General features: G+C 65.8%; 50 protein-coding genes (2 of these 50 only partly in view). 18 read left to right on the top strand and 32 right to left on the bottom strand.

Annotated features, from left to right (window positions below; all coding sequences use genetic code 11):
* From ACQR07_RS04575 to ACQR07_RS04600, 6 genes are all read right to left on the bottom strand, one after another.
* Window positions 1-72: the 5' end (the start) of a hypothetical protein gene (locus tag ACQR07_RS04575; RefSeq protein WP_434901161.1), read on the bottom strand. The gene continues 171 nt to the left of window position 1, outside the view; only the first 72 of its 243 coding nucleotides appear in the window; it begins with the start codon at window positions 70-72; its stop codon lies off the left edge, out of view.
* Between the two features lie 183 nt (window positions 73-255).
* The gene (locus ACQR07_RS04580) at window positions 256-516 is read right to left on the bottom strand and encodes a hypothetical protein (RefSeq protein WP_434901162.1); all 261 of its coding nucleotides are present in this window, start codon (window positions 514-516) and stop codon (window positions 256-258) included.
* Between the two features lie 140 nt (window positions 517-656).
* Entirely contained in the window at window positions 657-1448 is a 792-nt protein-coding gene (locus ACQR07_RS04585; protein ID WP_434901163.1) for a 2-keto-4-pentenoate hydratase, read from the bottom strand.
* Between the two features lie 314 nt (window positions 1449-1762).
* Entirely contained in the window at window positions 1763-3874 is a 2112-nt protein-coding gene (locus tag ACQR07_RS04590; protein WP_434901164.1) for a sensor histidine kinase, read from the bottom strand.
* 171 nt (window positions 3875-4045) lie between these two features.
* The gene (dksA, locus tag ACQR07_RS04595) at window positions 4046-4411 is read right to left on the bottom strand and encodes an RNA polymerase-binding protein DksA (RefSeq protein ID WP_172114412.1); all 366 of its coding nucleotides are present in this window, start codon (window positions 4409-4411) and stop codon (window positions 4046-4048) included.
* A 227-nt stretch (window positions 4412-4638) separates the two neighbouring features.
* Complete coding sequence (locus ACQR07_RS04600; protein ID WP_434901165.1) at window positions 4639-5250, bottom strand: NAD(P)-dependent oxidoreductase; 612 nt, start codon at window positions 5248-5250, stop codon at window positions 4639-4641.
* Between the two features lie 145 nt (window positions 5251-5395).
* Here ACQR07_RS04600 and ACQR07_RS04605 point away from each other — a divergent pair, with 145 nt between their 5' ends.
* Window positions 5396-5770 (top strand): winged helix-turn-helix transcriptional regulator, encoded by a 375-nt coding sequence (locus tag ACQR07_RS04605; RefSeq protein WP_434901166.1) that lies wholly within the window; start codon window positions 5396-5398, stop codon window positions 5768-5770.
* 8 nt (window positions 5771-5778) lie between these two features.
* Here the strand turns inward: ACQR07_RS04605 and ACQR07_RS04610 are convergent, their stop codons facing one another.
* Window positions 5779-6192 (bottom strand): flagellar assembly protein FliX, encoded by a 414-nt coding sequence (locus tag ACQR07_RS04610; RefSeq protein ID WP_434901167.1) that lies wholly within the window; start codon window positions 6190-6192, stop codon window positions 5779-5781.
* 270 nt (window positions 6193-6462) lie between these two features.
* Between ACQR07_RS04610 and ACQR07_RS04615 the strand changes: the two genes are divergently transcribed.
* The 4 genes from ACQR07_RS04615 (at window position 6463) to ACQR07_RS04630 (ending at window position 9132) form a co-directional block, all read left to right on the top strand.
* Window positions 6463-7587 carry a flagellar basal body P-ring protein FlgI gene (locus ACQR07_RS04615; RefSeq protein WP_434901168.1) on the top strand — a complete coding sequence of 375 codons (1125 nt, stop codon included), beginning with the start codon at window positions 6463-6465 and terminating at the stop codon, window positions 7585-7587.
* The gene (flgJ, locus tag ACQR07_RS04620) at window positions 7587-7973 is read left to right on the top strand and encodes a flagellar assembly peptidoglycan hydrolase FlgJ (RefSeq protein WP_434901169.1); all 387 of its coding nucleotides are present in this window, start codon (window positions 7587-7589) and stop codon (window positions 7971-7973) included. The genes ACQR07_RS04615 and flgJ overlap by 1 nt, the downstream gene beginning before the upstream one ends.
* A gap of 70 nt (window positions 7974-8043) precedes the next feature.
* Window positions 8044-8529 carry a hypothetical protein gene (locus ACQR07_RS04625; RefSeq protein WP_434865017.1) on the top strand — a complete coding sequence of 162 codons (486 nt, stop codon included), beginning with the start codon at window positions 8044-8046 and terminating at the stop codon, window positions 8527-8529.
* Window positions 8530-8745: 216 nt separating this feature from the next.
* Complete coding sequence (locus ACQR07_RS04630) at window positions 8746-9132, top strand: hypothetical protein (protein WP_434901170.1); 387 nt, start codon at window positions 8746-8748, stop codon at window positions 9130-9132.
* A gap of 216 nt (window positions 9133-9348) precedes the next feature.
* Here ACQR07_RS04630 and flaF read toward each other — a convergent pair whose 3' ends face one another.
* The 3 genes from flaF to ACQR07_RS04645 all read right to left on the bottom strand — a co-directional run bounded on the left by flaF (window position 9349) and on the right by ACQR07_RS04645 (window position 13425).
* Window positions 9349-9714: a flagellar biosynthesis regulator FlaF gene (gene flaF, locus ACQR07_RS04635; protein WP_434901171.1), complete on the bottom strand. Its 366-nt coding sequence runs from the start codon at window positions 9712-9714 to the stop codon at window positions 9349-9351.
* A gap of 362 nt (window positions 9715-10076) precedes the next feature.
* Complete coding sequence (locus ACQR07_RS04640) at window positions 10077-11648, bottom strand: flagellin (RefSeq protein WP_434865020.1); 1572 nt, start codon at window positions 11646-11648, stop codon at window positions 10077-10079.
* 229 nt (window positions 11649-11877) lie between these two features.
* A complete protein-coding gene (locus tag ACQR07_RS04645; protein ID WP_434901172.1) occupies window positions 11878-13425 on the bottom strand; it encodes a flagellin in 1548 nt (515 codons plus the stop codon).
* Between the two features lie 383 nt (window positions 13426-13808).
* On the opposite strand from ACQR07_RS04645, the gene flbT reads away from it, so the two are divergent.
* The gene (gene flbT, locus ACQR07_RS04650) at window positions 13809-14234 is read left to right on the top strand and encodes a flagellar biosynthesis repressor FlbT (RefSeq protein ID WP_434901173.1); all 426 of its coding nucleotides are present in this window, start codon (window positions 13809-13811) and stop codon (window positions 14232-14234) included.
* A 137-nt stretch (window positions 14235-14371) separates the two neighbouring features.
* Here flbT and ACQR07_RS04655 read toward each other — a convergent pair whose 3' ends face one another.
* From ACQR07_RS04655 to ACQR07_RS04700, 10 genes are all read right to left on the bottom strand, one after another.
* Entirely contained in the window at window positions 14372-15922 is a 1551-nt protein-coding gene (locus tag ACQR07_RS04655) for a flagellin (RefSeq protein ID WP_434901174.1), read from the bottom strand.
* A 338-nt stretch (window positions 15923-16260) separates the two neighbouring features.
* Window positions 16261-17769 (bottom strand): pyridoxal phosphate-dependent decarboxylase family protein, encoded by a 1509-nt coding sequence (locus ACQR07_RS04660; protein WP_434901175.1) that lies wholly within the window; start codon window positions 17767-17769, stop codon window positions 16261-16263.
* Complete coding sequence (locus tag ACQR07_RS04665; protein ID WP_434901746.1) at window positions 17766-18956, bottom strand: ATP-grasp domain-containing protein; 1191 nt, start codon at window positions 18954-18956, stop codon at window positions 17766-17768. Before ACQR07_RS04665 ends, ACQR07_RS04660 begins: the two co-directional genes overlap by 4 nt.
* A 52-nt stretch (window positions 18957-19008) precedes the next feature.
* Window positions 19009-20631, bottom strand: coding sequence for a hypothetical protein (locus tag ACQR07_RS04670; protein WP_434901176.1), 1623 nt, complete (start codon window positions 20629-20631; stop codon window positions 19009-19011).
* Between the two features lie 10 nt (window positions 20632-20641).
* Window positions 20642-21448, bottom strand: coding sequence for a hypothetical protein (locus tag ACQR07_RS04675; RefSeq protein ID WP_434901177.1), 807 nt, complete (start codon window positions 21446-21448; stop codon window positions 20642-20644).
* A 92-nt stretch (window positions 21449-21540) separates the two neighbouring features.
* A complete protein-coding gene (locus ACQR07_RS04680; RefSeq protein ID WP_434901178.1) occupies window positions 21541-23412 on the bottom strand; it encodes a flagellar protein in 1872 nt (623 codons plus the stop codon).
* A 12-nt stretch (window positions 23413-23424) separates the two neighbouring features.
* Window positions 23425-25290: a flagellar hook-associated protein FlgK gene (flgK, locus tag ACQR07_RS04685; RefSeq protein WP_434901179.1), complete on the bottom strand. Its 1866-nt coding sequence runs from the start codon at window positions 25288-25290 to the stop codon at window positions 23425-23427.
* A 43-nt stretch (window positions 25291-25333) separates the two neighbouring features.
* Complete coding sequence (locus tag ACQR07_RS04690) at window positions 25334-27136, bottom strand: flagellar hook-basal body complex protein (RefSeq protein WP_434901180.1); 1803 nt, start codon at window positions 27134-27136, stop codon at window positions 25334-25336.
* A 303-nt stretch (window positions 27137-27439) separates the two neighbouring features.
* On the bottom strand, window positions 27440-27943 hold the full coding sequence (gene msrB / locus ACQR07_RS04695; RefSeq protein ID WP_434901181.1) for a peptide-methionine (R)-S-oxide reductase MsrB: 504 nt from the start codon (window positions 27941-27943) through the stop codon (window positions 27440-27442).
* 95 nt (window positions 27944-28038) lie between these two features.
* Complete coding sequence (locus tag ACQR07_RS04700) at window positions 28039-29475, bottom strand: NAD(P)/FAD-dependent oxidoreductase (RefSeq protein ID WP_434901182.1); 1437 nt, start codon at window positions 29473-29475, stop codon at window positions 28039-28041.
* A gap of 105 nt (window positions 29476-29580) precedes the next feature.
* On the opposite strand from ACQR07_RS04700, the gene ACQR07_RS04705 reads away from it, so the two are divergent.
* The 4 genes from ACQR07_RS04705 to ACQR07_RS04720 all read left to right on the top strand — a co-directional run bounded on the left by ACQR07_RS04705 (window position 29581) and on the right by ACQR07_RS04720 (window position 32836).
* The gene (locus tag ACQR07_RS04705; RefSeq protein WP_434901183.1) at window positions 29581-30123 is read left to right on the top strand and encodes a SixA phosphatase family protein; all 543 of its coding nucleotides are present in this window, start codon (window positions 29581-29583) and stop codon (window positions 30121-30123) included.
* A gap of 53 nt (window positions 30124-30176) precedes the next feature.
* Complete coding sequence (locus tag ACQR07_RS04710; protein WP_434865033.1) at window positions 30177-30602, top strand: universal stress protein; 426 nt, start codon at window positions 30177-30179, stop codon at window positions 30600-30602.
* A 129-nt stretch (window positions 30603-30731) separates the two neighbouring features.
* Window positions 30732-31379: a hypothetical protein gene (locus ACQR07_RS04715; RefSeq protein ID WP_434901184.1), complete on the top strand. Its 648-nt coding sequence runs from the start codon at window positions 30732-30734 to the stop codon at window positions 31377-31379.
* Window positions 31380-31459: 80 nt separating this feature from the next.
* Entirely contained in the window at window positions 31460-32836 is a 1377-nt protein-coding gene (locus ACQR07_RS04720) for a hypothetical protein (RefSeq protein ID WP_434901185.1), read from the top strand.
* Window positions 32837-33274: 438 nt separating this feature from the next.
* Here ACQR07_RS04720 and ACQR07_RS04725 read toward each other — a convergent pair whose 3' ends face one another.
* The 3 genes from ACQR07_RS04725 to ACQR07_RS04735 all read right to left on the bottom strand — a co-directional run bounded on the left by ACQR07_RS04725 (window position 33275) and on the right by ACQR07_RS04735 (window position 35126).
* Window positions 33275-33817 (bottom strand): hypothetical protein, encoded by a 543-nt coding sequence (locus ACQR07_RS04725; protein WP_434901186.1) that lies wholly within the window; start codon window positions 33815-33817, stop codon window positions 33275-33277.
* A 76-nt stretch (window positions 33818-33893) separates the two neighbouring features.
* Complete coding sequence (locus tag ACQR07_RS04730) at window positions 33894-34481, bottom strand: YdcF family protein (RefSeq protein ID WP_434901187.1); 588 nt, start codon at window positions 34479-34481, stop codon at window positions 33894-33896.
* An 87-nt stretch (window positions 34482-34568) separates the two neighbouring features.
* The gene (locus ACQR07_RS04735) at window positions 34569-35126 is read right to left on the bottom strand and encodes a hypothetical protein (RefSeq protein ID WP_434901188.1); all 558 of its coding nucleotides are present in this window, start codon (window positions 35124-35126) and stop codon (window positions 34569-34571) included.
* A gap of 81 nt (window positions 35127-35207) precedes the next feature.
* Here ACQR07_RS04735 and ACQR07_RS04740 point away from each other — a divergent pair, with 81 nt between their 5' ends.
* Window positions 35208-35651 (top strand): hypothetical protein, encoded by a 444-nt coding sequence (locus tag ACQR07_RS04740; protein WP_434901189.1) that lies wholly within the window; start codon window positions 35208-35210, stop codon window positions 35649-35651.
* Window positions 35652-35849: 198 nt separating this feature from the next.
* Here the strand turns inward: ACQR07_RS04740 and ACQR07_RS04745 are convergent, their stop codons facing one another.
* The gene (locus ACQR07_RS04745; protein ID WP_434865037.1) at window positions 35850-36356 is read right to left on the bottom strand and encodes a ferritin-like domain-containing protein; all 507 of its coding nucleotides are present in this window, start codon (window positions 36354-36356) and stop codon (window positions 35850-35852) included.
* A gap of 373 nt (window positions 36357-36729) precedes the next feature.
* Here ACQR07_RS04745 and ACQR07_RS04750 point away from each other — a divergent pair, with 373 nt between their 5' ends.
* The gene (locus ACQR07_RS04750) at window positions 36730-37821 is read left to right on the top strand and encodes a lysylphosphatidylglycerol synthase transmembrane domain-containing protein (protein WP_434901190.1); all 1092 of its coding nucleotides are present in this window, start codon (window positions 36730-36732) and stop codon (window positions 37819-37821) included.
* Between the two features lie 93 nt (window positions 37822-37914).
* On the top strand, window positions 37915-39858 hold the full coding sequence (locus ACQR07_RS04755) for a hypothetical protein (protein ID WP_434901191.1): 1944 nt from the start codon (window positions 37915-37917) through the stop codon (window positions 39856-39858).
* A gap of 766 nt (window positions 39859-40624) precedes the next feature.
* Here the strand turns inward: ACQR07_RS04755 and ACQR07_RS04760 are convergent.
* Together ACQR07_RS04760 and ACQR07_RS04765 are read right to left on the bottom strand one after the other, a co-directional pair.
* The gene (locus ACQR07_RS04760; RefSeq protein ID WP_434901747.1) at window positions 40625-41248 is read right to left on the bottom strand and encodes a DUF2147 domain-containing protein; all 624 of its coding nucleotides are present in this window, start codon (window positions 41246-41248) and stop codon (window positions 40625-40627) included.
* 171 nt (window positions 41249-41419) lie between these two features.
* Window positions 41420-42448, bottom strand: a complete 1029-nt coding sequence (locus tag ACQR07_RS04765; RefSeq protein ID WP_434901192.1) for an NAD(P)/FAD-dependent oxidoreductase — start codon at window positions 42446-42448, stop codon at window positions 41420-41422.
* Between the two features lie 168 nt (window positions 42449-42616).
* Here ACQR07_RS04765 and ACQR07_RS04770 point away from each other — a divergent pair, with 168 nt between their 5' ends.
* Entirely contained in the window at window positions 42617-43084 is a 468-nt protein-coding gene (locus tag ACQR07_RS04770) for an acyl-CoA thioesterase (RefSeq protein ID WP_434901193.1), read from the top strand.
* 53 nt (window positions 43085-43137) lie between these two features.
* On the opposite strand, the gene ACQR07_RS04775 is transcribed toward ACQR07_RS04770, so the two are convergent.
* Together ACQR07_RS04775 and ACQR07_RS04780 are read right to left on the bottom strand one after the other, a co-directional pair.
* A complete protein-coding gene (locus ACQR07_RS04775) occupies window positions 43138-43458 on the bottom strand; it encodes a 2Fe-2S iron-sulfur cluster-binding protein (RefSeq protein WP_434901194.1) in 321 nt (106 codons plus the stop codon).
* Between the two features lie 86 nt (window positions 43459-43544).
* Entirely contained in the window at window positions 43545-43919 is a 375-nt protein-coding gene (locus tag ACQR07_RS04780) for an Hpt domain-containing protein (RefSeq protein WP_434901195.1), read from the bottom strand.
* Between the two features lie 384 nt (window positions 43920-44303).
* Between ACQR07_RS04780 and ACQR07_RS04785 the strand changes: the two genes are divergently transcribed.
* Window positions 44304-49922, top strand: coding sequence for a methyl-accepting chemotaxis protein (locus tag ACQR07_RS04785; protein ID WP_434901196.1), 5619 nt, complete (start codon window positions 44304-44306; stop codon window positions 49920-49922).
* Window positions 49923-50242: 320 nt separating this feature from the next.
* Here ACQR07_RS04785 and ACQR07_RS04790 read toward each other — a convergent pair whose 3' ends face one another.
* The 3 genes from ACQR07_RS04790 to ACQR07_RS04800 all read right to left on the bottom strand — a co-directional run bounded on the left by ACQR07_RS04790 (window position 50243) and on the right by ACQR07_RS04800 (window position 53188).
* Entirely contained in the window at window positions 50243-51127 is an 885-nt protein-coding gene (locus ACQR07_RS04790; protein ID WP_434865045.1) for an MlaD family protein, read from the bottom strand.
* A gap of 155 nt (window positions 51128-51282) precedes the next feature.
* A complete protein-coding gene (locus tag ACQR07_RS04795) occupies window positions 51283-52053 on the bottom strand; it encodes an ABC transporter ATP-binding protein (RefSeq protein WP_434901197.1) in 771 nt (256 codons plus the stop codon).
* A gap of 1 nt (window position 52054) precedes the next feature.
* Window positions 52055-53188, bottom strand: a complete 1134-nt coding sequence (locus ACQR07_RS04800; protein ID WP_434865140.1) for an MlaE family lipid ABC transporter permease subunit — start codon at window positions 53186-53188, stop codon at window positions 52055-52057.
* Window positions 53189-53343: 155 nt separating this feature from the next.
* Here ACQR07_RS04800 and dgcA point away from each other — a divergent pair, with 155 nt between their 5' ends.
* Window positions 53344-54339, top strand: coding sequence for an N-acetyl-D-Glu racemase DgcA (gene dgcA, locus ACQR07_RS04805; RefSeq protein ID WP_434901198.1), 996 nt, complete (start codon window positions 53344-53346; stop codon window positions 54337-54339).
* Here dgcA and ACQR07_RS04810 read toward each other — a convergent pair.
* A complete protein-coding gene (locus tag ACQR07_RS04810) occupies window positions 54309-55508 on the bottom strand; it encodes an MFS transporter (RefSeq protein ID WP_434901199.1) in 1200 nt (399 codons plus the stop codon). The genes dgcA and ACQR07_RS04810 overlap by 31 nt on opposite strands.
* A 75-nt stretch (window positions 55509-55583) precedes the next feature.
* Here ACQR07_RS04810 and ACQR07_RS04815 point away from each other — a divergent pair, with 75 nt between their 5' ends.
* Both ACQR07_RS04815 and ACQR07_RS04820 read left to right on the top strand, forming a co-directional pair.
* Window positions 55584-57092, top strand: a complete 1509-nt coding sequence (locus tag ACQR07_RS04815) for a hypothetical protein (protein ID WP_434901200.1) — start codon at window positions 55584-55586, stop codon at window positions 57090-57092.
* 137 nt (window positions 57093-57229) lie between these two features.
* On the top strand, window positions 57230-57468 hold the start of the coding sequence (locus ACQR07_RS04820) for a caspase family protein (protein WP_434901201.1). It continues 1441 nt past the right edge of the window; the window shows 239 of its 1680 coding nt (coding positions 1-239); the start codon lies at window positions 57230-57232; its stop codon lies off the right edge, out of view.

Raw genomic sequence — 57468 nt, forward strand, 5'->3', positions numbered from 1 at the left:
GATGCGGCTGACATCCACAATGAAGGACTTGCTCTGCCCCAAGGCGATCGCGCGCTTCTCGTCGACCAGCAAATGCAGGCGAGGCCGGCGTGTCCCTTCATGAGCGGTTCGCGTACTCGTGTAGGCCACGATCGCAGAGGCTCTGTCGCCAGACCTGCCCACGCCCAACACCAATACGATATGGGCGAACGGTCCAGGTCCTCGAATCTCTCTGAACGGGAAATTGCAGCGGACGTAGTCACCGGGCCGCATGGCTCAGGAGAACAGCATTCCCAACGCCTCTCGGCGGGCTTCATAGGCCTCGTCGCTCTCCCCCTCTTCCCGCTCCAACACAAAGGCTGTGGCCGACCCGACCGCATCGTAGGCGAGAATGGTCCGGCCGCGAGCATCGAGCTCCATCTCGCGCATGAGGACGCGCATGATATAGTCTTCTATCGAGAGCCCCTCCCGCTCCGCGCGTTCCGCCGCAGCGATGATCACGGACTTCTCAAGGCTGATGATTTCGGTGTCGCTCAACGGCGTCTCCTAACTTCAGGCAAGCCTATGCACGGGTGGCACTCAGGCTGCTCTCCGCCAGAGGGCTTCAACCTGGCCTGAAAAGCCCCACGGATGATTAAATCAGACTAGCATAACGTTCTTGTTTTGTCTTCGCGCAATCACACGAACACCGCCTCGACCACGCCCAGCCCGTCCAGCTCCATCCGCACCCGGTCGCCGGCCGCGAGCCATACCGTCTTGACCAGGCTGCCGGTCAGCACCAGCTGCCCGGCCTCGAGCCCGTCGCCGCGCGCGGCGAGATGGTTGGCCAGCCAGGCAAGCGCATGGAGGGGATGGCCCAGCACGTCGGCGCCCGTGCCCTGCCCGGCCAAGGCGCCGTTCACGAGAGCACGGCCCTGCACGGCTGCGAGATCCCCGGCACGATCGCGCGGGACGGCGGGCCCGAGCACGCATCCTGCAGCGAAGAAATCATCGGCCACCAGGGTCGGGGCGCCCATGGTCTCCCATTTCACATAGCGGTCGTCGACGATCTCGATCGCGGCGTGGCAATCGCCGATCGCGTCGCCGACATGCGCGATCGTGAACGGCGCATCCAGCGGCAGCAGGTCCTTCGCGAGCCGCACCGCGATCTCGCATTCGACGCCGACCCTGACGTAATCGGCCGCGCGCAGTGTGACGCCAGAGGCGTGCACGCCGCCCGCGAACACACCACCCGCGCAAGGATGCGGAATGCCAATGTAGTCCTGCATCACCTTGCTGGTGCAGCCGATCTTGTAGCCGGCGAAATCGCCGGCGTGCTCGGCGAGCAGCCAGTGAACCTCATGCTGGATCTCATAGCCTGCCGCTTCATCCTTCGGCTGAAGGTGAGCCGGCAGCGCCGAAAGCGGAGTCCGCTCGCGGCGGGCGCCCACGATCAATTGCGCGGCGGCAAGAACCTCGTCTGCTCCCATGATCGTTCAACTCCCGCTGTCAGCCGCCCCAAGCGGCCTCTCAGATGTTATGGTGAACAGCCTGTTATCAAACGGTTTTCGTGGCTGGCCTCATCCCCTCTCGCGGCCACTTCGCGCCGCATGCGAAGCGCCGGCGCTGTTCAGATGGCGCTTCAGCCACGTCGCGGCGACCCCCGCCGAGCTTCAACAGGCTCTCCGCCGACACCCGCGATGATCTCACCATTCGCTCACGGATTCCAGCCGCGCAGGCCCCGCGCATGGAGGCGGCGCTTCGGTCGAGGATGGCAATCGGCTGTCTTGGAAATCCTTGGGGATCAATTCGCCTCGCTGAGGACTCCCGCAGCGGCTTCCTGGCGCGTTTCCAGCCAGGGCAGCTCGAAGGAGCAGGTCAACCCGCTGTCGTCGAACGTGCGTTGCAGATGCCGGACGGTGCGCGTCAGCAGCCGGCTGCCGAAACCGACCACCGGCGGCTCCCGCGCCGGCGGCCCGCCGCGCTCCTCCCAGCGGACGTGCAGGACGTCGGCGCCAAGCGACCAGCTGACCTCGATATGACCGCTCGGCGTGGTCAGCGCACCGTATTTGCTGGCGTTGCAGGCCATCTCGTGGATGACCAGCGCCAGCTGGGTCGTCATCTCCACCGGCACCAGAATGGCCGGGCCGCTGAGGGCGAGTTGATCCGGCGCGCTGGCAAACGGCGCCACCTGGCTGGTGACGAGCGCGGCCAGATCGGCGCCCTGCCAGTCGCTTTCGGCGAGGCTGGTGTGGACCGTGGCGAGCGCATGCAGCCGCGAGGTGAAGTCGCGAACCTTGGCATCGTGGCGGGGCAGCAGCTGGTGCGCCAGCGATTGCACCACGGCCAGGCTGTTCTTGACGCGGTGGGCCAGTTCGTGAACCAGCAGCTCACGCTTGCGGTCGGCCTCCTTTGCCGCGGTGACATCGATATTGACCCCGATCATCTGCAGATCGCTGCCGTCCTCTCCGCGCAACATCCGCGCACGCGCCTCGATCCAGCGGACCGAGCCGTCCGGCAGCGGCACCCGCCATTCGGAATCGAGCTCGCCGGTAATCAAGGCCTGCTTGTTGTCGTGGTCGGCATGCGCCTGGTCCTCGGGATGCACGAGCGCCAGCCAGTCGTCGTAGGTACCGGGGAACGTCCCGGGCTTGAGCCCATAGAGCTCCTCGATCTCGTCCGACCATTGGCTGGTGCCAGACTTCGAGTCCCAGATGAAAGTGCCGAGCCGGCCGTATTTGGCGGCAAGCTTGAGCTGCTCGGCAGTGCGCGAGGCATCGTCGCGCGCCTTGGCGAGCAGTCGAAAGTTGTCCTGGACGATGCGCGCGCTCTCGGCCTGAGCCTTTTCCGCCGCGGCCAGACGTGCGTTGAGCGCCCGCACCTCCGGAGGATCCGACGGCCCTGCCTCTCCCGGGATCGAGCTCTTCACTGCGATGCTGCCGAGCGGCCGCGCGATGCTGGTCCCGATCATCGCGGCGAGCAGCAGCGCCAGCGCGCAGATCGTGGTCGCCGCGATGGTCGCGGTCTTGACGGTCGAGGAGATCGCTTGCGCAAACGCCCCCTGCTTGATGCCGACGCCGACCGTCCAGTCGCTGAGTTGCGGATGCGCGTTGGCGTTGATGACGCGGTCGCCCTCGACCGAGGGAAACTCGGAGATCCCCGGCGTCTTGGCGTGGGCGCGCCAGCCGGCCGATGCAGGCTGGCCAGTCGTTGTCGCGTTCTTCGGAATGCGTGAGATGTAGCGGCCCTGTCCGTCCATGATGCCGACCAGCCAGTCGGCCGGGAGCTGCTGCTGCGCCAGCAGCCGCGTGTAGTTGGCGGCCGGCATGGCGATCGACAGGCAGCGGAACGGCTTGCCATCCTTGAAGACGGGAACGTCGACGGTGGCAACCCATTCGCCAGAATTGGGACCCATGAAAACGTCCGAGATCGACGGCCGCCCGGTCAGGAACGCACGCTCGGCCGAGCGCCGGCCCTCCGGCGTGCGCTCGCCGAGCGGCTTGCCCGGCGTGCCCATGGTGTTCAGCACCAGCCGGCCGTCAGCGTCGGACACGACAATCCAGGCGTCGCCGCTGACCAGCCCGACGCGGCGCGCCTCCGCCTCGAACTCGGTCATGTCAGCCGCGCCAAGTTCGGGGGACTTCCCCAGCACCTCGGCGAGAGCGATGTAGCGACGCAGTTCGGCATCGACGGCGCCGGAGATGGTCTGGGCTGCATAGGACAGACCGCGGCGGATGGAACCGTCGGCGGATTGCGCCATCGAGGCGATGACATAGGCGATCAGGCCGACGCAGGGCAGGAACAGGATGCCCGCCAGCAGCACGAGACGTCCCTTGATGCTCAGAACACCATAAGAGCGCTGCAAGGTCGCGAGCGCGCTTTCCAGCACGCCAGTCGATGTCTCCGGATTCCGCATGATCCCCCGCGGCTGTTCCGAGATGGAACTGCCACCAATTCGGCGATCGCGGAAAAGTTCCTCGCGTCCGCGAGAAACCGCGGATCGTGCGACATCAGATCGGCGCGCAAAAATCCTGCGGCCGCACCCGGCAGGCGGCCGCGATCAAGGCTCCCGGTTCACCCCCGCGACTTATTCGTCGCGATAGACTTTTTCGCGCTTCTCGTGGCGTTCCTGCGCCTCCACCGACAGTGTTGCGATCGGACGGGCTTCGAGCCGCTTCAGCGAAATCGGCTCGCCGGTCTCCTCGCAATAACCGTAGGTGTTGTCCTCGATACGCTGGAGCGCCGCGTCGATCTTGGAGATCAGCTTGCGCTGGCGGTCGCGGGCGCGAAGCTCGATCGCCCGGTCGGTTTCCGACGACGCCCGATCGGCGAGGTCGGGATGGTTCACGTTCTCCTCCTGCAGAGCCTGCAGGGTGAGCTTCGATTCGCGCAGGATCTCCTCCTTCCATGCCAGCAGCTTGGCGCGAAAGTACTCGCGCTGGCGTTCGTTCATGAAAGGCTCTTTTTCGGAAGGTTTGTAGTTCTTCAACTTTTCCAAGGTCAGCCCATCTGTACGTGCTGGCGCCGGTTTCGGCACCGGCGGACGGAATACGCCCGTTCGCGGCCGCGTTATATAGCGGCCTCATGTGACAGACAATATTTCCATCGGCACCGGCGCCCCGCCGTTTTGGCCGTTACACAGGCAAATTTGGCCGCTGCACCGGGGCACCCTTGGCTGCCTCAATAGCCGACGGTGAAACGGGCCCGCCGGTGCGCCGGACGCTCGATTTCGTCGGCCATCGCAACCGCGAAGTCCTCGAACGAGATGAAGCTCTTGCCCTCGGCGTCGACCAGCAATTGGTCGGTTCCGAGCCGGAACTTGCCCGTCCGGGCGCCGAAATCGATCATCGCGGAGGGCGACAGGAAGGTCCAGTCGAGCTCCTTCTCCTGGCGCAGCCGGTCGAGGAACGCCCCGCCCTTCTCCGCTTCGGCCTTGTACATGGCCGGAAAGTTCGGCGTCGTCACCAGCCGCACGCCCGGCGCGACCTCCAGCGAGCCGGCGCCGCCGACCACAAGGTAACGCGATACGCCGGAATCCTTGGCAGCCCCGATCAGGGTCTCGGCATCGCTGGCCAGGAAGTGGATCGAGCTGATCGCGACGTCGTGCCCGGCCCACAGCTTGGCCAGCGCAGCGCGGTCGTTGGCATCGCCCTGCACCGCGGTGACATTGGCGTGGGCTGCGATCTTCTCCGGGTTCCGGGCGATGCCGGTGACCTGATGGCCACGATTGGCGAGTTCGGCGGTAATGCGGGACCCGGCACGGCCGGAGGCCCCGGCGACGGCGATCTTCATGCTGCAACTCCTTGTTGGCGATCGTTCGGTCGGAACAGGAGGGGCTGGACGAGAACCCTCGGTATCCGATAGTGACTAGATAGCTGAGCGAATGCTGGTGTTAAGAGAGCACTTTAAGATCACCAGGTCACGCCGGAGTAACCGAATGCGAGCCGCCAACGTCTATTCGGCCGACTGCCCGACCCGTCAGATCCTCGACCGCATCGGTGACAAATGGGCCGTGCTGATCCTGATCCTGCTGCGCAACGAACCGTTGCGGTTCAATCAGTTGCGGCGGACGATCGAAGGCATTTCGCAGAAGATGCTGTCGCAGGTGTTGAAGAGCCTGGAGCGCGACGGGCTGGTGCGGCGGCGCGCGATCGCCACCGTGCCGGTGACGGTCGAATATTCGATCACGCCGCTCGGGCTGACGCTCGCCGCCGCGCTCGACCCGTTGCGCGACTGGGCGGAGCAGCATCTCAAGGACGTCACCGCCGCGCAGCGGCGCTACGATGCGCAGACGTCGGCGAAGGCGGCCTGAGCCGGCCGTCAGGTCTGCCCAGACTTGGCGAGCTCGACCTCAACGCGGAGCTCGATCTCCGACAGGATCGCGTCCAGCCGCGGGTCGCCGGAGGTCTGCTTGAGATCGGCTGCGGCATCGCGCAGCCGCAGCGCCATGGTCGTATCGAGCTTGCCCGCGAGCAGCGACAGCTTGAGATCGTCGAGCACGTCGAGCGCGCGCTTGCCGCGCTGGACCGAACGCTTGCGGCGTTCGGCCGGCTCCTCCTCGATGCCCTGCAGCGCCAGCAGCGCGTCGATGTTGGCGGTCTGCTTCGGCGCCAAGGTCGCGCGCGTCTCCTGCGCGGAGTCGGCATCAGGCAGCTTGAAGCCGCTCGACGAGGTTTTCCGCGGGGAGCTCGTGGACGTGGTCAGCGTCGTGCCGTTCGGTCCGTAGATGCGCATCGATGGCTCCCGCAAGCTTTGCGTGTCGGCGCAGAGATTGGCCGCGTCGTGGTTAACGGTGCGTAAACGGCCCGGCAAAATCTGCCGGGGCGGCAGCTTCGTTCCTCCGGAGGATCCCCGGACCGCGACAAAGCCCACGATCGAATTCACACTCTTTCAATGAGTTAGTCAGGAGCATCGCCCTGGCACGGCCCTCGCATAGATGATGCCGATCATGCGGTCATGGGAGTGGCCAACTGATCACTTGGAAGAGTTCGAGGGGAGCATAGGATGCGACGCGTCCGACTTACGCGCCTGTTTCAGGCCGCTTGCGCCGCCATGCTGGCGCTGGCCTCTACCGTCATGTCCGCGCATGCGACGTCGCGGATCAAGGATCTCGCCAATATCGAAGGCGTGCGCCAGAACCAGCTTATCGGCTACGGCCTCGTGGTCGGCCTCAACGGCACCGGCGATACGCTCAACAACATCCCGTTCACCAAGCAGTCGCTGCAGGCGATGCTCGAGCGCATGGGCGTCAACATCCGCGGCGCCACCATCCGCACCGGCAACGTCGCCGCCGTCATGGTCACCGGCAATCTGCCGCCGTTCGCGACGCAGGGCACGCGCATGGACGTGACGGTGTCGGCGCTCGGCGACGCCAAGAACCTGCAGGGCGGCACCCTGCTCGTCACCCCCCTGCTCGGCGCCGACGGCAACGTCTATGCGGTCGCGCAGGGCTCGCTCGCGATCTCCGGCTTCCAGGCTGAGGGCGAGGCCGCCAAGATCGTGCGCGGCGTGCCGACCGTCGGCCGCATCGCCAACGGCGCCATCATCGAGCGCGAGATCGAGTTCGCGCTGAACCGGCTCCCGAACGTGCGGCTGGCGCTGCGCAACGCCGACTTCACCACCGCCAAGCGCATCGCTGCTGCGGTTAACGATTTCCTCGGGGTCAAGACCGCCGAGCCGATCGATCCGTCGACGGTGCAGCTCAGCATTCCCGCGGAGTTCAAGGGCAACGTCGTCGCCTTCATGACCGAGATCGAGCAGCTGCAGGTCGATCCGGATCTCGCCGCCAAGATCGTGATCGACGAGCGCTCCGGCATCATTGTGATGGGCCGCGACGTCCGCGTCGCCACCGTTGCGGTGGCTCAGGGCAACCTCACCGTCACGATCTCCGAGAGCCCGCAGGTGAGCCAGCCCAACCCGCTGTCGCGCGGCCGCACCGTGGTCACGCCGCGCACCAGCGTCGGGGTCCAGGAGGACGGCAAGAAGTTCGCGGTCGTCAAGGACGGCGTCTCGCTGCAGCAATTGGTCGATGGCCTCAACGGCCTCGGCATCGGACCGCGCGACCTGATCAGCATCCTGCAGGCGATCAAGGCCGCCGGCGCGATCGAAGCCGACATCGAGGTGATGTGATGGCGACCTCCTTCGTCGACTCCTATGCCGGCCGCATGCCGCTCAGCATGCCCCACGCGGCGGCGACCACAACGCCCCGCACCGACTTCGATCTCGCAGAAGCCCTCACCAAGGTCTCTCCAAAGGCCCAGGCCAAAGCCAAGGCGACTGCAACCGATTTCGAGGCGATGTTTCTCAATTCCATGTTCTCGCAGATGACGAGCGGCGTGAAGGGCGACGGCCCGTTCGGCAACACCCCGGGCACCGGTGTCTGGCGCTCGATGCTGACCGAGGAATATTCGAAGAACTTCGCCAAGGCCGGCGGCGTCGGCATTGCCAACGACGTCTATCGCACGCTGATCCTGCAGCAGGCCAAGAGCAGCACGACCACCGACGTCAAGGCGTAATCGTTTGCGTGACAAGCGCGTGGCCTCGTGACGGCTCACGCCCAAGGAAGTCAGTCAAGGGAGTTATGAAATGACCGCACAGGGCCAGGCGAAGAAAACCACCTACACCGCCGCGGCAAGCGCGGCCGAGGCGCGCGCACTCGCCGACGAGATGGTCGGCGTCATGAGCGAGCTGATCACTGTCATCGAGCAGGAAACCGAGCTGGTCCGCGCCGGCAAGCTCAGCGAGGGCATGGCATTCGGACCGAAGAAGACCGAACTCTCACGTCACTATGTCTCCACCGTGGGCCGCCTGAAGGCCAGCCAGCCGTTCATGAAGCAAGCGACGCCCGAGCTTCTGGCGACGCTGCATCGCCACCACGATACGTTTCGCGCCATGCTGCAGGTGAACCTGACCGTGCTGGCGACGGCTCACGCCATCTCGGAGAAGGTCGTGCGCGGGGTCAACGCGGAGATCCAACGCCGCAACGTCCCCAATACCTACACCGCCGGTGGTCGCCGCGCGGCCCCCGGGCCACGCCATCTGACGCCGCTGGCGGTCAGCCGGACGCTCTGAGCCGCCCGCACGTCGACATCTTCCCCGACCGTCGGGAGCCGCGCCACCGTGAAGGTCGCGCGGCTCTCGTCGTTCAATGCTCGGATAAGATTAAACTCTCCGCGGCACACGCAACGCAGCGTTCATCCTATTTCCTAACATAACGTTGATTGGTCATCGGCATAGTTGCAAGCGGGATGGGTTGGGAATTGACTCGATGGCCATGAGGAGGCTGCCATGAGTTCCGACTTCAGCGTTAGACCGGTGGGTGCGCCAGCGCCTGCCCCGATCATCCAGCCGTCGAACCAGGCGGTGGTGAACGCTGTTCCGACGGATCTTCCTCCCAGTCAGAGCGTGACTGCGGCGGACTCCGGCACACCTGTGCGCAACGACGTGCAGGCCAATGTCGCAAGCGAGCTGTCCGTCTCGCGGCAGGCCTATTACGACCGTGCTGCGGCTGCGCTGGTGTTCCAGGTCGTCAACCGCAAGACCGACCAGGTCGTGAACCAGTTTCCCGACGAGGCCGTGCTGCGCCGCCGCGCCTACTTCAACACGCTCGACCTGCAGAAGGCTCTGCATCAGGAGGAAGCACCGCGGGTGGCCCCGACGGACCGCATTGCCTGAGCGGCCGCGAGCGCTGATCGATCATGGCACGCCGCCCTCACGGGCGGCGTCGTCGTTTCAACGCAGCGCAGGGCGCGCCGTATCAATTGCTCTGGGGGCGTAGGCGCTCTCGATATCGATCGGCCGCAGGGCCTAGCCTGTCATCACGTTCTTGGTCCGGGCGTGACACATGCCCGGCACGTCGGCCATGGCGACTGCCCGCTCAGGCTCGATCGATCAGCTGCGTCCGGACAGGCCTGCGGCGATATGGCAGTTGATGTCGATCAGCGACTTCAGCTTGGCCGGGTTTGGATCCATCTGCATCTCGATGGTCTGCTTCATCACGAACACGCCGATGTTGGCGATGTTCTGACGAATCTCGAGCGAGTTCGGATTGTCGTTCATCTCCATGGCGCTCATGAAAATCGTCCAGAGACGACGATTGAAGAGCAGTGCCTTGTACATGTTGCGATCAGGACCGTTCCAATTGGCTTGAACGTCCTGCAGCTGCCGCGCCGCCTTCAACAATGCCTGAGCTTCGATCTCCCGTGGTGATGCCGTCGTCTGCGACGTGCGTGCATAGGCTTGAGCGGCGTATGACATCAATTACTCCGGACTGACGCTGGGACACGACCAAACTGCTTGGGTTTTGTACGTTGTGCTGCTTTAAAATATGGTTAGCAGCTGTTAGCGGATTTCATGTCGTGGCGTTGCTGGACACCGCGAAATCCCCGTGTCTGCTGCACCTCTTAATTTGATGCGAACGCAGCGATTCAAATTGTCGGAAAGAAAACGCCGCGCGGTCTCTCCGTAAAACACCGAGGTCGCCATTCACCCGCTCACGCAACCGTCGCGCCGGAAGCGCGCGTCGTCCACGCGGTCCGCGCGCAACGAACGAGAGCTGCTGACAAACAAAAAGCGGCGGGCAAGGCCCGCCGCTTCGATGATGTAAGGATGGATCGCGTTCAGCGCAGCAGCTGCAGCACGCTCGCCTGCGACTGGTTGGCGAGCGCCAGCGCCGACACCGCGATCGACTGGCGGGTCGACAGCGCCTGGCTGTTGGCCGCCTCCTCGTTGGTGTCCGCGAGCGTCAGGTTCGACGATCCGGTCTGCAGCACGTTGATCAGGTTCTTGTTGAAGTCCTGACGGATCTGCACGATCGAGAGGTTCGAACCCAGCGACGAAGCCTCGGAGCGGATCGAGGTCGACGCGCTGTTCAGCGTCGTCAGAACCCTGTTCGCCGAATTGCTGTCGAGGAAGTCGGTTCCGACCACCAGGGATGACAGGCCGAGACCGGTGCTGTTGAAGGTCACGCCCGTGATGTTCAGGGTGGACCGGCCGGTCTCGTTGAAGGTCAGCTTCAGCGTGTCGCCGTTCAGCAGGTTGATGCCGTTGAACGAGGCGTCCTGCGCGGTGGTATCGATCTGCGCGAGCACGTTGTTGTACTGCGCGATCAGGCCGGCGCGGGTCGTCTGTGAGTTGGTGTCGGCCACCGGCGTGGACGCCGTCACGCCGTTGAAGGCCTGGCTGGCCGCGGTGGAAGAGCCGGCCACCGCGCCGATCGTCGACGACGCTGCTTCGTTAGTGGTGAGGATCGTAAGCTGACCGTTGGTGCTCAGGCTGGCCTGCAGATTGTTCGCGGCGAGCGCGGTATTGAGCTGCGCCAATGTCGATATCTGCGATGCGCCTGTTCCGAACGTTATGTTCGTCGCCACGCCGCCTCCTGTCGAGGCGATGGTCAATGTCTCTCCAGATAGAGCTGGAGGATTGCGTGTTGTCGTGCCGGGCGACAATCCGAGCTTGGCCAAGGCGGTGCCCGATATTGTAAGATCCTGTGCCGTGCCTGTCGCAAGAGATATCTGGCCGCCGGTCACCGATGACGGCGTCGCGGTCGCGCCGGTCACCGAATCGATCGCGGCAAGAAGGTTGCTGACGGTGTCGCCGACGCCGATATTGGTGCCCGCCGAGACGGAGCCGGCCACGAAGGTGAACACCACACCGTTGACCACGAGCGTGTCACCGGTCGTGACGCTGCTGGCCAGATCGTTCGAGGTCGAGGTCGCCGTGCCCGACAGCCTGGTGGAGCCGGTGATCGCGACGGCCGAGCTGAGATTGTCGTTGTTGGTGACGCTGCCGACCACGAACTTGTTCGACGAACTGCCGAGCAGATTGTTCGCCGTGGCGCCGGAAATGACCGCCGAGGTGATGCTCGACTTGGTGGTATATCCCGTGGGTGCCTGAAGGACCTGGCTGGCGATCGACTTTGCGCTGTCGACCAGCTTCTGGAGCGAGGTCAGACCGGTATTTGCCGCCTGCAGAACCTGGACGCCGTTGCCGATGCTGTCGAGCAGGTTCGCGATGTCGCTCGCCCGGTTGTTGAGCGATTGCGCGGTGAAGAATTCGGTTGGGTTATCGAGCGCCGTGTTGACCTTGTTGCCGGTGGCCAGGTTGTTTTGAGTCGTGGCCAGCAGCGATGCGGTATTTTGCAACGCCAGCAGGTTTTGGCGAACCGAAGCCGAAAGAACGATACCGGACATGTTTGTGAAACCTTCCTAGTTATTCACCAGGAGGTTCTAGTCCACGCTGTTTTAAAACATGGTTAATGGCGCTTTAAATTTCTTGCTTAACGCCGGGTTACTGCCCGCATCCTCCATCGTCCGCGCGATCGAAACCAGTATTGATACGGACCGTCGCGCCGAACCAGGCGCAAAAAAAGCGGCGGGGTCTCCCCCGCCGCCTTCGATGTCGAATGGATTGTGCAGTGGATCAGCGCAGCAGCTGCAGCACGCTCGCCTGCGACTGGTTGGCCAGCGACAGCGCTGACACCGCGATCGACTGGCGGGTCGACAGCGCCTGGCTGTTGGCCGCTTCCTCGTTGGTGTCGGCCAGCGTCAGGTTCGACGAGCCGGTCTGCAGCACGTTGATCAGGTTCTTGTTGAAGTCCTGACGGATCTGCACCACCGACAGGTTCGAACCGAGCGTCGAGGCTTCCGACCGCAACGTGGAGCTAGCGCTGTTCAGCACGGTGATCACCTTGTTCGCCGAGTTGTTGTCGAGGAAGTCAGTGCCCGAGGTCAGCGTCGACAGACCCAGGCCACTGGTGTTGAAGGTCACGCCGGTGATCGACAGCGACGACTTGCCGGTCTCGTTGAAGGTCAGCTTCAGCGTGTCGCCGTTCAGCAGGTTGACGCCGTTGAACGAGGCATCCGACGCGGTCGTGTTGATCTGCGCCAGCACGTTGTTGTACTGCGAGACCAGGTTCGCCCGCTGCGTCTGCGCCGTCGCGTCGGTGATCGGAGCCGCCGCCGTCAGACCGTTGAAGGACTGGCTGGACGCCGCCGCCGTACCACCGATCGCGCCGATCGTGGCCGACGCCGCGTCGTTGGTGGTGGTGAGCGTGATCTTGCCGGTGGTGTCGATCGAGGCCTGCAGGTTGTTGGCTGCGAGCGTCGTGTTGAGGTCGGTCAGCGACTTCACCTGCCCTGTCCCCAGACCGAAGGTGATACTCGTGGCCGTGCCACCTCCTGTGGCTGCGACCGTGAGTGTCTGTCCCGACAAGCCGTCGCCGACCTGACTCAGTCCGAGCTTGGCCAAGGTGCCGGAGCTGCCCGAGAGCGTCAATCCTGCCGCCGGAGGCGTCAAGGTGATCTGGCCGCTGCTGAGGGTGGCGGTCACGCCGGCCTGCGTCTGGATCGCCGACAGCAGGTTCGACACGCTGTCACCGATGCCGATGCTGGTGCCGGTCGAGGACGTGCCGGTGATGAAGGTGAAGGTGGTGCCGTTGACGACCAGCGTTTCACCGGAGGTGATGGCGGAGGCGAGGTCGTTCGAGGCGGTACCTGCCGTGCCCGACAGCTTGGTCGAGCCGGTGATCGCCGACGCAGCCGAGGTGTTGTCGTTCTGCACGGCCGTACCAGTCACCGCCGTCGAGCTGGAGCCCAACAGGTCGCTCGCGGTCGCGCCGGTCAGAGCCGCCGACGTCACGTTCGACTTGGTGGAGTAACCGACCGAGCTCTGCAGCACCTGGTTGGCGATCGACTTGGCGCTGTCGACGAGCTTCTGCAGCGAGGTGATGCCGGTGTTGGCAGCCTGCAGCACCTGCACGCCGTTGCCGATACCGTCGAGCAGATTGGAGATGTCGGATGCGCGGTTGTCGAGACCCTGGGCGGTGAAGAAGTTGGTCGGGTTGTCGAGCGCCGAGTTGACCTTCTTGCCCGTGGAGAGATTGTTCTGGGTGGTGGCGAGCAGCTGAGCCGTCGACTGCAGCGAAAGCAGATTCTGACGCACCGACGCCGAGAGAACAATGCCTGACATTTTCATACCCTTCTGGTGTGACTCAAACAGACCGACCCTTCAGGATCGGCTGTGCCCGCATCGACTTCGCAACCGGGCGACGTGCGTTAAGGTAAATGGGAGTGGCTAACAAACGGTGAAGCGGCGCGCGGCGGGGCCGGTTTGCACCGGCTGCGACGCCCCTGATACCTGCGGCGCCGCTCGGCCATCACGTTGAAAACACCTGACATTTACCAAGCTCGCCGGTCGTTTACCGAGCGTTAACCATGTTCGGAAAGGATCGCTGCGCGCCGACCGATCGAGCGCGCAGACTGTCCGCTGCGATTTTGACTGGCCCCACAGCGGTGACCGGCCTCGCCGGAGCAGCTTCAGCGCCGCGCCGATCGCCGCAACGGAGGACGAGAATGGCCCTGAAAGTCGAACTGAAGCCGCATGAGCGCATCATCATCGGCTCGTGCGTGATCACCAACACCGACCAGCGGGCGCGGCTGCTGATCGACGGCGAAAACATTCCGATCCTGCGCGAAAAGGACATTCTCACGCCGGAGACTGCCGACACGCCGGCCAAGCTCGTCTATCTCGCCGTCCAGCTGATGTACATCTCGCCGGGCGCGGACACCAACCACGGCACCTATTTCAACCTGCTGCGCGACATCATCACGACGGTGCCGAGCGCCTGGCCGATCATCGAGGCGATCAATGGCCACATCCTCAATGGCGATCTGTATCAGGCGCTGAAGGAAGCCAAGAAGCTCGTCGCTTACGAGAAGCAGCTGATCGAGCAGGCCGAGGCCGAACAGCAGGCCAAGCCGGTCAGCTCCGCCGCCTGAGCCGCGCTCCTCGATCAAACATCCAACGCCCGGCCCGCCACAGGCGGCGCCGGGCTTCTCGTTGTCGCGCCCGGCCAAATGCAAAAGCGGCGGGGTTTCCCACGCCGCCTTCGTTGTCGAATTGATCGTGCCGTGGATCAGCGCAAGAGCTGCAGCACGCTTGCCTGCGACTGGTTGGCCAGCGACAGCGCTGATACCGCGATCGACTGGCGGGTCGACAGCGCCTGGCTGTTGGCCGCTTCCTCGTTGGTGTCGGCCAGCGTCAGGTTCGACGAACCGGTCTGCAGCACGTTGATCAGGTTCTTGTTGAAGTCCTGACGGATCTGCACCACCGACAGGTTCGAACCGAGCGTCGAGGCTTCCGACCGCAACGTGGAGCTAGCGCTGTTCAGCACGCCGATCACCTTGTTCGCCGAGTTGTTGTCGAGGAAGTCGGTGCCCGAGGTCAGGGTCGACAGACCCAGGCCGCCGGTGTTGAAGGTGACGCCGGTGATCGACAGCGTCGACTTGCCGTTCTCGTTGAACGTCAGCTTCAGCGTATCGCCGTTCAGCAGGTTGACGCCGTTGAACGAGGCATCCGCCGCCGTGAGGTTGATCTGCGTCAGCACGTTGTTGTACTGCGAGACCAGGTTCGCGCGCTGCGTCTGCGCGGTCGAGTCAGCCACCGGAGCCCCTGCCGTCAGGCCGTTGAAGGACTGGCTGGATGCCGCCGCCGTACCACCGATCGCGCCGATCGTGGCAGACGCCGCGTCGTTGGTGGTGGTGAGCGTGATCTTGCCGGTGGACGAATCGATCGAGGCCTGCAGGTTGTTGGCTGCGAGCTTCGTGTTGAGGTCGGTCAGCGACTTCACCTGCCCTGTCCCCAGACCGAAGGTGATACTCGTGGCCGTGCCACCTCCTGTGGCACCGACCGTGAGTGTCTGTCCCGACAAGCCGTCGCCGACCGCACTCAGTCCGAGCTTGGCCAAGGTGCCGGAGCTGCCCGAGAGCGTCAATCCTGCCGCCGGAGGCGTCAAGGTGATCTGGCCGCTGCTGAGGGTCGCGGTCACGCCGGCCTGGGTCTGGATCGCCGACAACAGGTTCGACACGGTGTCACCGATGCCGATGCTGGTGCCGGTCGAGGACGTGCCGGTGATGAAGGTGAAGGTGGTGCCGTTGACGACCAGCGTTTCACCCGACGTGATGCCGCTGGCGAGGTTGTTCGACGAGGTTGCCGCCGTACCCGACAGCTTGGTCGAGCCGGTGATATTGCCCGCGCCGGAGGACGCGTCGTTCTGCACGGCTGTGCCGGTCACCGCCGTCGAGCTGGAAGCCAGCAGGTCGGAGGCGCTCGCGCCGCTCAGCGCAGCCGACGTCACGTTCGACTTGGTGGAATAGCCGACCGCGCTCTGCAGCACCTGGTTGACGATCGACTTGGCGCTGTCGACGAGCTTCTGCAGCGAAGTGATGCCGGTGTTGGCGGACTGCAGGACCTGCACGCCGTTGCCGATGCCATCGAGCAGATTGGAGATGTCGGATGCGCGGTTGTCGAGACCCTGGGCGGTGAAGAAGTTGGTCGGATTGTCGAGCGCCGAGTTGACCTTCTTGCCGGTCGAGAGGTTGTTCTGGGTGGTGGCGAGAAGCTGCGCCGTCGACTGCAACGACAGCAGATTCTGGCGCACCGACGCCGAGAGAACAATGCCTGACATTTTCATACCTTTCTGGTGTGAAACAAACACCCCGATCCCTTCGAGATCGGGCGTCGCCAAGTCCGGATTTTCCGGCTTGGGTGACGGGCGTCACGGTGAACAAGAGTGGCTAACAAACGCTGAAATGGTTGTGGCACTCTCCGGCTTCAATCGCTCGGACAGAGGCTTAGAGCAGTCGGGGATCGTCGTGGAGGCCCGAAGGCCGCGTTGAAAACGCTCAGGGATTTACCAAACGCCCGCCGCCTTCATTGCCTGTAAACCACCTTTGAAAAGGCTTCGAACGGCCGTCACCGCGCGCAGTCCGCGCACGGCTTCATGCCGAAAAACGGCCGTCGGCTTCAGGGGGCGATCGACGGCGAGGACATCTCCATCAATGGCGTGTCGCCGCCTGTGCGCTGCCGTCCGAAGCTCAGGACGGCGGCGACCAGACGCGCGAGATCGACCTGCTGAGTGCGATGGTTGACGATGGCGGCGCGGATCGCGAGCCGTCCGTCCAACATCGTCGTCGACGGCGCGGCGATGCCCGACTCGTGGATGTCGGCGACGATCTCGGCGTTGACGGCATCGGCGTCATCACCGCGGTAACGGAAGCAGACGATGTTGAGGTTGACCGGCGCGAGCAGCTCGAGCTCGGGCTCGGCCAGCACGCGCGCTTCGAGATCGCGCGCCAGCTCGCAGCTCTTCGCCATCATGGCGCCCAGCGCATCGCCGCCGAACGTCCGCAGCGTGAACCAGGTCTTCAGCGCACGGAAGCCGCGCGACAGATCCGGTCCGAGATCGCAGGGCCATTCGGAGCCCGCGGCTAGGCCGCGCGTCTCGCGGCGCAGATAGGCGGCGGGCGACGCAAAGGCCTCGCGATGCTGTTCGCCATCACGCACCAGCAGAAAGCCGGCGTCGTAGGGCACCTGCCCCCATTTGTGGAAATCGAGCGCGATCGAATTGGCCCGTTCGATCCCGGCGAGCTTCGGCGCCAACTCGGGCGAGAGCATCGCCAGCGCGCCGAAGGCGCCGTCGACGTGAAACCACAATCCTTCGCAGCGGCAGAGCTCAGCCACCGCTGTGAGATCGTCGATCGCGCCGATGTCGACCGTGCCGGCCGAGGCGACGACGAGAAAGGGATGCAGGCCCGCAGCGCGGTCCCGAGCGATCGCGCCGCGCAATGCGGCGACGTCGATCCGGTGCGCGGCATCGATCCCGATGCATTCGAGCGCGTTGCTGCCGAGGCCGGCAATGTCCATCGCCTTGGCGATGCAGCCATGCGCGGCCTTCGACGTGTAGGCCCGCAGCCGCTGCCCGGCCTCGCCGAGGCCTTCGCTGCGCACGCGCGCGCCGAGCGCTGCGCGCCTTGCAACGAGAACGGCCAGCAGATTGGCCATCGAGGTTCCGGTGACGAACAGGCCGCTGGCGCCCTGCGGGAAGCCGAACAGCTGCCGCGTCCAGTCCACCACCTGGCGCTCGATCTCGATCGGCGCATGATCGCGGCCGCCGAGATTGGCGTTTAGTCCCGCTGCCAGCATCTCGGCCAGCATGCCGACCACCGTGCCGCCGCCATGCACCCAGCCCATGAAGCCGGGATGGACGTTGCCGGTGGCATGCGGAACGACGAGCTCGTTGAAATCGGCATAGACGGCGGCCAGATCGGTCGGCGCGCGCGGCAGCTCGCTGCGAAAGCGTCGCCGCGTCTCGGGCGACATCGGTTGCCAGACCGGACGATCGCGGATGCCGGCGACGTAGTCGATCATGTCGTCGAGCATGCGATGACCCTGCGCACGCACCTCGTCCCAGTGCTGCGGGTCGAGCGTCCCGGCCGGCCGCACGGAATGATCGGTGGGCGCGGTGGCGCTCACGCCGCCTGCTCCGTCGCCGTAGCGGCGCGCCTGGTGATCATGCTCGCGAAGGCTGTGAAGATCTTCTGCATCTGCGGCGGCTTGTAGGGGAAGACGTCCGGCGGATCCATGTTGTGCACGACCGCCGTGTTGTCGGCTTCGAACACCAGCAGCGCACCGTCCCTGGTCTCGGCACAGTCGATGATGAAATAGTCGAGGCCGATGCGCTCGGCGATCGCGGCGAGCACGCTGCGGTGCCGCCGGCCGAAGCCGATGTCGAATGTCTGCATGAACGCCGCCTCTTCGAGGCGCTTGCTCTCGCTCGCCGCCATGCCGGCGTTGAGGTACCAGATGTCCCAGCGGTTGGCGATCGCCATGTGGCACGCATAGGCGGTGCCATCGACGAACACGACCCGGTACTTGCGGAACAGGCCGTCCTCGCTGGCATAGTCGATGAAGCGCGAGACGAAGAACTCCTGCTCGTCGCGCTCGTCGAGATAGAGCGAGAGCTCGATTGCCTCATCGACCTTCTCGAGCCCGACGCCGGCATGCGAGCCGCGCGGCCGGATGATGATCGGAAACGTCAGGTCCTCGGCGACCGCGCTCAGCCATTCGCGCTCTTCGGAGATCTCGACCAGCAGGTCGCGGCCGGCCGCCAGCGTCGCCGGAATGACGAGCCCCTCGATGCCCGCGAGCCGCGCATGCAGCTTGTCGCGATCGAGATGCCAGATCTGCTGCGGCGGATTGAGCAGCGGACGCGGCCAGCGCGCGGCCACGGCGTCGATCTCGCGCAGCGCATGCTGGCAATCCTCCGAATCCGAGGCGATCACGATGGCGACGTCATGGGCAGGCAGCGGCGCCGGCAGCGCGGCGCCCGGCACGACGTATAGCAGCATTAGCTCGATGTCGGTGTCTTCGAGCAGAAACTCGATCGGCGTGTTGCTGCCCATGTCGGTGGCGGCCGCGAGCGCGAGCACGCGCAGCCGCGGCGCCGCGGGTCCGCCCGCGACACGATAGAGCTGGTGGGACTGCAGCACGTCATGCTGGATTGCCAGCCCCGACGCCTTGTCGCCGCGCAGCTGCGCGATCAGCGCGAGGTCGAGTCCCTCCCCAGCCTCGGCGCTGCCGCCGAGCAGCTTGGCGAGCAACGCGGTCCATCGCGGCTCGAGGTCCTGACCGTCGAAGGCGGCCTTGGCGATCTTGGCCATGCCGACCCGGTCAGCGCATCCTGCACCGGCGGTGTCGGCCAGCGCGAGCAAATCAGTTGGCATTGCAGATGTCCCTGAGATCCTGGCTGCTCACATCCGACACGAGCAGCTCTGTTTTTGCGACGACGTCCACGATCCGGTCGATATCGGCGTCGAGATTGATGCGGCGGCTGGTGACGTCGTCGGCCCACGCCTCGGTGATCTGGCGCGCCCCGATGCATAGCCGCAAGGCGGCGATCGGCGCGCCCGACGGCCGTTCGATCCGGACGGGTTGGCCGAGCAGACACCGGCGTGCAGCGACGTCGGCCATGCGCCCGTGAAATCGCCCACTGAGATCGAGCTGCAGCGCGCGATAGACTGCCTGCGTCTCGCCGATGCCGAGCAGTTCGCCGTTGCGCCGGAGCGCGAACGGAAACACCGTGGCAAAGCCGAACTCATCGTCATCGGCAAAGACAGCGCCGGTGGCAATTGGATGCAGCACGGGCGACAGCATCAGCAGACTCTCGATCGCCTCACCGAGCTGCCTGATCGCCATCCGGCGAAACGTAGCCGGCACCTGGTGATAGGCAGCGATCTCCTCGAGCGCAGCCTCCCAGCGCAGCCATTGGCCGATATTGGCGCGCGGCGCGGAACGCGCCCGCAGATCGCTCCAGCCGGCCGGCCAATCGCTGCGATTGGCGTAGTCGAAGATGCCGGGCGCGATCGGATGGCCGTTGCGCAACCCGGATGACACGGCGCGAGGCACGAGCAGCGCGCCACTGAAGGCCGGTCCGCCGAAGAACTTGGATCCCGAGATCAGCACGAGATGGCCGCGATCGAGATGCTCGGCCAGCCGCGCCGGGCTCAGCCGCATCTGGCAGGCGTCGACCACGATCTGCACGCGCCCGGGCCAGCGTTGCGACACCTCGTCCAGACATGAGCGGTCCGGCGCCCGCCAGCCGAGCTTGGAGGAGTCCATCACCTGCAGCAGCACGTTGCGGCCGTCGCGCACGAGAGCCTCGACGGCAGCGAGCGCGGCTTCGTCGATATCACCGCGCGCCTGCATGGTGGTGCTATCGAGTAGCGGCAACTGCTGCGCATCGCCGTCGAGGCCTTCGATCGGTACGTCCTTGGTGACGGCGAGGCCGCCCGCGGTCCGCGTGCTGAAATGGCGGCCGCGCGCGCTCGCGGCCGTGCCGCTGCCGGTCTGGTCGGAGCCGATGACCACGCTCGTGACATCGTCACCGAGCAGCGACCGGGTCAGCGCCAGCGCATGCAGCTGCGAATCCGTGCCGGAGGGCGAGAACACGATGTCGACATCGCCGGGCAGACCGAGATGCTGGCGCAGCTCGCAGCGCATCTCCTCGGTGCGCCGGTCGAGCGCCTGCTCGAGCCCGAGCGAGATCGCGCCATGCATCAACTGCTCGCGCGCCAGCTCGACGCGGGCATAGGCGCGCTCGGAGATCGGCGAGGCGGTGCTCGATGCGAAGCACTGCATGTCGGGCGCGGGCGACGGCGGGCAGCCATAGCCGTTGCGCCCCCAGGGACGGTCCAGTGCGAGACGTGTATCGCCGCCATCGATCAGGAGATCGCCGAGCAATGCGAACAGATCGCGCAGTCCGGTCACAGCGCCCTGCACGCGCCGCTCCGGACCGGACGAATTCCTGATCTCCGACCGGGTCGCAGCCGAGTTCATCTGACAATCATCAGGCTGCGTCGGCGGCAGCAGCGGTGGCAACCGCTACAGCCGACGCGAATTGCGAGGCGACATTGCCATGAAAGACGGATGGGCCGACGTGATCCAGACGGCTGTCGAGATCGGCCCAGATCTCGCCGCCGAGATCGGTCCAGCGCCTGCAGAACGCGAAATCCTCGCTGAGATAGGTGCCGGTGTCGGGCTCGATCATGCACTCGAACAGTGCGAACCGGTTCGGGCTGCCGGCCAGCGCATCGTGCGAATGCTCGCGGAAGAACTGCAGCGGCGCGTAGGCCGGATGCGCGATCATCGCCTCGATGACGTGGCGGCGGATCATCAGGAAGCCGGTGCCGGCATAGCGGACGCGGGTGAAACCATTGACCACGGCGACGTGGTCGGGGTTCTCGATCTCAAGCACGTAGTCAAGCGACGCCGCCGGCACGTCCATCCGATTGTCGTGAACGGCGCGGCGCGCCTTGGTCCAGTTGACCTTCTTGACCGGATAGACGCCGGCCACCATGTCGCCGCCGGATTCGATCAGCCGGAACACCTGCTTCGGCGTGAAGCCGATGTCGGCATCGACGAACAGCAGATGGGTCGCGGTGGGATCGTTGAGGAACAGCGTGACCAGGTTGGCCCTGGCGCGGGTGATCAACGCATCGCCGTCGCGCATATGGACCGTCAGGCCGACGTTGGAGGTGGCGCGCAGCTCGCGCTGCAAGGCGAACACCGAGCTCGCATAGATGCTCGACACCTGGCCGCCGAAGCATGGTGTTGCGATCACCAGATGGATGCGCTCGTCGGTCGGGTTACTCACGTCAGCCTCCAGAAAACGAGGCTCCCGCCCCACATCTGAACAAAAGCTAAAGAGACGTGGTTAACGAAAACCTAACCGCCGTCTCCGTGATTTTACAGGTACTTCACGAGCGTCAGCTGAGCCAGCATCGCCGTCGTCTGATAGGACGCCTGGAGGTTGGTCTGCAGCTGCAGGATCTGGCTTGCGACCTCCTGCTGCGAGATGCCCTCGGTCTGGTCGACCAGGCTCTGCATCGCCGCCTTGGCCTGTGTCTGGCGCGCCGTGGCGTCCTTCATCGTGGTCTGGGCGTTGGCGAAGTCGGTCTGGATGTCCGAGATCGTCTGCTGGCCGAGCTGCGACGTCAGGTTGGAGGCGATGCGCTGGCTGAGCGCACCGATCTGCTGCCCCGCATTGGCGCCCGCCGGCGGGGTGTTGACGGCGGCATAGACCGCGGTCTGCTGCACGAGGTTGCGGATCGCGACCTCGTTGCCCTGGGCGCCGAACTGGATGCTCTGCGAAGTGTCGATGCGGATGGTCGCGGTCGAGCGCGCCGTGCCCGGACCGTTGTTGCCGGTGTACCAGGACACGGTGTTGGTCGAGCCGTTGACGAGACTCGTTGCCGACCCCAGGGGCGTACCGGAGACCCGCAATGGCGGCGTCGAAGCGGTGACCGTGCCGGAGAAGCCGAGCGCCGCCAGGGCGCCGGCATTCGAGCTGGTCACCGAGAAGCTCGCCGCATCGTCGGTGCGCAGCGTGATGGCGCCGCCGCTCACCGTCGAGGCCTTCGATGTGCCGCTCAGTGTGTCGATCTTCGACAGCAGCGTCTGCACGTTATCTGTGATGTTGATCTGGTTGTTGCCGTTCGCACCGGCGCCGACAAAAGTCAGCGTCTGGCCGTTCACGGTGAGCGTGTCGCCGCTGGCGAAGTTGGTCGCGATCGAATTGCTGGGCGACCCGCCCGACAGCAGCGTCGCGCCGGTGATTGGTGCCGGAGTTGCAGCCTTGTTGTTGACGACCGTTCCCGACACCGCGCTCGCGGTGTTGAAGAAGTTGTCGCCGGCCGTCACCGCGGAGGCGGCGACGAGCGAGGTGTTGGCGAGCGTCGTGATCGCCGTGTTCAGTGCCGCGTTGAGATTCGCCGAGGTCGCAGCCGGCGTCGCGCCGATCGCGAACGTGTTGGCCGGCGCCGGCGTCGTGGTCGACGCGGTCAGCTGGATCGATTCCGAGGTGCCGTCGGGCAGCTTGAAGGTGAAGCCGATCTGATCGCCGGCGTTGGGATTGCCGGCCGTGAGGTCGACCGAGATGCCGGCGGGCGAGCCGGACGGCCCGGTCACGGTGGCGTTCGTCAGCGACGAGGTCACCGAGCTCAGCTTGAAGCCGAACGGCGAGCCGGCGACGTCCTCCGCCAAGGTGATCGGCACCGTCGCCGAGGCCGAGAGGTTGAGGCGGCCGAGGCCGTTGAGGCCGAGATCGGCCTGCCGCCGCTCGGCGATGACCTGCTTGAGGCCGGCCTGGGTGGCGGTGCCGTTCAGGATCTCGTCGGCCGGCACGATGGCCGGACGGTCGGTCGCGCTGCCGGAGAAGATGAAGCGATCGCCCACCTGGGTGTTGAGGATGCCGACGATCGCCGACAGGTTCGACGAGGCCGTCAGCTGTCCGGTGGTCTGGCCCGTGCTGGTCAGGTTCTGCGGCGTCGCCGACGCCCCGTTCTGTACCTGATCGTTGATCTTGGACAGCGACTGCAGCGAGGTGTTGACCGCGCCGATCACCGTGTTGACGTGGGTCATCGTCAGCGTGAAGGCGGAGATGTTCGACAACTGTGCCCGCGCCGCGACGGCGAAACCCTCGTCCGGCCCCATGCCGGCGTAGTTGTTCGCCTTGGTGCCGCTCGACAGCTGGGTCGAGAGGTCCGCAAGCTGCTTGGAGATGTTCCGCACGGACAGGCCGAGCAGAGACGTTCCGTAATTGACACTGCTGATCGTCATCTGACACGCACCTTACTGGAAGGCCTGGAGCAGGCTCTGCATCATGCTCTGCACGACGGACATGATATGGGCATTGGCCGCGTAGGTGTTCTGGACCTGGATCAGGTTGGACATCTCGCTGTCCATGTTGACCCCGGCCGTGGCGTTGAACTTTTCCTTCAGCGTCGAGACGACGACGCTCTGGCCCTGGCTGAGTTGCGTCGCCAGCGTCGCGGCGCTGCCTTGCTGGCTGACGAACTGCTGCAGATAGCCCGACACGGTGCCCTGGAACGGCTGCGCCGGGGAGCCGAGCCCGGTCGTCGGCGAGTAGCTGAACGTCGCCGAGGTCAGTTGCGCAAAAATGAAGTCCGGCCGGGTCGCATCGCCCGCCGCCGTCTGCGGCGAGGTCGAATAGGTCGACAGCTTGGTCGCATCGTTGAGCAGCGCCGGATTGACGTTGAGCCGCCCGGCGAGTCCCGTCATCTGCGAGCCGGTCGAGGTGATCGCGCCGGTGTACAGCGCGCCGCCGTCGGTGAACACCGGCAGCTGCGCGTTGCCACTGGCGAGCGTCTGCACCGTGGTCGTGCTCGATGCCGCCTTCACCGTCGCCTGGCTGGTGCCGTCGTCGGTGATGCGCAGCGTCGTGCCGGAGGGGTTGGCGAACTGCAGATGCGCCGACCCGAGCGCGCTGTTGAGCTGCGTCACCACCGAGGCCATGCCGAGCGAGAAGTCGACGCCGACATAGGACGGATTGGCGCCGGTGGCGTTCTGCAGCGGCAGCGCGGCCGGGTCGTTGACGTTGACGATCTTGACCTGGCGCTGGACGTTGCTCGAATCCGTGTAGGTCAGGTTGATCGTGTTGCCGGCCAAGAGCCCTGTCGTCGAGACGTCGAAGCCGGCCGGCGGCCCGGTCACCGCGGTGCCGGCCGTGGTCTTGTCGGACAGCGCCGAAGCCATCGTCGCCGCGAGCTGGTCGACCTGGGTCTGCGCCTGCACCAGGGTCTGGTCACGCAGCTTGAGGTCGGCCGCGATCTGGCCCGAGTTCAAGAGATTGTTGGCGACGACATCGAGCGTGACGCCGTTGGAGAGCTTGATGTTGAGCTGCCCGACGCCGTTCTTGGTCGGGTTGCTGTTGTATTGCGAGGTGGCGTCGAGCGTGCCCGGCGAGGAGAAGGTGAACTGCGAGCTCAGGCCTGCACCGACCAGCTGCACGCCGGAATTGGTGAAGATGCTGACGCCGTTGGTCGAGTCCGACACGACGCGGATGTCGACAAATTTCGACAGCGTGTCGATCGCGTTGTCGCGCTGGTCCTGCAGCGTGGCGGTCAGCGGATCCGACGGGCTGAGGCCCTGCAGCTGCGTGTTCAAGGTGGCGATCTGCGAGATCGCGGCGTTGGCCTGAGTCGCCGAATCGCCGATGTCCTGCTCGACATTGGTGCGCAGGGTCTGGATGCCCTTGGTGGTCGCGTTGAGCTGCTGCGCGAGGCCCTGGGCAGCCGACAGCGCCACCGACTGCGCCGACTGGTTGCTCGGATTGTTGGACAGCGACTGCAGCGCAGTCGTGAAGTTGTTGAGCGCCGTCTCCAGGGTGCCGCTGCCGCCGGGCGTGCCGTACACGCTCTGCAGCTGGGTCAGGATGTTGGCCATTTGATTGGCATAGGCTCCGCCCGAGGTCTCGATGCGGAGCTGGTTCTGCACGAACAAATCGAGCTGGCGATTGACGCCTGTCGTCATCACCGTCGAGCCGAAGCCGCCGCTGGCGACCTCGATCTGGTTCGGGTTCTGCGCGACGTAGCCAGGCGTGTTGGCGTTGGAGACGTTCGACGAGATGATCGACAGCGCCGCCTGCGTCGAGCGCAGGCCGGACATCGCGGTGGCGAGGGCTGAACTCAAACCCATGTTCGTTTGCCTTATGTCAATTCAACTGCCACGTGGCTGCGCGTCAGCGCAGCACGTTCAGAAGATCCTGCACCATGGAGTTGGCCGTGGTGATCACCTTGGTGTTGGCCGAATAGGCCTGCTGGGTGACGATCAACTTGGTGAACTCGTCGGCGATGTCGGTGTTGGAGCCCTCGAGCGAGCCGCCCGAGATCTTGCCGGAGGCACCGATGATGGCCTGGCCGGACTGGTCGGTCGCCTCATAGGCGCCGCCGTCGAGCGCCTTCAGGTAGTTGGTGCCGTTGAAGTGCGACAAGGTCACCTGCGCCAGGTTGATGGTCTGGCCGTTGGAGAAGGTGCCGGTGACGATGCCGCTGTTGTTGACCGCGACCGACTGCAGCTGACCGGCGGCGAAGCCGTTCTGCGAGATGTTGTTGATGGTCGCCGACCCGATCGTGCTGGCATATTGCGTCAGCGCGCCGGAGGAGATGTTGAGGCTGACTGTGCCGAGGGTGGTGCCGTCGACGACGACGTTCGGGATCGAGATGTTGGAGGTCGTCGGCGAGGTCAGCGAGCCGTCGGAGGCGAACTGGAAATTGGTGCCGACGTTCTGCCAGGCCACCGTCGAGCCGGTGGCGCTGGAGTTGGTCTGGTAGAACAGGTTCCAGGTGTCCTTGTGGCCGGTGCCGAGCGTCGCGCTGTCGGTCTTGCCCCAACGCAGCTGCACGTTCACCGGCGTGCCGGCCGCGTTGTAGGTGGTGACCGCGCCGCCGGAGATGGTCTCGTTGTTGAAGTTGGTGAGATCGTTGCCGATCACGATGCCTGTGCCGGCGCTGGAATTGCGGGCCAGATTCAACGGCGACGTGAAGCCGAGCGCGGTAAAGCCTGTGGCTGCGCTGGTCAACGTCCAGTCCTCGCCGCTGCCGGAATGCAGCGTGATCTGGCCGCTGGTGATGGTCGGCTGCACGCCCGTCACGGCGCCGATCTTGGCGAGCAGCGTGCCGACGGAGTCGGTGATGTTGATCTGATTGCCCGAAGCACCGGAGGCGACGAAGGAGAAGGTGACGACGTCGCCGGCGCTGCCGGTCATGACGATCGTATCGCCCGTGGCGAAATTGGACGAGATCGAGTCGCCGCTGGCGCCGCTCAGCAATGTCGAGGTCGTGATCTGCGCCGGGACCTTGTTCTGAGCCGTGGTGCCGGTCACCGTCTTGTCGTAGTAGAAATTGGTGCCGACCGGCAGCGGCACGTTGGACAGGTCGGCCGAGTTGAGACCGCCGGCCGCGACCAGCGTGCCGGTCGCCGCGTTGCCGCTGGCGCCGGTCTTCGGCTGCGTCGGCAGGTTGGCGGCGTATTGGATCGCAGTGGTCGCCTGCGCCGGCACGAAGTTGTTGGCGAACTGCAGCACGGTCGGCACGTTGCCGGTGGCGTTGCCGGTCTTGGCGTCGACCGCGACGCCCATCAGATAGTAGCCGGCGCCGTTGATCAGGTTGCCGTTGGCGTTGAGCTGGAAGTCGCCGCGGCGGGTGTAGTCGGTGACGCCGGTGAAGACCGGGACGTTGTCGACCACCGACGAGGCCTTCTGCACGTTGAAGAAGCCGTCGCCGTTGATCGCCATGTTGGTGGCGACGGAGGATGTCGAGACGGTGCCCTGGGTGGTGATGGTCGCCTTGGCGAAGGCGGTGACGCCGCCGGCGTTCTGCCGGGTCGGGTTGGTGGCGTTCGGGATCAGGTCTTCGAAGCTGGTGCCGATGCCCTTGTAGCCGGTGGTCGAGGCGTTCGCGATGTTGCCGGAAATGTTCTGCAGCGCGAATGATTGAGCGGACAGGCCGCTCACCGAGGTGTTCATCGCGTCGAAGATACCCATACCAATCTCTCCACATTGACCCTACGGCCGGTTCGCCCCGGACCGCGTTTTCGTGGAGAGCTGTCGCAATCGCCGTGCCAGATATGATTTGGCTGTAAAATCAACGGCTTGAAAAATAATGACGTCAAAAAAGCGGTAGCAAGAGTGGTGAACAATTGCCGAGCGGGCAGTTCTTGCCGGGCCGGCGCGTGCGCCATCGGCGCCCCGGCACGGCTGCTGCGCGCAGATGCCGGCGCGTCGTGAAGACCCGCTTTTCAGGCCTTCAACGGACGCGCGCGGCAAACCAGGCGCAGATTATTGTCGTCAGGTGGACGACGGATTGGCCGGATGGAACGCGAGCGACAACCCATCCATGCAGTAGCGCAGTCCGGTCGGCTTGGGGCCGTCGTCGAACACGTGGCCGAGATGGCCGCCGCAGCGGCGGCAATGCACCTCGGTGCGGACCATGCCGTAGGTCTTGTCGTGGCGGGTGGCGACCGCATTGTCGAGCGGCTTGAAGAAGCTCGGCCAGCCGGTGCCGCTGTCGAACTTGGTCTCCGAGGAGAACAGCGGCAGGTCGCAGCCGGCGCAGGCGAAGGTGCCCTTGCGGTGCTCCTTGAGCAGCGGGCTGGTCCAGGGCCGCTCGGTGCCCTCCTCGCGCAGGATCTCGTACTGCTCCGGCGACAGCTTGGCGCGCCACTCGGCCTCGGTCTTCTCGATCTCGAACTTCTCGGCGGCGCGGGCCGGTGCGGAGCCGCCGAACCAGCGCAAGGCGGCGAAGCCGAACAGGCCGGCGGCAGTGGTGAACATCAGGCGGCGGTCGATCATGAACGTCTCCGTACGGCGATGGGGTTACCGGACTTACGGATGGGATCACGCGAAGTTACGTCGGGCGCGCTCCCATGGTCTCACTTTATTGCGAGCTAGGCGCCGCCCTCCCCGGCGTCGGGACGGCGGGTCAGGTCGGACGGCTGCGGCCGCAGCGGGAGCCGGGAGCCCGGGCGCTGGGCGCCCTGTCGCCGGGCCTCCGCGGCCCTGAGCTCGCGGACGCGCTCCTGCGCCCGCGCCCGTTCGCGATGCCGCGCCAGCGTTCCGGCCGCAGCAGATCGGCCGCGGACCCAGAGATTGACCACGTGGCCGGCGACCCGGCCGCTCAGACCGCCGGCCCACACCAGCTCGAACGGCGAGAACAGTTTCCAGCGGTCGTCGCCGGCCAGGATCGCCTGCGAGATCAATTGCCCGGCCATTGCCGAGGTGTTCATGCCCTGGCGGCCGAAGCCGCTCGCGACCCACAGGCCTTTGCGCAATTGTCCGATCTGCGGCATGCCGTGCACGGTCTGACCGGTGACGCCGCCGAAGGTCTCGGTGATCTCGACCCGGCCGAGCTGTGGGAACACGGTCCGGATCCGGCGCTGCAGGGCCGAGGCGAAGCCGCTCGGACGGGCGTCCCAGGTGGTCTCCGGGCTCGCCCAAATCAGCCGGTCGCCGTCGACGATGCGGAAATGGTCGATGCCGTCGGTGTCGTGGACCGAGCCCTTGAACGCGATCGCCTCCGCGAGCCGCTCGCCGAGCGGCGCGGTCACGCCGCCATAGCGCCACACCGGCAGCAGCGTGTCCGACAGCTTCTGCAGCGGCGCGCCGAGATGGATGTTCCCCGCCAGCACGATGTGCGAGGCCCGCATCCGCGCCGACGGCGTCACGATGCGCTTGCGCACGCCCGACGCATCGATGCTGACCACCGGCGTATCCTCGAAGATCCGCGCCCCCGCCTTGCGCGCGAGCCGCGCCAGCGCATGGACATATTTGCGGCCGTCGAGCTGGAACGCGCGCGGGTAGTGCACGCCGTGGAAATAGCGGCTGGTCTTGAGCTCGGTGCGGACGCGCTCGACCTGCCAGCCTTCGACCTCGGTGCCGAAATCCTCGTGCAGCAGCTGCAGGCGCCGGATCAGGGCGTCGCCGGCATCGACGTTGGACACCTCGAGCGCGCCGTCGCTCACGGCGATGCCGGGCATCGCCGCCTCGGTCGCCTGGGCCCGGATGAACTCGGCGCCGGACCAGGACAACGCCCACAGCGCCCGCGCCTGCTGCAGCCCGACGCGCTCGATCAGGTCCGGCAGGGCGAGGTCGAATCCGGGCAGCACCGTGCCGACCATGTGGCCGGAGGCGTTCCAGCCGACATGGCGGCCTTCCAGCACCGCAACGCTGGCGCCCTGCCGCGCCGCGCACAGCGCCGTCGTCAGCCCGGCCAGGCCCCCGCCGACGATGCAGACATCGACGTCGAGATCGAACGTCAGCCGGATACGGTCGGCCGCAGCTGCGGCATCCGCGTCGTCGTTCACGCTTGTGGAAGTCTCGCTCATGGCGTTTTCTTAGCGAACCCTGTGCCGGACGTCATGACGCTTTTAATGGCGATAAAGAGACGTGGTACAGCCTGACACAGCCTGAACGATTCGAGACCGATTTCCATGCGCCGATTGATGCTGCTGCGCCACGCCAAGACCGAGACCGACGCGCCGTCCGGGCGCGACCAGGACCGCCGTCTCGACGAGCGCGGGCACCAGGATGCCGCAGAGATCGGCGACTTCATCGCCGGCCATCCGCTCGCGCCCGAGCTCGTGCTGGTGTCGACCGCGGTCCGGGCGCAGCAGACCTGGGAGCTCGCCTGGGCGGCGATGCAGGACCGCGTCGCGGCGCCGCGGGTCGAGTCCGTTCCGGAACTCTACGCCGCCGAGGCGATGCAGATCCTGCATCAGATCCGCCTCGCCGCGGCGCCTGATCCGAAGGTGCTGCTGGTGGTCGGCCACAATCCCGGCCTGCACGAGCTGGCGCTGGCGCTCACCGGCAAGGGCGATGCCGATGGCCGCCACGAGCTGGCGCGCAACATGCCCACGGCGGCGCTTGCCGTGCTCGACTTCGCCGGCGACGACTGGACCGACGTCAGCTTCACGCGCGGCGAGCTCAGGATGTTCGTGACGCCGAAGCTGCTCAAGCACGGTTCGGTCGATTGACAGGGCAGCCTGGCGCGGCGCGTAATGCGCGCGCACCATCAGGAGGCCTCGCGATGTTCAAATCGATTCTCGTTCCGATCGATCTGGCCGACACCGACCTCGCCAAGCCGGCCATCGCCACCGCGGCGACGCTGGCCCAGACCTGGAGCGGCACGGTGCATCTCCTGAACGTGATGCCGATGACCCCGGTGATGCTCGCCGAATACGTCCCGGCCGATTTCGACGCCCAGCAACGCGAGACCGCGGAGGAAGCGCTGTCGATCGTGGCGCGCGAATCCGGCATCCCGGCCGAGCGCATCAGCTACACGGTACGCCAGGGCGGCATCTATCACGAGATCCTGGAAGAAGCCGCCAAGGTCCATGCCGACCTGATCGTGATGACCTCGCACCGCCCGGCGATGCGGACGTACTTCCTCGGCAGCAACGCGGGCCACGTGGTGCGCTACGCCAAGTGCTCGGTGCTGGTGGTGAGGCCGTAGGCGCGGACCGGTGGATATGGATGCCTGCCCGTTCTTCTAAGTCCTCGCCTGCAGCGCTGCTCAGTGATCTTTCCTCGTGCCCGAGGAAGTGATATCGTCGCTGCGACGGCCTCCACAGGGGCCAGCCGAATGAAAATGGCAAATCTCGAGACGGCTCGTAGTTTGGAATCAGGCCGACGAACTTATCGGCTGGTGTTTTCTTTGCTTGCAGTCCTTCCGTTTGCTCCTGAAATTGCGATTTGGATCATCATAGCCCTTGCCCGCATGACGGGCTGCCAGCTCGACCAGACGCAAGATTGTCTCCTTGGACCTGTGTCGGCAGGTCGTGCGATCGGGCTCGTGTTGCAGGGGACCGCGGGCTTCATCGTCGCTCACGCCGATAGCACGAAATTCGGCATCGGATTGTTCGCAACGATCGCTGGATGGCAAACCGCGTGTTACTGGGCGCTCAACCAGGGATGGACGGGCATCTGGAGCCGATTGTCGCTTGGATTTGTCGTGGCGCTGCTGTTTACCATCATGCCGTATTTCGGATTGACGATGGCGACCAGCTCGCTCGCGAGCAAGACCTGCCCCCCTGCGGAGCAAGGCCGTGCGTGCCAGGTCTTCGGCAACTATGTTGGCGCTGCCGATTATAATCCCATGCTCGATGCCGGCCAGCTCGGATGGCTGGTCCTTATCGGGGCTCCACTCGCGCTCGGAATTTTCGTTGCATACTCCATCTGGGTCGTCATTGCGGGCATCCGCTCGGCAAAGCGGATCGGCGAACCCGCCTGACATGCTTCGACTTGCGCGCCCCTTTAAGTTGTGCAATTTTGGGTTACGCTCTCATTGCATTGAGACCTGCTGAGGCTCTCATGAAACGCGCCTTTTTCGAGATCGTTTTCCGGCTTGTTGCCGTCGCACTATTTCAGGCTACAGTTTGCATTCAGCTTGCCGCCGGACAAACCTATCCAAATCAATACATTCCGGCGACCGACGCAGCTGACTATGCTCGGTACTACGCCCCTTATGCCATCCAAGCTGGAGCGGCTTATATCGATGTACCAACGTTGAACTTGATGCCTGCCCCCTCGTTACATCAAGAATACGTTGTCCAGTTCGTCGCGGGGGATTCCGCTGGACTTACACCACAGCAGATCAATGACCGAGAGGATTTCGTCGTCCGCGCAAGAAAATACATGCGGTCATGGCGATATCAGTTCGGCAGCCAGGGCTACATTACCTGTCTCTACGACGATCATGATTGCCTCGAAACGATCAAGCGCGACGACCGCTGGACGTACGGAATTGACGGTGGTCCAAGCTTTCATGTCTGGGCCCGCTTTCCAGAGAAAGGTGGAGCGGCCTGTAGCGAGGTGAGCATCGCATTCAGGGGCACGATCTTTACGTCGTATGCCGATTGGGTGGCAAATGCCGCACCGCGCTGGCTCCGCGCCGATGATCACTATCGCCAACTGCGACGCAACATAGGCGCCATCGTCAATCATGCGAGAGAGCTTCCGTGTTACAAGGTCGGAAGCCGAAAGCGACAGATCGTTACTGTGGGGCATTCACTCGGTGGCGGGTTGGCTCAATTTGCCGGCCTCGCCGACAAGCGGATCAACAAAGTATTTGCGTTCGATCCATCGCCCGTGACCGGAGCCAAACTCCTCGACAAAACTCTTCGAGAGCAGAACGCCAGTCGACTGGAAATCGACCGGGTTTACCAGAGCAAGGAGGTCCTGGCGTGGGTCCGTCCGTTTTACCAACAGTTCCCGCCAGCCACGTCACCCTGCGTCCGAACCGTCCCCTTTGACGTATCCCAGCCGATCGGCGTGATCGGTCTGCACAGCATGAACGGATTGGCACGAGGCATCGTTCGAGCCTCATACACCTTGGCCGGCAAGCAACGGGACTTCGCCGTACCGGGTCCAACGGGCTGCCCGCGCAGCTACGAGCCGCCTGCGACAGACGAAGACGACTACGACGTTCCGATGCTCTCGTCACGCGGAACACGAACGGGGCAGGCAAGCCGGCTCCCGACGGCGGTCGCCCATGTCGGTCGCCGCGGATTGGATTTCGTACCATTGCGTTCGGTGGATGCCGACTGGTCAGCTGGTCCGATGCAGGCAAGCGTGACCGCAGAGGATACGCGCAGGAAGCCAATGGATCGGCACCAATTCAGAGCAGCAATGGCCAGTGATGCCGCATCCGCGTCGTTCAGCGCACGCCACTATGCATCGACGCCCTAGCACGCGGCATGCGCGCTGCGGGAAACGGATTGGCCGGCGCTGTTGATTCGGCTGTCTGGGTCGGCAAAGGCGCGCCCGAGCAGTATTGTTAGTCGTGATGGTTGAGCGCGCCGTGTCCACCGTTGGGCTGATGAGTTCGCTGATCCACGGTGGGCTTGCCGCCGCTTGGCGGTGGCCGCCTTGCCCACCCTACGCACCGAGGACACAGTCATGAGCTGGCCTCTGCCTTATCCAAGGCGCGGTGACCTGTTGTCCATCCTATTCATTCTCTTTTTGCTTTGCTTTCTCGCCTCCTGCTTCTACTGGTTTCCGAATACGAAGCTGAATTTCGGGTTCGGCCCGGAATGGGACTGCGCTCCCGTGCCCAAGGGCGACCCGATCTGTATCAAGAAGTTTCGTCCGTGAACGTAGCTCCGCCGCGCGCGGAAGCCGCGGCCGTCACCTCTTCCGGTCCTGCAAAAAGCGGATTTCGCCGTTCTGGACGAGCCAGTTTCCGGCGCTCGTCCCGACGAACATCGCCTTGTTGTGCGCCATCGAGAAATAGACGTGAAACTCGCTGGGCGCCGGCGACAGCAGGTGCGCCACATATCCCGCCACGGCATTCGGTGGAATCGGCCCCGACGTGACGCAGGCGTTGGTCGACTGGATGACTTTCGCACCGACGACCTTGAAATGCCGGCCGAACACAATCTCTTCGGGCTGCGATGATCGCCCCAGGAAGTAAACCGCGCTCTTGCCATGGAGCGACACCACGACCGGCCTGTAGCCGTACGCGCAGAAATTGGCGATCCGCTTGCGGGCTTCGTTCACGGCCTGCTCGGCGGGCACGGGCCCCCGCGCGGCCTCGAACAGCGCGCGTCCATCCTTTTCCGCCGCGGCCACCGCGGCCGCCAATTCCTTCGGCACCTCGGCGGCAGGGGCGACGAGCGGAGCAAACAAGAGACCGAGCGCGATCAGTGCAATCGCGGCGATGACACGCATTCTGAACATCCTGATGTTGACTGCGAGCGGCGCGCAGCACGATCGCCCCCCGGGGACAAAACTGACCATCCACAGATCACGGCCACTCCGCAATGAACCTCTTCGCCTTGTAGCTCTCGATCTTGTCCCATTCGCTGAGGACGCGGCGGCGAAATTCGGGATGGGTGTGCCAGAGATGCCGCGGCACGCCGAAGCCGTCGACCGTCAGCAGCATCTTCTCCACCTCCGGCCAGTGCCGCTGCATCGTCATCGCATAGCGCCGCGCGGTCCAGCTGTTGCCGAGGCAGATCACGGTGCCGACGTTGGCGAGGCCAAGAGCTGTGTCGATCACCGGCAGCGCGAATTGCACGTTCTCGCCGGTGTTCATGGCGCGGTGCTCTTCGAGAATGCGCTCCGCCGGAATGCCGCGCCTGACCATGGCGGCCTTGATCAGCGTGCACTCCGAAACATCCGCGCCCGGCGTGATGCCGCCGCTGACGATGGCGTGGCGGAAATAGCCCTGCTGCCACAGGCCGGCCGCGGTCTCGGCGCGCAACTCCTCCTCGACACGGGTACCGAACACGAACAGCAGATCGGCGGGCCGCAGCGGGGTATCGGCGAAATGCCGCGCAGTGATCGCGGCGATCTCATCGGCGTCGGGCGAACGCAGCGCGCGATCGAGCATGATCCCTCTCCCAGGACGGCCGTGCATCCTCGCATGATCGGCCGCTGCGCGCGGTCAATTTCAATCACCGACGATGTCGCCGCGTGATCACGGCAAGAGCGCGGCCGGAATGTCCGTGAATGTGTAGTTGCGCGGCTGGTTGCGGGTGATGAAGCCGCCGACATACCAGGCGAACAGCGCAGCGAATCCGATCAGGAACAGGGCACCGGACCATTCGCGGATGATCAGCGCCCGCACCAGCAGCCCGGCCATCGCGATCGCGAGCAGTGCGATGGTCGCGAGCGCTGCGCGATAGGTGAAGCGGCCGAGGCCCGCGGTGAGCCGCGCGGTGCTGCCGCTGGCGGCGAGCCGCGCGTGCAGCGCCACGATGAAGGCGCGATAGCCCTCGCTCTGCGGAGCCATCAGGGACGCGGTCTGCCAGGAGGTCGAGATGATGCTGAGGCGGCGGCCGTCGCGATGGCTGATGTCGGCGCGGAAGCGTTTCGCCTGCATCGACACCGGCCGGAACGACAGCCGGATCGTGGCGATCTCGGCGTAGGGCCACAGGCCGGTGCGGCCGGCGAACCGCCATGCCAGGCCCTGCGCGGTCAGCTGGAATTCCTGCGCCGCGCCGATCAGCGACGCCTTGTAGGCGTAGCGGATCAAATCGTCGCCGGCTGTGGTGGAGGTCTCGGAAATGGATCGGTCCTGTTGCGTGAGGCGCGCGCCTTATCCTACAAACGGAGAATGAGCGAAACGATCTATTTTCCGCGACGCCTGATCCTGGCCGGCGCCATGGCCGCCGGCGTGCTGCTGGCACTCGCCGTGCACATGCTCGGCGCCCGCTACGGGCTCGATCTCGGCGGGCTGTGGCAGAGCCAAGGGCCAGCGGAAGGCGCCTTCATGCCGGCGGGCTCGGCGATCGCGTGGTGGCTGATCGCGACCGTCGGCTTCTCCTCCGGTTATTTCATCGCCAACATCATGCACAGCGCGGTGTCCGGCGAGCTCCCGCAGCGCATGCGCAACTTCCTGGTCATCGTCGGCGTGCTGATGCTGGCGGGCATCGGCCAGGCGATCTCGGGCCCGAGCCCGGGGCCCTCAGCGTCCGGCGTCCTGGCCGGCCTCGCCGCGCTGTGCCTCGGCGCCCTCATGGCGTTCTGCGGCGCCAATTTCGCGCTCCGCAAGACCTGACCGCGGCCGGCATGCGCCGCCTCCGGATCCGTTCCAGCGGGTCGCGCCCGCCACTGTGAGCATCTCGTTGCGCAACAGGGATGCTGCGATATCGATCGAAGTATGGGGTGGGCGAGCGCGCGTCCCCGGGCCTCGCTCCTGCTCTCCCCAAGCAAAACGCCGCGCGGGGCGCGGCGTTTTGTCTCATGGCTGCCGACGTCAGGAGGCCGCGCGCAGATTGACGCTGGTCTCGGCGAGCTTGGTCAGCTTCATGTCGGTCGCCTTTTCCTCGTCGAGCGTCTTCTGCAGCACCGCGGCGCAGTCGCTGCGGCCGAGCTGCTTGGCCCAGGCGACGAGGCTGCCGTAGCGGGTGATCTCGTAATGCTCGGCGGCCTGGCCGGCATTGATCAGCGCGGCATCCAGCACGGTCTTGTCGGCGACTTCGCCGGCGACCTCCTCGGCCTCCTCGATGATGCCGTCGATCGCCGGGCAATCGACCGCCTTCGGCGCGATGCCGTGCATTTCGAACACCTGCTCCAGCCGCTTCACATGCGTGCGGGTTTCCTCGAGATGGGTGAGAAAGCCCTGCTTCAGCTGCTGATCGGTCGCCTTGTCGGCCATTTTCGGCAGCGCTTTGACGAGCTGGTTCTCGGCGTAATAGATGTCCTGCAGCTGATGAACGAACAGATCGTTCATCGTCTTGATGTCCTTGGTGAACAGTCCCATTTGCCTGACGTCCTCTGGTTCGGAACACGGCACCCGCCCGACCGACCGTGACCATGTTCGCTTGCCCCTCGGGCGGCTAACCGGCTGATACGGAGGTTGTTCCGGCACCATTGGACGCACCGGCCGGAACCCGGCCTGTGCAGATCGAACCGTTCAGGTAACCATTGGGACCAAACCAAGGCGGCCGCATTCCCCTGGCCATGTGACTGGCGTGTGACAGACCCGCAAAGCGAAGTCGGAGCTGCGTTGTGTCAAGGACTGCACAAAGCGCGCGTTTTAGCTTAAGGAACAGGCTATCAAGGATTGCCCGCCCACATCGTTCAATGGTTTCGCCCTTCTTCAAAGATTTAGTGCCGCCCCGCCGGGAGGATGAATGCAAGGCCTGCTGACCACGCTGTCGCGTGGCTTCAAGAAATGGATCGGCTGGAAGCGGCTGGGGATTGCAGCGAGCCTTGCGATCATCGCCTTCGCGATCACCACGCTCGTGCGCACGCTCAAGGGCGTCGACGCCGGCGTCATCCTGACCGCGCTGACCGAGATTCCCCCCGGTCACATTGCGCTCGCGGCCTTGTGTGTGGTCGGCGCGTTCTGCACGCTGACGTTCTACGACTATTTTGCGCTGCGAACGATTGGCAAGAAACACGTGCCCTATCGCATCGCCGCGATGAGCGCCTTCACCAGCTATTCAATCGGCCACAACGTCGGCGCCACGGTGTTCACCGGCGGTGCGATCCGGTTCCGGATCTATTCGGACTACGGCCTGTCCGCGATCGACGTCGCCAAGATCTGCTTCCTGTCGGGACTGACTTTCTGGCTCGGCAACCTGTTCGTGCTCGGCATCGGCATGACCTTGCATCCGGCCGCGGCGTCGTCGATGGACCAGCTGCCTCCGGCGATCAATCAGCTGATCGCGATCGGCATCCTCGGGGCGATCTTCGCCTATCTCGGTTGGCTGACCGCCGGCAAGAACCGGCGCCAGCTCGGCCAGAACGGCTGGAAGGTGGTTCTGCCCTCGGCCCAGCTCACGCTGGTGCAGATCCTGATCGGCGTCGTCGATCTCGGCTTCTGTGCGCTAGCAATGTACCTGCTGGTGCCGTCGAATCCGCCGATCGACTTTTTGTCGCTGTCGGTGGTGTTCATCCTCGCCACCCTGCTCGGCTTCGCCAGTCACGCGCCGGGCAGCCTCGGCGTGTTCGACGCCGCCATGCTGGTGGCGCTGCCGCAGTTCGGCCGCGAGCAGCTGCTCGCCACCCTGCTGGTGTTCCGCGTACTGTATTTCGTTATCCCGTTCGCCATTGCGATCTCGATCATGGGAACCAGGGAAATCTGGCTCAGCGTCGTCAAGCCGTGGCAGGAGCGGCGCCGGCTGCAGACGGCGATCTCCGACGAGATCGCCGCCAAGCGCGCCGCGGCGAGCGCGCCCGCAGCCGTCCCGCAGCGGATCAAGCGACACTCGCAGGGTTGATCCGTAGGCCTTGCACGAGAGTTTGCAGTGGCGCGGTTGACCTTCCGCGCTGCACTCTTATTTCCGCCCCATGGCTGACGTGAATCCTGACGTATGACCCGAATGTCCCTTCGTCCGATGCTTGCCGCCTGCGTACTGGCCGGCCTGCTCGCCCCTCTCGCCACCCGCCCATCGGTCGCGCAGCTCGGCGCTTCGCAGCTGCAGATCACCTGGGAGGTGCGCAACCGCTTCCGGCTGTTCCGCGAGGAGCGCGACTTCCTGCTGCATGCCGAGACCACGCGCGACCGCTCCATCCTCGCCGCCGAGCAGGCTCTCGCAATCCAGAGCGACGGCCGCGGCTGGGCGCGCAACATCGTCAACCGGCTGTGCATCGACCTCACAGGCCGCGTCAACGAGCCGTGCACCCGCGACAACGTCAAGGAAAGCTATCTGACGCCGATCGATCATCCGGTCTCCGTGCGCCTGACCGGGCCGGTGCCGGTGGGCGCCACCTGCGCCTGGTCGTTCGACGATGGCGACGGGCCGCAGACCTCGACCTTCGACTGTGCCGAGCCGGTCAATCTACGCGTCCGCTACGGGCGCCAGACCGCGGCCACCGTCGACGTCACCAGCGCCGAAGGCACCCAGCGTGCGTCGACCGGCATCCAGGTCCGTGACGTCTTCATCGCGGGTCTCGGCGACAGCATCGCCGCGGGCGAAGGCAACCCCGACCGCCCCGTCGCGCTGTCAGACGACGGCTTCTGCTTCCGCTCCTATCTCGGCGGCGCCTCCGGACAATATTACCGGCCGAGCCGCGCCGGCTTCAAGGGCGGCCGCGCCTGCGAGGCGCCGGACACGCTGCAGAACTGGCAGAAGCACAGCGCCGTCTGGATGAACGCGGCCTGCCATCGCTCGCTCTACAGCTATCAGACCCGCACCGCGCTGGCGCTGGCCGTGCGCTATCCGCACGTGGCGGTCACCTATCTGCCGCTCGCCTGCACCGGGGCGACCATTGCAGACGGCCTGTTCGGCAGCCAGCGTGCCCGCGAATGCACGCCAGGGCGCTCGATCGCGACCTGCGCCGGTGGCGTCAACGGCCAGCTCGGCGAGCTGCGCGAGGCGCTGACGGCCGCGAAGCGCCGTCAGCCGGATCGCCGGCTCGACCTGGTGCTGCTCTCGATCGGCGCCAACGACATCAACTTCTCCGGCCTGGTCGCCGACGTCATCGTCGACACGCCGACCGAGCGCACGCTGTTCAAGCGCTCCGGCGTGATCGGCTCGGTCGAGGAGTCGCGCAGCGAGCTGGCGCGCGACCTGCCGCAAGGCTTCGTCAAGCTGCGCGAGGCGCTCAAGCCGCTGGTCGGCGACCTCGCGCGCGTGATTTACACCTCCTATGGCAACCCGGCGCTGAGCGGCCCGGGCACGCCCTGCCCCGGCGGTCCGGCCGGCTTCGAGGTGCACCCCTCCTTCACGGCCAATCCGCAGCGGCTCGCCAATGTCGCGGGCTTCGTCGAGAACGAGTTTCTGCCGTCGCTGCGCGGGCTCGCACAATGCACCGCAGGCGTGCTGTGCCGTGACCCCCGCACCGAGCGCATGAGCTTCGTCGATGCACACCAACCGGCGTTCGCGCAGCACGGCTTCTGCGCCCGCTCCGCGCAGGATCCGGCGTTCGACCGCGAGTGCTTCGCCGCGGACGGCAAGAGCTTCGATCCGAACATCGTCTCCGCCGCCAACGAGCCGCTGCTGTGCGGCCGCGGCGCCAGCGAATATCGCCCCTATCTGCCGCGCGCCCGCTGGATCCGCGACGCCAACGACAGCTACTTCTCGGCGATGACCTATCCGCAAGGCCTCCCAGCAGCGATGCAGCCGGCCGACATTCACGACGCAGGCTGGGGCGTGCTGTCGGCGGTCTATGGCGGCGCCGTGCACCCGACCGCGGAAGGCCACGCCGCGATGGCCGATGCGGCCTTTCCGGCCGCCGCGCAGGTGCTCAGCCTCGACGCGGTTGAAGGCAACGTCACCAGCCAGCCGCTGCCGTCGAACGGGGGCCTGGAGTAGCCGCGTCACCGCAGCGTCCCCTCCGCCCGCGGCGCTGAGCATCTCCGATCGGAGCTCTGCGCGCGCGTCTCTCCACGTCGTCATGGCCCGGTTCGTGAGCCATGGTCCTCCTCGGCCGCGGACCGAGTCGCCCGTCGGGCGTCGGTCAACGCAATCGCGCAGGGTGTCGGGGGCACCGGGACGCCATTCGGCAAAGACGAAATTCGTCAACCACATCAGGCCGAACGCACCGTCCAGCCAAGCCAGACGAAATTATCTCTTTCTTTTTTACCGAAATCATGCTCTCTTGGGCCATCCCGTGCTCATGAGAGGGGCGGTTCGCGGTCGTCACGAGCGTGGAGTGCGGGGAGCGATGGGCGCCATCGGTCGCAGCGTGATCTGATCATGCAGACGAACGACCGGGGCGCACGGTGAAGTCGTCACGGTCCTGGCATCCCGACGCTGATGCCAAGCTCGCGACAACGCTTTGGCGTTGCGCGGGTGACGGGGGCAAGACAGCCGGTCCCCGGGGAGAGGACGTATAAGCCGTCAAACATCGCGCAGGGAATGCCGGTTGACCGGCTTTGCCTGTGGTTCCTGCCGCCTGCATTTTTTTCGCAGGCGGGCCATGGGTGAGGCTCTCACCCGGCATTCCCTGCGCCCTCTCACTTTCAGAGGGGGCGAGTCCTGCACAGCTCGGACGCCATGCGCCGCGAGATCGCGACATCATGTCGATGACAATGAGAACGTATCGTCAGGGCGTCGGCGACGACGTCAACGCCGGCGACTACTTCACCGCCGGCGGCGGCTTCTTCATCATTGGCGGCGGAGCCTGCTTGGGCGCGGGACGTCCTGTCGCCGGGACCGGTGCCGGCGGCGGCAGATATTTGGCGAGGATCGCCGGATCGATCTCCGCCATGCTGGTATCCGGCAGACGCGTCCAGGTCTCGTCCTTGCCGAGCAGCGAGAAGCCGAGATAGCCGCGCAGCGTGAGCGACTGACCGTCCGGACTGACCTTCATGTTGGCCTTCCAGATGTTGCCGTCGCGCGGATTGAGCACGTTGCCGCCTTCGTATTTCAGGCCCTCGCGCTTCATGTCGCGCACGAAGGAGATGCCGAGCACCGGCGCATTCTTGCGATCGTCGGTGCACTTCGAGCAGACCTCGTTCGGATTGTCGGTCGGACGCGGAAACGTCTTGGCGATCACGCCCTCGAACACGCCATCATGATCGATGAAGAGAAACCAGCCGACCGGCCTGCCGTCCTCGACCTTCTGCCACAGCCCGGCCGCGGTCGGCTCCGCCGCGAGCGCAGGCCGCGTCAGCAGCGCGCCGGCAACGACGAGCGCGCCGATCGCGAGCGTCGTCGCACCAGACATCAGCCGAAGCCGGGGAAGAAACGCATTGCGCATCATCGTCTCACCTTGACCAATCCACAAATCGAAAGGCCGCACAGTACGGCGGTTTCGAAGACCGTTCCAGCCCATAACAGGTCTCGCGCGCCGGTGAAACCGGCGCGCGCAGGAAACATTTCTTCACATTTGAGTTGGCTGGACGATCTCGGGTTCCCCGCCGCGAAGCAATTAGTTCACGCCGAGCTTCTTCTGCAGGCTCGACGACGAGGTCGTGTACTGGAACACCAGCCGCTTCTCCGGATAGACGTAGCGGTGCGCCTTCTGCGCCATCAGCGCACCCTCGTGGAAGCCGCACAAAATCAGCTTGATCTTGCCCGGATAGGTATTGATGTCGCCGATCGCGAAGATGCCGGGCACCGAGGTCTCGAATGCCGAGGTCTCGACCGGAATGAGATTGTGCTCGAGCGCGAGGCCCCACTCTGCGACCGGGCCGAGCTTCATCGTCAACCCGAAGAACGGCAGCATCATCTCGCAGGGGATGGTCTCAACAGCGTTGTCACCGCCCTTGATGGTCGCTGCGGAGAGTTGGCCATTGGCGCCTTCGAGCGCAGTGACTTGGCCGATGCGCAGGTCCATTTTGCCGCCTGCGACAAGCGCGCGCATCTGCTCGACGCTATGCGGCGCGGCGCGGAAGTCGTCGCGGCGGTGGATCAGCGTGATGCGCTTCGCCAGCGGATGCAGATTGAGCGTCCAGTCGAGCGCGGAATCGCCGCCCCCGACAATGACGACATGCTTGTCGCGGAACTGCTCCATCTTGCGCACGGCATAGAACACCGAGGTGCCCTCATAGGCCTCGATGCCCGGCACCGGCGGACGCTTCGGCTGGAACGAACCGCCGCCGGCGGCGATCACCACGACCTTGCACTCGAACACCTTGCCGGCATCCGTGGTCACGCGGAAACCGGGGTCGCCGATCTTCTCCACCTTCTCGACCATCTCACCGAGATGGAAGGTCGGGCTGAACGGCTTGATCTGCTCCATCAGCTGGTCGGTGAGGCCCTGCCCCGTGACCATCGGCACGCCGGGAATGTCGTAGATCGGCTTCTCCGGATAGAGCTCGGCGCACTGCCCGCCGACCTTGTCGAGGATGTCGATCAGATGCGCCTTGATGTCGAGCAGCCCCAGTTCAAACACGGCAAACAGTCCGCACGGGCCCGCGCCAATAATCAGCACATCGGTCTTGATCGCTTCGCTCATGTCGCTCTTCTCGTTGGAGGCGCCGCTCGGAAAAAGGCGGCAGATGGCGGTTCCGAATTTGTAGCCAACGGGGCGGCCGCAGGGAAGGCACAAAAGCCGCCCTCGCCCGGCTTGCAGCGGCAGGTCTAGCGAGGTTTGAAGAGGAGATGAAATGATGGAGATCAATCGGTGACAGAGACGGCCCGCCACGACCAGAGCCCCGTTCTGGAGGACTTCCCCTACCGCCTCACGGACAATGTGCGCTTTGGCGACCTCGATCCGAACCAGCACGTCAACAATGCGGTCTATGCGACGTATTTCGAGACCGGACGGGTGACGCTGATGAAGGATCCGCGCCATGGCCTGACGCAGGAAGGGCTGGCCTGGATCATGGTGCGGCTCGACATGCACTTTCGCGCCGAGCTGCGCTGGCCGGGCGGAATAGAGCTGGGCCTGGGGGTCGTCAAGCTGGGGCGGACGTCGGTGACGTCAGAGCAGGTCGTGTTCTCGGACGGCCGCTGCGTGGCCTCGGCAACCGCGGTGATGGTGCTGATCGACGAGCTGACGCGCAAGCCGGCGCCGCTGACGCCGAAGCTGATCACGGCGCTCATACCCTGGGCCCGGCGCGGCAAAGCGCTCACGCCGCCCTCTGCATGAGCGCTTTGTCGATCATCCGGCAGCGGTGCCGCGACGGGCGCGGCGCAACGCACTCAGGCCTGGCGCTCGGGGGTGGAGACCACGAGCCCGTTGAGCTCGTCGGACACCTTGATCTGGCAGGACAGACGCGAGTTCGGCCGCACCTCGTAGCCGAAGTCGAGCATGTCCTCTTCCATCGGGGTCGGCGGGCCAACCTTCTCGCGCCAGGCTTCGTCGACATAGACATGGCAGGTCGCGCAGGCGCAGGCGCCGCCGCACTCGGCCTCGATGCCGGGGATGGCGTTGCGGATGGCCGCTTCCATCACGGTCGCGCCGTTTTCGATCTCAACGGTTCGGGATTCGCCGGTATGGTCGACAAAGGTGATCTTGGCCATGTGCGCTCGTACTGCGGAGGGAATGAGGTCGGGCTGTCCTATAACGGACCGCTCCGCTCCGCGCTAGTGGCGCCGGCACCGTGCCGTCAGGCCGCGCCGATCATGTCCGCGATCGCCGCGCGCGCCTGCGCCACGGCGGTCCCGAGCCAGGCCAGGGCGTCGGCCGGATCGCCGTTGCGCAGCGCCGCCTCGAGCCCTTCGGCCGCGTCGGCGACATCCAGCGCCCCGATCGCGCGGGCCGAGCCCTTCAGGGTATGGACGACCGAAGCCGCGTCCTCGGGCATCACCTGCAGCCGTTCCAGCAGGTGGACGGCCTGGCTGGAGAACATGCCGAGGACCTCGCGCTCCAGCTCGGCATCGCCGAGCGTCATGCGGCGCAGCAGATCCAGGCTGATCGGCCCGTCATCGGGCACCAGCGGCGGCGAGGGCATCCATTCGATCCGTTCCAGGTCGGGAATCATGACGGCAATCCGGTGCGGTGGGCGCAGCGGGCGCCCGTGTGGTGAGCCAAGCACAGCAATGGTTAATGCTTTGTTACCGCCCCATTTGCCGCAGGTTTGCCGTGATTCCGACCCGTCTCCGCCCCAATCGCGGCCGAAACCGGAATTCGCAGAACTTCTAGTGTGTTAACGACGGCTGCTGTTAACGATGATTAAGAATCTCTTAACCACGGCCATTTCTTTCAACAGGCACAATCAATAGGATGAGCCCCGGATGGAGTGGGCCACCAGACGGAATTTGCCACCGCCGGTGCCTGCGGAGGATGACATTCGGTTCGAGCGCTTCGAGAGGGTACTCGTACGCGGCTCGCCGGATCGGAAATAAGACGAGGGCTCGGATTCAACATGGCGAACACCCCCAAAAAGGTCAAAGACCCGACTGAAGTCGCGCTGTCCGCCATTCAGGAGGCTTTGAACATCAGTGATTCGACCGTGCCCCAGGATCCACCTGGCTCGGTCCACGCTGACGGGGTGCCGCCGGTCATGCCGACCGGCCCGTCAGCCTACGAGTCGTTCGACCCCCGCTTGAGCGCCGATCGCGGCAGCCTCGACGACATCGATCCGCCTCCGCTTGCCGTTCGCCGTCCCGCCAATGACGACCGCGAGACGATCGGCCAGCTCCTGCAGGCGATCCAGAAGGGACGGCCGTCCCGCGGCGTCTATACGCTGGCGACGGCCTTCGCCGGCATCTGGATCGTCGGCTGCGCGCTGATCACGATCGGCTTCCTGCCGGCCCTGCAGGCCGTGGTCGGACAGAGCGGCGGCGTGCTGGTGCTCGCCGGCCTCGCCGCGGTGTTCTTTGCGCCGGTGCTGCTGTTCTATTTCCTCGCCAGCCTCGCCTGGCGCGGCCAGGAGCTGCGCATGATCGCGCAGTCGATGGCGCAGGTCGCGATCCGCTTCTCCGATCCGGAGAACGCCGCCAGCGATTCCATCGTGACCGTCGGCCAGGCGATCCGCCGCGAGGTCGCGGCCATGGGCGACGGCGTCGAGCGTGCGATCGCGCGCGCCGGCGAGCTCGAAACCCTCGTCGCCAACGAGGTCGCAGCGCTCGAGCGCGCCTATAGCGACAACGAGGTGCGCATCCGCGCCCTGCTCCAGGACATCGCCCACCAGCGCGACAACCTGGTCGGCCAGGCCGAGCAGGTCCGCAGCGCCATTTCCGGCGTGCAGATCGACCTGCGCCACGACATCGCGCTGATCTCGGACGCAATCGCCTCGCGCGTCGACGAGGTGGCCAAGAGCATCACCGGCGCGCTCGAGGAGCGCGGCGCCCACATCACGGCCGCCCTCAGCAATGCCGGCGACAACATGATCCTCGCGCTCGGCGAGCGCGGCGGCGACCTGCTGGACCGGCTCGAAGAGGCCAGCGCCGAGACCACCCGCGCGGTGCTCGACGCCTCCGAGCGGCTGACCACCAGCCTCAATTTCAAGACCGGCCACGTCCACGACGAGTTCGCCGATCTGTCGGACCGCGTCCACGAGATGCTCAACGAGCGTATCGACCGCATTACCAGCGAGTTCGAACAGCGCACGTCAAGCATCGTCGACGGCATTTCGGTGCGCACCGAGCAGTTCCACGATTCGCTCAAGGCCTCCGGCGACTCGCTGCTGCTCGAGCTCGAGCTGCGCGGCGGCGATCTCGTCACCAAGATCGACGAGGCCAGCCAGCGCCTCTCCGGTCACATCGTGACCTCGGGCGAGAAGGCGAGCGAGTCGCTGGATGCGACCGTCAACACGCTGGTGGCCAAGGTCGTCAGCCAGACCGAGAGCACCCACGACACGCTCTCGCTGCAGATCAGCGCCTTCGACGAATTGGTGAAGAACCAGGGCACCGAGCTCGCCGAGCGCTTCGCGCGCGACAGCTCGACCCTGGGCGCACTGATCACCCGCCATATCACCGAGTTCGACCGCACGGTGAAGACCTATGGCGGCGAGATCGTCGAGCGCATGGGCCAGCGGACCCAGGAGATCTCGGACAATCTCAAGACCTATGTCGACAATTTCGACACCCGGCTGTCGTCCAACAGCGGTGAGATCACGGCGACGCTCGACCAGCGGCTCAATCAGTTCGAGACCAATCTGCAGACGCGCATCAGCACGTTCGACTCCTCTCTGGATTCGAAGATCAAGACGTTCGACGACACCGTCGAGGGTCGCCTGAAGACGCTGGAAGAGAACTTCGACGGCCGCGCGACCTCGGTCACGTCGACCATCGAGGGCCGGCTCGGTACGCTGTCGAACTCGCTGACAGACGGCGCGGCCCAGGTGCTGCACGCCATCGACTCGCGGCTGACGGTGCTGACGTCCTCGCTGACCGACGGCTCGGCGCAGGCGATCCAGTCGATCGACTCTCGCCTCAACATCCTGACGTCCTCGCTCACCGAAGGCACCGACAAGGCGCTGGAGGCGATCGATCAGCGCATCGTCAGCCTGTCGAACATCATCGACGGCCGCAGCTTCGAGCTGACCGAGGCCGTGACCGCCCGCTTCCAGGACATCCACCAGGGCATCGAGACGCGCGTCGGCTCGATCGCCACCGAGATCGACCATCGCGTGTCGCAGTTCGAGGACCTGCTCGGCTCGCGCGTCGAGGCCGTGGCCGGCCGCATCGAGAGCAGCGGCCGCCAGGCCAGCGACGAACTGATGACCCGCGCCGAGCTGCTGTCCGCCAGCATCAAGTCGCATGTCGAGGACGCCGAGCGCTCGCTTACCAACCTGGTCGTCAACACCAGCGAGACCATTCAGACCGGCGCCCGCACGGCGCAGGAGGCGCTGCTGAACGTCTCGACCGACGTCGGCTCGCAGCTGAGAACGACCTCGACCGAGGTCGAGCGCGCCCTCGCCGGCGCCAGCAGCAGCGCGGCCAATGCGATCCTGTCGAGCGCACGCGAGGCCCAGGCCACGCTGCTGACCGCCTCCGGCGAAACCGCGACCCAGGTCAAGTCGCTGTCGGCGGACGTCGAGCGCACGCTGACCGCGGCAGGCTCGGCGACCGCAGCCTCGATCCTGGCCGGTGCGCGCGAGGTCCAGAGCACGCTGGTGTCGGCTTCCTCCGACGCCGCCGAGCACGTCAAATCGCTCGCGTCCGACGTGCAGCGCTCGCTGACGAGCGTTGGAACCGCCACGGCCGAATCCATCACCTCCGGTGCCCGCGAGGCGCAGGCCACCCTGCTCGAGGCCTCCGAGGAGGCCGCCAGCCAGGTCAAGATGCTGACCGTCGACGTGCAGCGCTCGCTCTCGATCGCCGGCACCACGACGGCCGAGACCATCACCACCGGCGCCCGCGAGGCGCAGACGACGCTGATCAGCGCCTCCTCGGAAGCGGCCAACCACGTCAAGACGCTGGCAGCCGACGTCGAGCGCACGCTCGCCGCAGTCGGCTCCAACACGGCAGCGACCATCGTCGACAGCGCGCGCGACGTGCAGTCCAAGCTCGTCTCCGCCTCGACCGAAGCGGCCGATCACGTCAAGTCGCTGGCCATCGACGTCGAGCGCACGCTCGCCGCGGTCGGCACCACGACCGCGACCGTGATCATCGACAGCGCTCGTGACGTGCAGTCCAAGCTCATCTCGGCATCGACGGAGGCGGCTGAGCACGTCAAGTCACTCGCCGTCGACGTCGAGCGCACCCTGGCGGCCGTGGGCTCCGATACGGCCACCTCGATCCTCAACAGTGCACGCCAGGCGCAGATGTCGCTGACCGCGACCTCGGCCGACACCGCGGCGTCGCTGGTCGGCAGCGCCCGCGAGGCCCAGACCATCCTGACCTCGACCACGACCGAGACGGTGGCGGTCATCGTCGGCGGCGCCCGCGAGGCGCAGAGCCTGCTGACCGCGACCTCCACCGACACCGCCGGCCAGCTCAAGGCGATCTCGTCGGAGATCGAGCGCTCGATCAACACCGTCGCCGCCAACACCACCGATGCGATCCAGAGCAGCGCGCTGAACGCGCAGAGCGCGCTGGTCGCGGCCTCCAACGAGGTCTCCACCCGGGTGAAGTCGACCTCGACCGAGATCGAGCGCTCGGTGCTCGCCGCCGGCAATTCGTTCGGATCGGCGATGACCGGCAAGACCGACGAGATCGTGACCTATGTGCAGCAGCAGACCGAGCGGTTGTCACAGATCCTCGACAGCAAGCGCGGCACCCTGGTCGAGACCCTGACGTCGAAGACCAACCAGCTCACCATCGAGGTCGATCGCGTCACCTCGGACGCCTTGAAGTCGATCGAGGTCCGCGGCCAGTCGTTCGCCCAGGCCGTGAGCGGCAACGGCTCGGACGTGGCGCGCAACATCACCTCGGCCGGCGAGCTCGCGACCAATGCGATCAGCAAGTCGCTGAAGGAGCTGGAGCAGGCCTCGCGCGCGGCGATCGAGCAGTCGCGCCAGGTCTCGGTCGCGGCCGTCACCGAGATGCAGGAAACCAGCAAGATCCTGCGCACCGACACGGTCGCCCTGTTCGAGCGGCTGCGTGAAGGCAACATCCTGCTGCAGGAAGTGCTGACCGGCGCCCACGACAACCTCAATTCGCTGGAGCGCGCCCTCGTCACCCGCGTCGCCGATTTCGTCACGGCGATGAACGACGTCACCTCGCGCAACGGCACCGCGACGCAGACCCTGGAAGACCAGCTCAGCGTCTTCAACGCGAAGACGACGAAGGCGCTGGACGACCTCAACTCGCTGTCGGGCCAGTTCGACGCCCACGGCAAGGCCCTGATCGAGGCGGCAGCGATCGTCGAGCAGAGCAACCGCGATGCGACGGTCTCCGTCTCCGAGCGCAAGACCACGCTGGAGTCGCTGGTCACCACGATCGACCTGCGTACCGCGGATCTCGACCAGCGCCTGTCGCGCTTCACGACGCTGCTCGACGAGTCGCTCGCGGCTGCCGAGGAGCGCGCGCGCGACATCGCCCGCGTCGTGGCCGAAACCGCCGGCGCCGGCTCGACCGCGATCAGCCGCCAGTTCGAGGCCATCCGCAACAATGCCGAGGAAGAGCGCCGCCTGACCACCTCGACGATGCAGGAGATCTACCAGCAGAGCACGCAGGAAGCCGACGCGATGTTCAAGCAGTCCGCGGAGAAGTTCGCGGCGCTGGTGTCGAGCATGAAGCAGATGGCGGCCGAGATGCACCGCGAGCTCGAAGCCACCCGCGGCGAGTTGCGCCGCGGCGTGCTGGAGATGCCGCAGGAGGCCGCCGAGAGCACCGCGCAGATGCGCAAGGTCATCGTCGACCAGATCGAGGCGCTGGCAGAGCTGAACCGCATCGTCGCGCATCACGGCCGCGGGCTGGACGTGGTCAGCACGGCCCGTCCCGCCGCCGTCGCGGCGCCGGCCGCGGTCGTCCGCCAGGAAGAGCCGGTCGTGGCCGCCGCCGTCGGCGGTCGTCCCGAGATGCGCATGCGCGAGCCGAGCGCGACCAGCGTCACCAATCTGCCGCCGCCGGATCTCGGCATGCAGCCGCCGGCACCGCCTCCGCCGCAGCCGCGCCGGGTCGAGGCACCGCCGATGGGCCCGGTCGCCGATCAGCGCAGCGACAACTGGCTGTCCGACCTGCTCAACCGGGCCGATAACAGCACTGCCGGGCAGGCTCAGGCTGCACGTGGCCGTGGAGCGGCGCCGCAGCAGCCGGGCAATCCGCTGGAGTCGCTGTCGCTCGACATCGCCCGCCTGATGGACCGCAATCTCGCGGCCGAGATGTGGGACCGTTATCAGCGCGGCGAGACCAAGGCCTTCTCCAAGCGCCTGTACACGCCGGCCGGCCAGAAGGCGTTCGACGAGGTCGCCCGCAAGTACCGCGCCGACCGCACCTTCAAGCAGACGGTCGACCGCTACATCACCGAGTTCGAGCGGCTGCTCGACGAGGTCGCCCGCGACGACCGCAACCCGCAGGCGCTGCGCAATCAGCTGACCTCCGAGACCGGCCTCGTCTACACCCTGCTCGCCCACGCCGCCGGACGGCTGGCGTGATGGAGAGCGCGAATAGCGAGTAGCGAATGGCGCGCAGCCAACCTGTGATCGACAAGCAAACGGAGGCCGCGAGGCCTCCGTTTCGCTTTTGCGGGTGCAATGAATCGTCTTCCGGTTTTGCGCGCTTCAGCCCGGCGTCCGCACGATATCTGGCCCGCCTTGGAGATGCCTACGCGCTCCCGCGCCCCACGTCGCCCAGGATGCGCACGTTCACTCGCCTCTCACCAGCCGACGAGGGTGCTGAGCGCAGGGCCAGTCGCGTGCAGCAGACGAGCGCGCGTCCCCTACTCGCTACGCCCAATTCGGTGCTCGCCAATCCCTCACCGGCGGCCGCTGGCGGCTGGCGCCGGCGCGGGAGTCGGCTGCGAGGCCTGGGCATTGCTCGGACTGGCGCTCGAGTTGCTGGCGCCGAACAGGACACGGGTCGGGTTGCGGTCGAAATTGTTCACGGCACGGCTGATGTCGGACAGCGTCCTCCGGCCGTCGGCCATCAGCGCGCCGGAACGCTTGTCGAAGTCGTCGGCGAGTTCGCGGATCGACTTCACGGTCAGGAACAGCTCGCCGCCATCCTTGCCGCCGGCCAGCGTGTTGAGGCCGAGCATCAGCGTATCCGCCTTGCCCATGATGCCGTCGACGCGGCTCATCACGCCGTCGATGCGCTCGGAGTTGCGCGCCAGCGACTGGGTGAAGACCTCGAGGTTTTTGATCGAGTTCTTCACGGCGTCCTGGTTGTCGGCGACGACCTTGTTGATGTTCTGCAGGGTGGCGCGGATCGCCTCGGTCACATCCTGCAAACGGGTCGGATCGGCGCGCAGCATCGGCACGCCGTCCTCGTCGAGCGGCGGCGGCGGCGCGGCCTCCTCGCCGCCCTTCAGCGAGATTGCCGCGACGCCGGTGAGGCCCTGGAATTCGAGCCCGACGAGCGTGTCCTTGCGGATCGGTGCGTTGTTCTCGACCATCGCCAGCGCCACCACTCGGCGCGGATTGTCGAGCTTCACCGAGATGACCTCACCGACCCGGATACCGTTGAAATTCACGCTGCCGCCGTTGCGCAGACCGGCCGCCGGCCCGTCGAACACGACCCGCAACGGGGTGCGCTGCTTGGTCGTGTGCAGGCTCTGGAACCAGAGGACAAAGCCAATCGCCGCCGCGATCACCGCCAAGGTGAACGACCCGATCAGGACGTAATTCGCCCGCGTTTCCATTACCAACTCCGGTACCGGCACGTCGCGGCGGACATCCCACCCGCCGCTCTCGTGCGCTCTCGGTTGGCGCCGGACCGCGGCACCCACCCCATCAGCTTAGTCGCAGGAGTCCCCACTCCCGCTCACAACAAAATTCGTCTCTGGAGCGCCTCAAGCTACCCCATCACGGCGCGTGCGCGCTTGCCGTGGAAATACTGCCGGAGCCATGGATGCTCCGAAGCCTGCATGTCGGCCATCGATCCCGCAGCAATAATCTTGCCGTTGCCGAGCACCGCAATGCGGTCGCAGGCCGTGTACAGGCTGTCGAGATCATGGGTTACCATGAAAACCGTCAGACCCAAAGTGCGCTGCAGGGTCCGGACCAGCTCGTCGAAATCGCCGGCGCCGATCGGGTCGAGCCCCGAGGTCGGCTCATCCAGGAACACGAGCTCGGGATCGAGCGCGAGCGCGCGTGCCAGCGCAACGCGCTTGATCATGCCGCCGGACAGCTCGCTCGGGAAACGATCGGCAACATCGGGCCGCAATCCGACCATCACCAGCTTCGCGACCATGATCTCGTCGAGCAGCCGCTGCGAGACCTTCAGATACTCGCGGACCGGAAACTGGATGTTCTGCCGCACCGTCAGCGAAGAGAACAACGCACCCTGCTGGAACAGCACGCCCCAACGACGCTCGACGGCGCGACGGCCAACACGATCCGCGGCATCGAGATCGACGCCGAACACCTCGATGCGCCCGGCGAGCTTGGGCACCAGGCCGATGATGGTGCGCGTCAGCACCGACTTGCCGGCGCCGGACGGACCGACGAAGCCCAGGATCTCGCCGCGTCTGACGTCGAGATCGAGGCCATCGAGCACGCGGGTCTTGCCGAACTCGACGGTCACGTCGCGCACGCGGATGATCGGGTCGGACATCTCTGCCGTCATGTCACATCCCGACCGCCGCGAAGAAGATCGCGAAGATGCCGTCCATCACGATCACGAAGAAGATGCCCTTCACGACCGACGAGGTGGTGTGACGTCCGAGCGATTCCGCGCTGCCCTGCACCGCCAGCCCCTCGACGCAGGCAACGATCCCGATCACGGCGGCCATGACCGGTGCCTTGAGCAGGCCGACGGTGAAATGATCGATCGAGATCGCGTCGCGCAGCCGCAGCAGGAAGGCCTCGGGATCGACGCCGCCGTAGAACCACGCCACCAGACCGCCGCCATAGAGCGCGGCGATGTCGCCGAGGAAGGACAGGATCGGCAGCGCGATCACCAGTGCCAGCATGCGCGGCAGGATCAGCACCTCGATCGGATCGAAGCCCATCGTGCGCAGCGCGTCGATCTCCTCGCGCATCTTCATCGAACCGAGCTCGGCCGTGTAGGCGCTGCCCGATCGGCCGGCGATCATGATCGCGACCAGGAGCACGCCAATCTCGCGCAGCACCAGCACGCCGAGCATGTCGACGACGAAGATGTCGGCGCCGAAGCGGCGGAAATGGAAGATGCCTTGCTGGGCGATGATGCAGCCGATCAGGAAGGTGATCAGCACGATGATCGGCACTGCGCGCCAGCACACCTGCTCGAGGTGATGGATGGTCGAGGTAAGGCGGAAGCTGCGCGGATGGATCAGCACCCGGCCGCTGGCGACGATCACGGCGCCGAGCATGTCGATCAACGCGGCCACGGTGCCGACGATACCGGCGACGCTGCGACCGATCTGCCCGAGCATGCCGGTGATGGTGACAGTCGTCGCCTCACCGCCGGGCGCCGCGCTGACGCGACGGACCTCGTCGACAAGACTGGCGTAGTTCGCCGACAGGCCGTCGATCCGGGCCTCGACGGTTCCCGTCGTGAAGCTGCGGCGCAGCCGCTCGATCAGCCAGGCACCGAACGTGTCGAGCTTGGAGACCTGCGACACGTCGATACGAACGTCGACCTTCTTGCCGGCAAGCTTTTCGGCCTCGGCGACGAGACGCTCGAGCGCTGGCGCAAACGGCGCCGTCCAGGCGCCGGTCGCACGCAGCGACAGCGCGTTGCCCTCGCCGCTTCGCTGCAGATCAGGGCTGCCCGTCACGACGACCACCCTCGAAGCTGCCGATATCCGCGCCTTGACGAGAAAGATCCCACCGCGTCGCCACCACCTTGCCGGAGACCCCCATCAACAGCCATAGTCGGTGTCCGCGCGCAAGTCCCAAGCGCACGCCAGTTCACAAACCGCCTGACAATCAAATGACTTCCACCGGTTTTCCAATACTGGACGCCCATATCGGCCACTGGCCGATCTCCGGCAGCTTCACGATCAGTCGCGGTGCCAAGACCGAAGCGGTGACGGTGATCGCGGAGCTGCGACACGGCGCCATCATAGGCCGCGGCGAATGCGTTCCCTATCCGCGCTATGGCGAGACGCCCGAGGGCGCGTTGGGCGCGCTGCTCGCGATGCGCGATGCCATTGCCTCAGGTCTCGATCGCGACGCGCTGCAGACCGCAATGCCGCCGGGCGCGGCACGCAATGCGCTGGACTGCGCGCTGATCGACCTCGAGGCCAAGCGCAGCGGCCGCCGCAGCTGGGATCTGCTCGGCCGCCGCGCGCCGGAGCCGTGCGTGACCGCCTACACGATCTCGCTCGCCGCGCCTGATGTCATGGCCAAGGCCGCGGCCAAGGCGGCGCACCGGCCGCTGCTCAAGATCAAGCTCGGCGGTGCCGGCGATCCCGCGCGAATCGCCGCCGTGCGGGCTGCAGCGCCGCAGTCGCAACTGATCGTCGACGCCAACGAATCCTGGACCGAGGCCAATCTCGAGTCGCATCTCGCGGCCTGTGCGGACGCCGGCGTGACGCTGGTCGAGCAGCCGCTCCCGGCTGGAAAGGATGAGGCGCTCGCCAAGATGGCGCGCCCGCTCGCAGTCTGCGCCGACGAGAGCGTGCACGACCGCAACTCGCTCGACGCGCTGCGCGGGCGCTATGACGCCGTCAACATCAAGCTCGACAAGACCGGCGGGCTGACCGAGGCGCTCGCCATGGCCGATGCCGCCCGCGCATCGGGCTTCGACATCATGGTCGGCTGCATGGTCGGGACCTCGCTCTCGATGGCCCCGGCGATGTTGCTGACGCCGCTCGCACGCTATGTCGATCTCGATGGTCCGCTGCTGCTGGCCGAGGATTGCCCGCACGGACTGTACTATCAGGACAGTCTGGTCTACCCGCCCGACGCGGCGCTATGGGGATGAAGCTTGAAGCGGTTGCGCGCGACCCACATCAGCAGGCCGCCGACCGCGGCCATGGCGGCCATCATCAGATAGACGCCCGGCCCGTAATGCGCATAGACCGGCCCTGACAGCGCCGAAGCCGCCGAGCCGACGATGCCGCTGGCAGCGGCATAATAGCCCTGCCCCCGCGCCGTCACATGCGCCGGCACCTGGCGAACCAACAGCCCCATGGTCCCGATCAGTGTCAGTCCGAACGTGAAGCCGTGGCTGATCTGAACTGCAGCGAGCCCGAGCGCCTGCGGCTCCGTGGCCGTGAGCGTCCAGCGCAGCACCGCAGCCACCGCACCGATCATCACCAGCGTCGCGGGCGCCAGCGTGAACCGCGGGGAGAGCGCAAAGATCACGATTTCGGTGAGCACGCCCATGGTCCAGAGCCAGGCGATCGTCAGCCCGCTGAGCCCCTGTGCTCTCCACTCGATCGCGGAGAAGGTGTAGTAAGCGGCATGGCTGCCCTGGATCAGCGCCGACGCGATGATGATGCAGAGGAAGCTGGGATCGGCCAGCAGATGCCGCCCGTCCCGTGCTGGACCGGTACTGCGCGGCAGGGGCGGCAGCCGCTCGAGCAGCAGGCTGCTCGCAGCGCCGAGCACTCCGACCGTGACGATGATCCAGATCAGGTCAGGGGCCGCAAGCACGTCCGCCAGGCCGCCGCACAGCAGCGTTCCAACGACGAACGCAGCCGAGCCCCACAGCCGGAGCCGCCCATAGTTCAGCCCGTAGCTCATCACCCCGCGCAGCGCGTAGGCGTCCGTGAGCGGGAGCAGCGGCGTCCACAGGCAGCAGGTTGCCACATAGACGAGGAACACCAGCCAGGGAGCGTGCTGGAACGCCAGGACGGCAAACCCCGACGCAGTTGCGAAGGTGGCCAGCCGCATGCCGGCACGAAGCGCCTGGCGGCGCTCCGCCATTGCGGTGATCAGCGGCAGCACCGTGAACCGCGTCACTGCGGGCACGGCGATGACGATGCCGATCCACGACGCGTCCAGCCCGATCGCACGCAGCCAGACCGGGAAAAACGGCAGATGCGTTCCGGACAGCACGAACACCGCGCTGTAGAACAGCCCGAGACAGCCCGCGAATCGGCGCGCCAATACCGGCGATGTGGTGGAGATTTGTCGGGATAGTGGCATCAATTCAATTGCGATTCGATCAATATCATGGTGATCGTTATGCCAACGCGCAGCAACTTGCGCGATGGGTTTGCCATGGTCGATGAAGTCTTCGCCCTCTCGCCGATATCCGCCCGTGCGGCTCAGCCGAACGAGGCCGACTACGAGGCGATCCGCGACGCCTTCATGGAGACGTCCCGCGGCCGCTGGTTCCTGGGCGAGTACGCGAAGCGCAACCGCAACGCCGACACCAGCATGGTGCTGGATGCGGTCGCGCGCATCGAGCATGCGCTGGCGTCCCAGCGCCAGCAGCACCAGGAGTTCGAGCGCGCCGACAGCAAGGCACTGCCGGAAGCGCTGGCCGCGATCCGCGCCGCCGTCGAGGATGCGGCGCTCGCGACGGCCGCCGCCGTCGACGGTCTGGCGCTCGAGCAGAACCTGGCACCGGTGCGCAAGGGCACCCGTATCATCAAGGAGATCTCCTGGCGCTGGCGCGAGATCGGTGCGGACTCGCGCATCTGCGACCTGATCGACTCCCAGGTGACATCGATCGAGGCCGCATGCGAGCAGTTGGCCAGCACCGACCCGAAGGTTGCGTTGCTGGCGGCGTTCGAGATCATCAAGACCCGTCTCAATGAGCTTGACCGCAACGAGGCTGCGACGCCTCCGGCCGGGCCTGAGCCCGTGCCGACGGGCGTAGATTCCGGGCGAGCAGCTCAGGCGGCCAAGGCCTCGCCGTCTCCTGACGACGCCGGCGCTGCCACGATGCAGCCGGAGGCGGCGCAGAAGGTCGAGGCAGCCGTGTCCGAGCTGGTCGCGGCGGTTGCTGCGATCGAGCTCGCCGATGAGCAGCCCGTACGGCAGGCGACAGCTGTCAAGCCGACGGTGGAACCGCCGCCCGCGGCTGCGCTGGCGGACACGCCTATTGCAATGGTCGCCCCGGAGTCCGCAGCAGCCCCCGCCGTCGAGGCCGAGATTGTGCCGCCGGAGACGACGGTCGAAGCCGAAGCCAGCGAAGACGTCGCGGCAGCCGAGGCTCAGGATCAAGCCATCCTGGAGCTGGTCGCAGCCGAGATGGGGGCGCCCGAGACCTTCGAAGACGAGGAGTTCGGCCGTGCGCGAACGCTCGGCTTCGACATCGAGGAGCCGAGCGCCGTTGACGACGACATCGTGGCGAGCTTCAGTGCTTCCACGCCGTTGACGGCCGAACTCGCGCCTGCGGCGGTCGAAGCCCAGGTCGCAAATACAAGTGTGCAATCGGCCCCCCCGGCCGCCGCGCCGGCGCCTGCCACACCGCTGCCGCCGCGGGTCGAACTGGCGACCATGGAGTTCTCGGTCGCGGTCGAAGCCGCCGCCAGGATCGCCGCTGCAGCCGACACTCCCGCGTCACCGCCGCTGCAACACACTGCGATTGAGCGGGAGCCGCTTGCGCCCATCGCCAGCACCACCGCACAACAGGCCATGCCAAAGCCGGCCTACGAACCGTCGCTGGGGTCCACCCTGCTGTCGAACGGTCTGTTGCAGCGCCCGCAGACTCCCGCCAACGATCCGTTGACGCCGATCCGCCGCATGAGCCAACCCGAGAAGATCGCGTTCTTCTCTTGAGGATCGGCAATTCCGGTCGTGTCGTCGACTGACGGAAGCTGATCACCGGTATCGGATAGGTGATGCCGGTCACGTACGCAGCCGGCCGACATGCCTAACCTTCTTCTCAAGCCACTTTGCCGCTCGAGGAGAACGCCGTGTCCGCTCCGCTGTCCCGCTCCCGTTACTTCGATTGGAAGCTCCTGCTCGTCGCCGGACTTCTGGGCTTGATCGCCGCATTCGGTCTAAGCCCGGCGCTCGCCGCCGGCAGCGAGATCGACGACCTGCAGACGCCGCCCCGCGCCCTCGTGGCAGCGCCGCCAGCGACCACGGAGGCCGCTCCGATCGCGACCGCGCAAGGCATTGAGCCGCGCGTGGCGCTGGTGATCGGCAATGG

Origin of the sequence: Bradyrhizobium sp. HKCCYLS20291, from assembly GCF_051167715.1 — a bacterium.
GTDB lineage: Bacteria > Pseudomonadota > Alphaproteobacteria > Rhizobiales > Xanthobacteraceae > Bradyrhizobium.

Coding starts and splice junctions, on each gene's coding strand:
- ACQR07_RS04585 (WP_434901163.1), bottom strand. CDS start 1,448: ATGGGAGCAGACGAGGTTCTTGCCGCCGCGCAATTGATCGTGGGCGCC.
- ACQR07_RS04590 (WP_434901164.1), bottom strand. CDS start 3,874: ATGCGGAATCCGGAGACATCGACTGGCGTGCTGGAAAGCGCGCTCGCG.
- dksA (WP_172114412.1), bottom strand. CDS start 4,411: ATGAACGAACGCCAGCGCGAGTACTTTCGCGCCAAGCTGCTGGCATGG.
- ACQR07_RS04600 (WP_434901165.1), bottom strand. CDS start 5,250: ATGAAGATCGCCGTCGCCGGGGCCTCCGGCCGTGCCGGGTCCCGCATT.
- ACQR07_RS04605 (WP_434901166.1), top strand. CDS start 5,396: ATGCGAGCCGCCAACGTCTATTCGGCCGACTGCCCGACCCGTCAGATC.
- ACQR07_RS04610 (WP_434901167.1), bottom strand. CDS start 6,192: ATGCGCATCTACGGACCGAACGGCACGACGCTGACCACGTCCACGAGC.
- ACQR07_RS04615 (WP_434901168.1), top strand. CDS start 6,463: ATGCGACGCGTCCGACTTACGCGCCTGTTTCAGGCCGCTTGCGCCGCC.
- flgJ (WP_434901169.1), top strand. CDS start 7,587: ATGGCGACCTCCTTCGTCGACTCCTATGCCGGCCGCATGCCGCTCAGC.
- ACQR07_RS04625 (WP_434865017.1), top strand. CDS start 8,044: ATGACCGCACAGGGCCAGGCGAAGAAAACCACCTACACCGCCGCGGCA.
- ACQR07_RS04630 (WP_434901170.1), top strand. CDS start 8,746: ATGAGTTCCGACTTCAGCGTTAGACCGGTGGGTGCGCCAGCGCCTGCC.
- flaF (WP_434901171.1), bottom strand. CDS start 9,714: ATGTCATACGCCGCTCAAGCCTATGCACGCACGTCGCAGACGACGGCA.
- ACQR07_RS04640 (WP_434865020.1), bottom strand. CDS start 11,648: ATGTCCGGTATCGTTCTTTCGGCTTCGGTTCGCCAAAACCTGCTGGCG.
- ACQR07_RS04645 (WP_434901172.1), bottom strand. CDS start 13,425: ATGTCAGGCATTGTTCTCTCGGCGTCGGTGCGTCAGAATCTGCTTTCG.
- flbT (WP_434901173.1), top strand. CDS start 13,809: ATGGCCCTGAAAGTCGAACTGAAGCCGCATGAGCGCATCATCATCGGC.
- ACQR07_RS04655 (WP_434901174.1), bottom strand. CDS start 15,922: ATGTCAGGCATTGTTCTCTCGGCGTCGGTGCGCCAGAATCTGCTGTCG.
- ACQR07_RS04665 (WP_434901746.1), bottom strand. CDS start 18,956: ATGGCCAAGATCGCCAAGGCCGCCTTCGACGGTCAGGACCTCGAGCCG.
- ACQR07_RS04670 (WP_434901176.1), bottom strand. CDS start 20,631: ATGAACTCGGCTGCGACCCGGTCGGAGATCAGGAATTCGTCCGGTCCG.
- ACQR07_RS04680 (WP_434901178.1), bottom strand. CDS start 23,412: ATGACGATCAGCAGTGTCAATTACGGAACGTCTCTGCTCGGCCTGTCC.
- flgK (WP_434901179.1), bottom strand. CDS start 25,290: ATGGGTTTGAGTTCAGCCCTCGCCACCGCGATGTCCGGCCTGCGCTCG.
- ACQR07_RS04690 (WP_434901180.1), bottom strand. CDS start 27,136: ATGGGTATCTTCGACGCGATGAACACCTCGGTGAGCGGCCTGTCCGCT.
- msrB (WP_434901181.1), bottom strand. CDS start 27,943: ATGATCGACCGCCGCCTGATGTTCACCACTGCCGCCGGCCTGTTCGGC.
- ACQR07_RS04700 (WP_434901182.1), bottom strand. CDS start 29,475: ATGAGCGAGACTTCCACAAGCGTGAACGACGACGCGGATGCCGCAGCT.
- ACQR07_RS04705 (WP_434901183.1), top strand. CDS start 29,581: ATGCGCCGATTGATGCTGCTGCGCCACGCCAAGACCGAGACCGACGCG.
- ACQR07_RS04710 (WP_434865033.1), top strand. CDS start 30,177: ATGTTCAAATCGATTCTCGTTCCGATCGATCTGGCCGACACCGACCTC.
- ACQR07_RS04715 (WP_434901184.1), top strand. CDS start 30,732: ATGAAAATGGCAAATCTCGAGACGGCTCGTAGTTTGGAATCAGGCCGA.
- ACQR07_RS04720 (WP_434901185.1), top strand. CDS start 31,460: ATGAAACGCGCCTTTTTCGAGATCGTTTTCCGGCTTGTTGCCGTCGCA.
- ACQR07_RS04725 (WP_434901186.1), bottom strand. CDS start 33,817: ATGCGTGTCATCGCCGCGATTGCACTGATCGCGCTCGGTCTCTTGTTT.
- ACQR07_RS04730 (WP_434901187.1), bottom strand. CDS start 34,481: ATGCTCGATCGCGCGCTGCGTTCGCCCGACGCCGATGAGATCGCCGCG.
- ACQR07_RS04740 (WP_434901189.1), top strand. CDS start 35,208: ATGAGCGAAACGATCTATTTTCCGCGACGCCTGATCCTGGCCGGCGCC.
- ACQR07_RS04745 (WP_434865037.1), bottom strand. CDS start 36,356: ATGGGACTGTTCACCAAGGACATCAAGACGATGAACGATCTGTTCGTT.
- ACQR07_RS04750 (WP_434901190.1), top strand. CDS start 36,730: ATGCAAGGCCTGCTGACCACGCTGTCGCGTGGCTTCAAGAAATGGATC.
- ACQR07_RS04755 (WP_434901191.1), top strand. CDS start 37,915: ATGACCCGAATGTCCCTTCGTCCGATGCTTGCCGCCTGCGTACTGGCC.
- ACQR07_RS04760 (WP_434901747.1), bottom strand. CDS start 41,248: ATGCGCAATGCGTTTCTTCCCCGGCTTCGGCTGATGTCTGGTGCGACG.
- ACQR07_RS04765 (WP_434901192.1), bottom strand. CDS start 42,448: ATGAGCGAAGCGATCAAGACCGATGTGCTGATTATTGGCGCGGGCCCG.
- ACQR07_RS04775 (WP_434901194.1), bottom strand. CDS start 43,458: ATGGCCAAGATCACCTTTGTCGACCATACCGGCGAATCCCGAACCGTT.
- ACQR07_RS04780 (WP_434901195.1), bottom strand. CDS start 43,919: ATGATTCCCGACCTGGAACGGATCGAATGGATGCCCTCGCCGCCGCTG.
- ACQR07_RS04785 (WP_434901196.1), top strand. CDS start 44,304: ATGGCGAACACCCCCAAAAAGGTCAAAGACCCGACTGAAGTCGCGCTG.
- ACQR07_RS04790 (WP_434865045.1), bottom strand. CDS start 51,127: ATGGAAACGCGGGCGAATTACGTCCTGATCGGGTCGTTCACCTTGGCG.
- ACQR07_RS04795 (WP_434901197.1), bottom strand. CDS start 52,053: ATGACGGCAGAGATGTCCGACCCGATCATCCGCGTGCGCGACGTGACC.
- dgcA (WP_434901198.1), top strand. CDS start 53,344: ATGACTTCCACCGGTTTTCCAATACTGGACGCCCATATCGGCCACTGG.
- ACQR07_RS04810 (WP_434901199.1), bottom strand. CDS start 55,508: ATGCCACTATCCCGACAAATCTCCACCACATCGCCGGTATTGGCGCGC.
- ACQR07_RS04815 (WP_434901200.1), top strand. CDS start 55,584: ATGGTCGATGAAGTCTTCGCCCTCTCGCCGATATCCGCCCGTGCGGCT.